The 57,671-nt window shown below is 39.9% G+C and carries 50 protein-coding genes and 4 pseudogenes (2 of these 54 only partly in view); 20 read left to right on the top strand and 34 right to left on the bottom strand.

Annotated elements, in window-relative coordinates; translation table 11 throughout:
- Positions 1-739: pseudogene (locus tag OO773_RS04120) on the top strand (aldo/keto reductase); it begins 219 nt to the left of the window's first position.
- Here OO773_RS04120 and OO773_RS04125 read toward each other — a convergent pair.
- Positions 725-1,519 (bottom strand): annotated as a pseudogene (locus OO773_RS04125) (RNA-guided endonuclease TnpB family protein); the annotation flags it as partial. The pseudogenes OO773_RS04120 and OO773_RS04125 sit on opposite strands and share 15 nt — an antisense overlap.
- 213 nt (positions 1,520-1,732) lie before the next feature.
- Here OO773_RS04125 and OO773_RS04130 point away from each other — a divergent pair.
- Together OO773_RS04130 and OO773_RS04135 are read left to right on the top strand one after the other, a co-directional pair.
- Entirely contained in the window at positions 1,733-2,803 is a 1,071-nt protein-coding gene (locus tag OO773_RS04130) for a site-specific integrase (protein WP_264828710.1), read from the top strand.
- Positions 2,800-3,075 carry a helix-turn-helix domain-containing protein gene (locus OO773_RS04135; RefSeq protein WP_073117148.1) on the top strand — a complete coding sequence of 92 codons (276 nt, stop codon included), beginning with the start codon at positions 2,800-2,802 and terminating at the stop codon, positions 3,073-3,075. Before OO773_RS04130 ends, OO773_RS04135 begins: the two co-directional genes overlap by 4 nt.
- Before the next feature lie 39 nt (positions 3,076-3,114).
- Here OO773_RS04135 and OO773_RS04140 read toward each other — a convergent pair whose 3' ends face one another.
- From OO773_RS04140 to OO773_RS04165, 6 genes are all read right to left on the bottom strand, one after another.
- Positions 3,115-4,197 (bottom strand): RNA-guided endonuclease InsQ/TnpB family protein, encoded by a 1,083-nt coding sequence (locus tag OO773_RS04140; protein ID WP_143433456.1) that lies wholly within the window; start codon positions 4,195-4,197, stop codon positions 3,115-3,117.
- A gap of 48 nt (positions 4,198-4,245) precedes the next feature.
- Positions 4,246-4,479, bottom strand: coding sequence for a hypothetical protein (locus OO773_RS04145; RefSeq protein ID WP_143433504.1), 234 nt, complete (start codon positions 4,477-4,479; stop codon positions 4,246-4,248).
- A gap of 301 nt (positions 4,480-4,780) precedes the next feature.
- Positions 4,781-5,455, bottom strand: a complete 675-nt coding sequence (locus tag OO773_RS04150; RefSeq protein WP_143433505.1) for a hypothetical protein — start codon at positions 5,453-5,455, stop codon at positions 4,781-4,783.
- A 62-nt stretch (positions 5,456-5,517) separates the two neighbouring features.
- Positions 5,518-5,730, bottom strand: a complete 213-nt coding sequence (locus OO773_RS04155; RefSeq protein ID WP_073115488.1) for a hypothetical protein — start codon at positions 5,728-5,730, stop codon at positions 5,518-5,520.
- Positions 5,731-6,194: 464 nt separating this feature from the next.
- A complete protein-coding gene (locus tag OO773_RS04160) occupies positions 6,195-7,544 on the bottom strand; it encodes an MFS transporter (RefSeq protein ID WP_034375970.1) in 1,350 nt (449 codons plus the stop codon).
- A 12-nt stretch (positions 7,545-7,556) separates the two neighbouring features.
- Complete coding sequence (locus OO773_RS04165; RefSeq protein ID WP_050780190.1) at positions 7,557-7,763, bottom strand: hypothetical protein; 207 nt, start codon at positions 7,761-7,763, stop codon at positions 7,557-7,559.
- Between the two features lie 79 nt (positions 7,764-7,842).
- Between OO773_RS04165 and sppA the strand changes: the two genes are divergently transcribed.
- A complete protein-coding gene (sppA, locus tag OO773_RS04170) occupies positions 7,843-8,703 on the top strand; it encodes a signal peptide peptidase SppA (protein WP_178137348.1) in 861 nt (286 codons plus the stop codon).
- A gap of 20 nt (positions 8,704-8,723) precedes the next feature.
- Here the strand turns inward: sppA and OO773_RS04175 are convergent, their stop codons facing one another.
- The 3 genes from OO773_RS04175 to OO773_RS04185 form a co-directional block, all read right to left on the bottom strand.
- Positions 8,724-9,260, bottom strand: a complete 537-nt coding sequence (locus tag OO773_RS04175) for a glycosyl transferase family 90 (protein WP_080552445.1) — start codon at positions 9,258-9,260, stop codon at positions 8,724-8,726.
- 615 nt (positions 9,261-9,875) lie between these two features.
- Positions 9,876-10,100, bottom strand: coding sequence for a hypothetical protein (locus OO773_RS04180; protein ID WP_231102944.1), 225 nt, complete (start codon positions 10,098-10,100; stop codon positions 9,876-9,878).
- Positions 10,101-10,660: 560 nt separating this feature from the next.
- Entirely contained in the window at positions 10,661-10,900 is a 240-nt protein-coding gene (locus OO773_RS04185) for a hypothetical protein (protein ID WP_264828711.1), read from the bottom strand.
- Positions 10,901-11,079: 179 nt separating this feature from the next.
- On the opposite strand from OO773_RS04185, the gene pseC reads away from it, so the two are divergent.
- Positions 11,080-12,207: a UDP-4-amino-4,6-dideoxy-N-acetyl-beta-L-altrosamine transaminase gene (gene pseC / locus OO773_RS04190; RefSeq protein ID WP_006564353.1), complete on the top strand. Its 1,128-nt coding sequence runs from the start codon at positions 11,080-11,082 to the stop codon at positions 12,205-12,207.
- Here pseC and OO773_RS04195 read toward each other — a convergent pair.
- Genes OO773_RS04195 through gltS form a run of 4 tightly spaced genes read right to left on the bottom strand, consistent with a single transcriptional unit; the run spans position 12,163 to position 17,510 of the window.
- On the bottom strand, positions 12,163-14,559 hold the full coding sequence (locus tag OO773_RS04195) for a heavy metal translocating P-type ATPase (RefSeq protein ID WP_231102922.1): 2,397 nt from the start codon (positions 14,557-14,559) through the stop codon (positions 12,163-12,165). The two genes, pseC and OO773_RS04195, sit on opposite strands and share 45 nt — an antisense overlap.
- A complete protein-coding gene (locus OO773_RS04200; RefSeq protein ID WP_370413314.1) occupies positions 14,540-15,265 on the bottom strand; it encodes a tRNA1(Val) (adenine(37)-N6)-methyltransferase in 726 nt (241 codons plus the stop codon). The genes OO773_RS04195 and OO773_RS04200 overlap by 20 nt, the downstream gene beginning before the upstream one ends.
- Positions 15,235-16,269: a bifunctional diaminohydroxyphosphoribosylaminopyrimidine deaminase/5-amino-6-(5-phosphoribosylamino)uracil reductase RibD gene (ribD, locus tag OO773_RS04205; RefSeq protein WP_240330139.1), complete on the bottom strand. Its 1,035-nt coding sequence runs from the start codon at positions 16,267-16,269 to the stop codon at positions 15,235-15,237. The genes OO773_RS04200 and ribD overlap by 31 nt, the downstream gene beginning before the upstream one ends.
- Positions 16,269-17,510 (bottom strand): sodium/glutamate symporter, encoded by a 1,242-nt coding sequence (gene gltS / locus OO773_RS04210; protein ID WP_073115646.1) that lies wholly within the window; start codon positions 17,508-17,510, stop codon positions 16,269-16,271. The genes ribD and gltS overlap by 1 nt, the downstream gene beginning before the upstream one ends.
- An 81-nt stretch (positions 17,511-17,591) precedes the next feature.
- On the opposite strand from gltS, the gene OO773_RS04215 reads away from it, so the two are divergent.
- The gene (locus OO773_RS04215) at positions 17,592-18,803 is read left to right on the top strand and encodes a saccharopine dehydrogenase family protein (RefSeq protein WP_264828712.1); all 1,212 of its coding nucleotides are present in this window, start codon (positions 17,592-17,594) and stop codon (positions 18,801-18,803) included.
- 77 nt (positions 18,804-18,880) lie between these two features.
- The gene (gene yedE / locus OO773_RS04220) at positions 18,881-19,990 is read left to right on the top strand and encodes a selenium metabolism membrane protein YedE/FdhT (RefSeq protein WP_050780188.1); all 1,110 of its coding nucleotides are present in this window, start codon (positions 18,881-18,883) and stop codon (positions 19,988-19,990) included.
- Positions 19,991-20,143: 153 nt separating this feature from the next.
- On the opposite strand, the gene OO773_RS04225 is transcribed toward yedE, so the two are convergent.
- On the bottom strand, positions 20,144-20,428 hold the full coding sequence (locus OO773_RS04225; protein WP_034375982.1) for a hypothetical protein: 285 nt from the start codon (positions 20,426-20,428) through the stop codon (positions 20,144-20,146).
- An 86-nt stretch (positions 20,429-20,514) separates the two neighbouring features.
- On the opposite strand from OO773_RS04225, the gene OO773_RS04230 reads away from it, so the two are divergent.
- Positions 20,515-20,766 (top strand): transposase, encoded by a 252-nt coding sequence (locus OO773_RS04230; RefSeq protein WP_034375985.1) that lies wholly within the window; start codon positions 20,515-20,517, stop codon positions 20,764-20,766.
- Here OO773_RS04230 and OO773_RS04235 read toward each other — a convergent pair whose 3' ends face one another.
- From OO773_RS04235 to lolA, 8 genes are all read right to left on the bottom strand, one after another.
- Positions 20,767-21,489: a restriction endonuclease gene (locus OO773_RS04235; RefSeq protein WP_264828713.1), complete on the bottom strand. Its 723-nt coding sequence runs from the start codon at positions 21,487-21,489 to the stop codon at positions 20,767-20,769.
- Positions 21,490-21,495: 6 nt separating this feature from the next.
- On the bottom strand, positions 21,496-22,761 hold the full coding sequence (locus OO773_RS04240; RefSeq protein ID WP_264828728.1) for a peptidase U32 family protein: 1,266 nt from the start codon (positions 22,759-22,761) through the stop codon (positions 21,496-21,498).
- 15 nt (positions 22,762-22,776) lie between these two features.
- Positions 22,777-23,532 (bottom strand): protein phosphatase CheZ, encoded by a 756-nt coding sequence (cheZ, locus tag OO773_RS04245; RefSeq protein WP_006564345.1) that lies wholly within the window; start codon positions 23,530-23,532, stop codon positions 22,777-22,779.
- A 96-nt stretch (positions 23,533-23,628) separates the two neighbouring features.
- On the bottom strand, positions 23,629-24,801 hold the full coding sequence (trpB, locus tag OO773_RS04250; RefSeq protein WP_040499178.1) for a tryptophan synthase subunit beta: 1,173 nt from the start codon (positions 24,799-24,801) through the stop codon (positions 23,629-23,631).
- Complete coding sequence (trpCF, locus tag OO773_RS04255; RefSeq protein WP_006564343.1) at positions 24,801-26,159, bottom strand: bifunctional indole-3-glycerol-phosphate synthase TrpC/phosphoribosylanthranilate isomerase TrpF; 1,359 nt, start codon at positions 26,157-26,159, stop codon at positions 24,801-24,803. The genes trpB and trpCF overlap by 1 nt, the downstream gene beginning before the upstream one ends.
- Positions 26,152-27,147, bottom strand: a complete 996-nt coding sequence (trpD, locus tag OO773_RS04260; protein ID WP_006564342.1) for an anthranilate phosphoribosyltransferase — start codon at positions 27,145-27,147, stop codon at positions 26,152-26,154. Before trpD ends, trpCF begins: the two co-directional genes overlap by 8 nt.
- Before the next feature lie 87 nt (positions 27,148-27,234).
- Positions 27,235-27,432 carry a hypothetical protein gene (locus OO773_RS04265; RefSeq protein ID WP_034375989.1) on the bottom strand — a complete coding sequence of 66 codons (198 nt, stop codon included), beginning with the start codon at positions 27,430-27,432 and terminating at the stop codon, positions 27,235-27,237.
- 83 nt (positions 27,433-27,515) lie between these two features.
- Positions 27,516-28,034, bottom strand: coding sequence for a LolA-like outer membrane lipoprotein chaperone (gene lolA / locus OO773_RS04270; RefSeq protein WP_006564341.1), 519 nt, complete (start codon positions 28,032-28,034; stop codon positions 27,516-27,518).
- A gap of 100 nt (positions 28,035-28,134) precedes the next feature.
- Between lolA and secA the strand changes: the two genes are divergently transcribed.
- The 3 genes from secA to OO773_RS04285 all read left to right on the top strand — a co-directional run bounded on the left by secA (position 28,135) and on the right by OO773_RS04285 (position 32,293).
- Positions 28,135-30,726 carry a preprotein translocase subunit SecA gene (gene secA / locus OO773_RS04275; protein WP_034375992.1) on the top strand — a complete coding sequence of 864 codons (2,592 nt, stop codon included), beginning with the start codon at positions 28,135-28,137 and terminating at the stop codon, positions 30,724-30,726.
- The gene (locus OO773_RS04280) at positions 30,726-31,958 is read left to right on the top strand and encodes an ABC transporter permease (RefSeq protein WP_176486665.1); all 1,233 of its coding nucleotides are present in this window, start codon (positions 30,726-30,728) and stop codon (positions 31,956-31,958) included. The genes secA and OO773_RS04280 overlap by 1 nt, the downstream gene beginning before the upstream one ends.
- 89 nt (positions 31,959-32,047) lie before the next feature.
- Positions 32,048-32,293: an RNA recognition motif domain-containing protein gene (locus tag OO773_RS04285; RefSeq protein WP_040499177.1), complete on the top strand. Its 246-nt coding sequence runs from the start codon at positions 32,048-32,050 to the stop codon at positions 32,291-32,293.
- Between the two features lie 17 nt (positions 32,294-32,310).
- Here the strand turns inward: OO773_RS04285 and OO773_RS04290 are convergent, their stop codons facing one another.
- Positions 32,311-33,564, bottom strand: coding sequence for a GIY-YIG nuclease family protein (locus OO773_RS04290; RefSeq protein WP_040499176.1), 1,254 nt, complete (start codon positions 33,562-33,564; stop codon positions 32,311-32,313).
- On the bottom strand, positions 33,554-33,997 hold the full coding sequence (locus OO773_RS04295) for a hypothetical protein (RefSeq protein ID WP_040499175.1): 444 nt from the start codon (positions 33,995-33,997) through the stop codon (positions 33,554-33,556). Before OO773_RS04295 ends, OO773_RS04290 begins: the two co-directional genes overlap by 11 nt.
- Positions 33,998-34,171: 174 nt before the next feature.
- Here OO773_RS04295 and OO773_RS04300 point away from each other — a divergent pair, with 174 nt between their 5' ends.
- The 7 genes and pseudogenes from OO773_RS04300 (at position 34,172) to OO773_RS04330 (ending at position 42,124) form a co-directional block, all read left to right on the top strand.
- Positions 34,172-35,305 (top strand): succinyldiaminopimelate transaminase, encoded by a 1,134-nt coding sequence (locus OO773_RS04300; protein ID WP_006564335.1) that lies wholly within the window; start codon positions 34,172-34,174, stop codon positions 35,303-35,305.
- On the top strand, positions 35,299-36,636 hold the full coding sequence (gene murC / locus OO773_RS04305) for a UDP-N-acetylmuramate--L-alanine ligase (protein WP_006564334.1): 1,338 nt from the start codon (positions 35,299-35,301) through the stop codon (positions 36,634-36,636). Before OO773_RS04300 ends, murC begins: the two co-directional genes overlap by 7 nt.
- Positions 36,630-36,968, top strand: coding sequence for a hypothetical protein (locus OO773_RS04310; RefSeq protein ID WP_231102920.1), 339 nt, complete (start codon positions 36,630-36,632; stop codon positions 36,966-36,968). Before murC ends, OO773_RS04310 begins: the two co-directional genes overlap by 7 nt.
- On the top strand, positions 36,965-39,202 hold the full coding sequence (locus OO773_RS04315; protein WP_006564332.1) for an endonuclease MutS2: 2,238 nt from the start codon (positions 36,965-36,967) through the stop codon (positions 39,200-39,202). The genes OO773_RS04310 and OO773_RS04315 overlap by 4 nt, the downstream gene beginning before the upstream one ends.
- Positions 39,203-39,225: 23 nt before the next feature.
- A pseudogene (locus OO773_RS04320) lies at positions 39,226-40,035 on the top strand (RNA-guided endonuclease InsQ/TnpB family protein); the annotation flags it as partial.
- Positions 40,036-40,344: 309 nt separating this feature from the next.
- Entirely contained in the window at positions 40,345-41,427 is a 1,083-nt protein-coding gene (locus tag OO773_RS04325) for an RNA-guided endonuclease InsQ/TnpB family protein (RefSeq protein WP_073193814.1), read from the top strand.
- A 508-nt stretch (positions 41,428-41,935) separates the two neighbouring features.
- Positions 41,936-42,124, top strand: a complete 189-nt coding sequence (locus OO773_RS04330) for a hypothetical protein (protein WP_264828715.1) — start codon at positions 41,936-41,938, stop codon at positions 42,122-42,124.
- Between the two features lie 138 nt (positions 42,125-42,262).
- On the opposite strand, the gene OO773_RS04335 is transcribed toward OO773_RS04330, so the two are convergent.
- The 6 genes and pseudogenes from OO773_RS04335 to tnpA form a co-directional block, all read right to left on the bottom strand.
- Positions 42,263-43,171 carry an alginate lyase family protein gene (locus tag OO773_RS04335; RefSeq protein WP_264828716.1) on the bottom strand — a complete coding sequence of 303 codons (909 nt, stop codon included), beginning with the start codon at positions 43,169-43,171 and terminating at the stop codon, positions 42,263-42,265.
- Between the two features lie 334 nt (positions 43,172-43,505).
- Positions 43,506-44,867 (bottom strand): McrC family protein, encoded by a 1,362-nt coding sequence (locus OO773_RS04340; RefSeq protein WP_040499327.1) that lies wholly within the window; start codon positions 44,865-44,867, stop codon positions 43,506-43,508.
- A 2-nt stretch (positions 44,868-44,869) separates the two neighbouring features.
- Complete coding sequence (locus OO773_RS04345) at positions 44,870-46,600, bottom strand: McrB family protein (RefSeq protein ID WP_050780240.1); 1,731 nt, start codon at positions 46,598-46,600, stop codon at positions 44,870-44,872.
- A 117-nt stretch (positions 46,601-46,717) separates the two neighbouring features.
- On the bottom strand, positions 46,718-46,975 hold the full coding sequence (locus OO773_RS04350) for a hypothetical protein (protein ID WP_040499326.1): 258 nt from the start codon (positions 46,973-46,975) through the stop codon (positions 46,718-46,720).
- A gap of 169 nt (positions 46,976-47,144) precedes the next feature.
- On the bottom strand, positions 47,145-48,230 hold the full coding sequence (locus OO773_RS04355) for an RNA-guided endonuclease InsQ/TnpB family protein (RefSeq protein ID WP_264828717.1): 1,086 nt from the start codon (positions 48,228-48,230) through the stop codon (positions 47,145-47,147).
- A pseudogene (gene tnpA / locus OO773_RS04360) lies at positions 48,202-48,669 on the bottom strand (IS200/IS605 family transposase); the annotation flags it as partial. The pseudogene tnpA and the gene OO773_RS04355, both read right to left, overlap by 29 nt.
- Positions 48,670-49,381: 712 nt before the next feature.
- Here tnpA and OO773_RS04365 point away from each other — a divergent pair.
- Positions 49,382-49,657: a type II toxin-antitoxin system YafQ family toxin gene (locus OO773_RS04365; RefSeq protein ID WP_231102941.1), complete on the top strand. Its 276-nt coding sequence runs from the start codon at positions 49,382-49,384 to the stop codon at positions 49,655-49,657.
- A gap of 159 nt (positions 49,658-49,816) precedes the next feature.
- Here OO773_RS04365 and OO773_RS04370 read toward each other — a convergent pair whose 3' ends face one another.
- The 3 genes from OO773_RS04370 to OO773_RS04380 form a co-directional block, all read right to left on the bottom strand.
- Positions 49,817-50,254 (bottom strand): glycosyltransferase family 9 protein, encoded by a 438-nt coding sequence (locus OO773_RS04370; RefSeq protein WP_081370745.1) that lies wholly within the window; start codon positions 50,252-50,254, stop codon positions 49,817-49,819.
- Complete coding sequence (locus OO773_RS04375; RefSeq protein WP_040499276.1) at positions 50,224-51,048, bottom strand: glycosyltransferase family 9 protein; 825 nt, start codon at positions 51,046-51,048, stop codon at positions 50,224-50,226. The genes OO773_RS04370 and OO773_RS04375 overlap by 31 nt, the downstream gene beginning before the upstream one ends.
- A 124-nt stretch (positions 51,049-51,172) precedes the next feature.
- Positions 51,173-52,459 (bottom strand): glycosyltransferase family 4 protein, encoded by a 1,287-nt coding sequence (locus OO773_RS04380; protein ID WP_233711684.1) that lies wholly within the window; start codon positions 52,457-52,459, stop codon positions 51,173-51,175.
- Between the two features lie 75 nt (positions 52,460-52,534).
- Here OO773_RS04380 and OO773_RS04385 point away from each other — a divergent pair, with 75 nt between their 5' ends.
- Positions 52,535-57,671, top strand: the 5' portion of a protein-coding gene (locus OO773_RS04385) for a PBECR3 domain-containing polyvalent protein (RefSeq protein WP_264828718.1). Its footprint extends 599 nt past the window's final position; only the first 5,137 of its 5,736 coding nucleotides appear in the window; the start codon lies at positions 52,535-52,537; its stop codon lies beyond the right edge, outside the window.

A 57,671-nucleotide genomic window follows, 5' to 3' on the forward strand; every position in this document is an offset into this window, starting at 1 on the left:
TAAAGTCGTGATTGCTAGTAAATTTGGGATTAGCTATAAAGATCCCAACAATAAACATGCAACCATGTTTTTAGATTCTAGTTTAGATCGCACTAAACGCGCCCTTGAGGGGAGTTTAAAGCGGCTGGGGGTGGAGTGTCTTGATTTATACTACCAACACCGCGTAGATACCAATACACCCATTGAGGAAGTGGCTGATTTGATGCAAACCTTCATTAAAGAGGGCAAGATCAAAGCTTGGGGAATGAGTGAGGCTGGGCTCTCTAGCATTCAAAAGGCGCATGCTGTTTGCCCCTTGAGTGCTTTACAAAGTGAATATTCGCTGTGGTGGCGTGAACCTGAAAAGGAGATTTTAGGGTTTTTAGAAAAAAATAACATTGGTTTTGTGGCCTTTTCACCTTTGGGCAAGGGGTTTTTAGGCGCAAAATTTGAGAAAAACGCCACTTTTGCTAGCTCAGATTTTAGAAGCACCGTACCTAAATTTAATCCTGAAAATATGGCTAAAAATTACCCTTTAGTGGAGTTTATCAAAGATCACGCCAGCCAAAAAGGCATCACCCCCGCCCAGTTAGCCCTCTCATGGATTTTACACACCCAAAAAATTGTAGTCCCTCTCTTTGGTACCACCAAAGAATCCCGCCTTTTAGAAAATTTAGGGGCTTTGCAAGTTTCTTGGAGTGATGAGGAATTAGAGGCGTTTAATAAAGGGCTAGCTAATAGTGAATCACCCACCCGCTAAAGACGGGTGGGCTTCTTGCTTCAACGATCCATAACTAGCAGTATCCAGTATGTAGCCATACTTGGTTACAGCCCCGTTAGCGGAATCTCCACAAGCGTAACTTCGGGTAATCCCTACCCTAGTTTTATCTACCTTGATAGCGTGTCGCTCATCTAGCATTCCCAAAGCATAGTTTCTGATATTGATGCTAGCGTTTAGGTCTCTGTGGTGGTATGTTTGACAACAAGGGTAGATAAAATTTCTAATAGGCAGTGGCTTTTTACCTGTGTTGCTCCCACAGGTCGAGCAGATTTGAGAGCTAGGGAAGTATTGGTCAATTTTGATAAGGGTTTTACCCTTCCAACCAGCCTTATATTCTAATAGACTAATGAGCCTAGACCAGCTGGCATTGGCAATGCTCTTAGCGAGTTTGTGGTTTTTGACCAAATTCCTAACTTTCAAGGTTTCTACTGCTATCAAATCGTATTGATTGGTTATCTCATTACTGATTTTATGTAGGTAGTCCTCTCTGCTATTCCTGATAGAAGCGTGGATTTGTGCCACTTTCTTAGCTTGTTTTTTTCTATTATTAGAACCTTTTAGTTTCTTAGACAATCTCCTTTGCGCTTTAGTGAGTTTGGTTTGTAGACTCTGGAAAAACTTTTTATATGGGTAGAACACGCCATTGCTGGCGATGACTAAAGACTCTAAACCCATATCTAAACCCACAGCTTTTCTGATAGTTGTGGGTTTAGGTTCAGGCTCATTATCCTCATAGCTTATAGAGAGATAGTATTTATCCAATCTAAACCCAACCCAACCCCAACCACAACAACCCCCTAAACCCCCCAAACTAGAGAGCTAAGAACTTATCAAAGCTCCTAGCAATAGCCTAAGCCATTTGAAAAAATGGCCAAATTTGAGCCTATCAAATCCCCAAGGGGGGTAGGAAAAATGATGACACGAGCTAAGCAACTTGATAGCTTTAACAAATTTAGAACAAAGGAAATACAAATGCGCGTTTACACACGCAAAGACCAGCTATACGCTGAATACTACACTGAGGAGGGCAAGAGAGTTCGCAAGAGCTTAGGGCTAAAAGATACTGAGAGCAACCGCGCTAAGCTAGATCATCAGCTAGAGGATAGGATCAAAGCTGCACAGGCTAGAAAAAGATTTATTGATCCACTAGAGACTCCCCTTAGCACAACGCTAGAGGAATTCAAGGAACGCTACATTGGCTATAAGCAAAGTTCACAATACAGCATAGCAAACCGCCTAAAAGCCATTGTGAAGTTATTAGATGTAGATGTACACATGCCTACAGCTAAGCTAAACCATGAGCATATGAAAAACTTTTATAAGGGCTTGGTTGAGAACAACTATAACACTAATAGCATTGTGCACTTAACAACCCTACTAAAAAGCTTATTAGACTTTAGTGTAAGTAGAGGCCAGCTAGAAAAGACCCCCTACTACAAGCAAAAAATCCTAATTGCTCCTGCTCCTAAGAAAATTGAAGTCTTTAGCCTAGATCAAGTGCTAGAGATACTAAGAGCATGCGATCAGCCATACCTAAAGACCTACCTAAGCATAGCCTTCTTTAGCGGTATGAGAGTAGAAGAGATACTAGCCTTGCAGTGGGGAGATATAGACTTTAAGAACCACACAATCAACATCAACAAAGCCTTAAATGGCTTAGGGCAAGTAACCACCCCTAAAACAGCTAATAGTATCCGTGTGATAGATATGTTACCCATTATAGAAAAGCGCTTGAAAGAATTTAGCCTATTTATGGATGTAATCAACAACGATACCCCCATATTTGGCACTAATCCTAAACTACAAGCGATCATGGCTAAGCAGTGGGCTAGACTACTTGAAAGCCTAGAGCTCCAACACATTAAGCTTTATAGCACACGGCATACCTTTGCTAGCATCATGTTAGAAAGAGGCGAAGAGCCCTTATGGGTGAGCTCTACACTAGGGCATAAGAACTTACAGATCACCTATAAGGTTTATGCCAAATACATTCCACAACAACACAAACCCAGAGCAACATTTTTAGAAGGAGTAGAAATATGATCTTGCGCAACTATAACTTAGATACTTCAGTAGTAGAAATCCCCTTAGAGATATTTAGCGCGGGGCTAAGCTGCAAGGCTTTAGGGGTGCTAACCTACATCTACAGCCTTAGAAAAACCCCCAGCATAGAAACACTAGCTGAAAGACTAGAGGAAAGCCAAACAGAAATACTAAAAGCCCTTGAGGAGTTAGAACAAAGACACTTCCTAAAAATCCACCCTGAAGGCTTATACCCAGACAAACCAGACTACTACTTGACATACTCCCCATAGCTAAAGCTAGGGGATTCTGGGATCATCAAAGCTTGCCCGCTAGGCGGGTCTTACAGCTTCTCCTCCAAGAGTGGATGCCCCCACTCTATGAATATTAATGCTTGCGTTTAAATCTCTATCCAAAGAAAACCCACAAGAGGGGCAATTAAAGATTCTATCTTTGAGGCTCAAGTCCTCTTTAACCTCCCCACAGCTAGAACAAGTTTTAGAGCTGGGATAGAATCTATCAATCTTAACCACTTGGGTTTTTCTCTCCAAGATAGCCACAAACTCACCAAAAGCCAAATCATTAATCTTGCGCCCCCAAAGTTTAACCATACCCTTCAGGTTCAAATCTTCAATGAAAATAGTGGCGTATTGTTTGGCTAGGCTATTAGCAATCTTGTAGAAAAAGTCTTTTCTAAGATTTTGGACTTTGCGGTGCAATCTAGCAAGTTTTAGCCTAGCCTTTAGGCGGTTATGACTGCCTCTTTTCTTTTTGGATAGGGAGCGAGAGCAAGCACGGATCAAAGGCAAGAATTTAGAGAAAAATAAAGGCGATGGGATTTGTGTGCCATTAGAGCATGTGAGAAAAGTTTTTAACCCAAAGTCAAGCCCCACGCTGTTACCGCCTGCGGGCTTAAGGTTATCCTCTGTTTCGCACACCAAGCACAAGAAATAATCGCCTAGATTATCTCTTTTAATGGTTAAGGTCTTGGGTTTGCCTGCAAGGTCGTAGGTTTTGACAAACTTAAAGCGATAGCCATTAAAAGAGATAATGTTGTCTTGGATTTTATAACCACATTGTGAAAATGTGAAAGACTGATAGTTGGCCACCTTTTTAAATCTAGGCGGTCTGCCTTGTTTCTTAAAAAACTTTTTATAAGCCTTGTCTATCCTCCCTACTAGCTCTTGCAAGGTTTGAGAGCCTAGAGTTTTCAAAAAAGCAAAGCGTGCTGTTCTCTTTAGCTTGGTGATGTGCTTTTTCAAAGTGTAGAAATTCAAGTGCTTCTTATAGAGCCTATAATACCGCTTATGCAAAGCGATACAATGATTGTAGCAAATGCCATAAAGACGCAAGAGTCTGTCTATCTGCTTGTTCTTGCTTGAATTGTAGAGTTTCTGCTTGTAGGCGATGAGCATAGAACTATATTATACACACTTTGCTTGAAAAACGACCAAACATGCGCCTTATATCCCCATAGCTAAAGCTAGGGGGTTTACGGCGCGGTTGCTAAGGGGAGTCTCTAGTGGATCAATAAATCTTTTTCTAGCCTGTGCAGCTTTGATCCTATCCTCTAGCTGATGATCTAGCTTAGCGCGGTTGCTCTCAGTATCTTTTAGCCCTAAGCTCTTGCGAACTCTCTTGCCCTCCTCAGTGTAGTATTCAGCGTATAGCTGGTCTTTGCGTGTGTAAACGCGCATTTGTATTTCCTTTGTTCTAAATTTGTTAAAGCTATCAAGTTGCTTAGCTCGTGTCATCATTTTTCCTACCCCCCTTGGGGATTTGATAGGCTCAAATTTGGCCATTTTTTCAAATGGCTTAGGCTATTGCTAGGAGCTTTGATAAGTTCTTAGCTCTCTAGTTTGGGGGGTAGCATATTAACCCCTATTTAAGGCTCATTTAGATTTAAGGATTCTGGCAGGATAGATACTATCTATTTGCTTTTAAATGTCCCAACTCTTTTCTGTGTGTAGCTGTATCTCAGAAGGCACGCCGTTAAACTTAATGGACATGCACACCTTTATACCCGGTCTCTCTGTGCTGTAATTCTATAGTGGGCTTAATCCCTCTTGATTCTAAACTATCTACTAGTCTTACTAACTGCGTATTTAAGTGGGTATTATCCTTACTAATAATGGCCGCTCTTAGATAATCCCCTATCGCGCTTATATCCCCCTGCTTGCGCGCAATTTTACTTTCAATGCTAGATTCACTCTTAAGAATTTGGCCTAACTCTAAGGAATTATTAGCACTCTTAAGATTTTCTAAAAACTCTTTAAACTCCCCCTCTTGAGCTTTAGCGGTGTTGTAAAGTTCTGTGGCTTTTGCTTTAAAATCTTGACTTTTAAGGGGGGTTGATGTAGGGCTACTTCCAGCATTGGCTAAAGTAGTCTTTTTAGCCTCCCATTGGGTGCTAGGCAAGTCTGTACTGCGTCTGGCAATGCTTTCTTTTTTCTCAAATGCAGTTAAAACCCAATTTCCTTTTACACCCTCAGAGTCTTTTCGGATACTTGCCTTATAGTTGGCATTCTCTAATTGGTAGCGGTTAGGGCTTTCTTTAACAATGGGTAGTGTTTGGATCAAATCATCTAACTTATCTAATACTTCTGGGTGGTATTTGGTAATTTTAGCTAGTCCATAACCATCACTTTTAGCACTCCCCGCCTTTCCCCACACTAAACCTATATCGCCTAAATCCTCTCTATAAAATGCCCCTGCAACTTGCCCCTCTTTAGTTTCTATGAGTTTAGCGATTGCACCTTTTGATCGTGGTAAAACTCTTTAAAGTTTTGGCTAAAGGCTGGGTTATGGGGCACTTCACCCGCTATCTCATTCTGTAGCCCTCTACCCTCTAGCTTTTGCCCCGCTCCTAGTGTTTCTCTCTCTAAACCTCTAGCTTTTAGCTGTGTTTCAGCTACTCCCCCACTGCTAACACTCCCCCCACTCTCCACACTCTTAGGTAAATTCTGTTCAATCTCTCTAATTAAGGCTTTAGTAGCGTTGCTAAATTCAGCTCTACTTGCGATTTTGTTAAGATTTTGTTTAAAGGCCTCTATGCTGTGGCTCTTATTTAATGCGGCTTTAATGTGATATCTGAGTGCTGCTCCACTTACCTTATCATTAAGCGCTTTAGCAAAGGGGATATAGGGCAGAGTTCTAACAATAAAGCCAAAGACGGCTTTAGTAACTTGGAATTGTGCAGCCCCGCCTACACTAGTAGCAATACTACTTCCAATAGTTCCCCCCGTTGTAGGCTTAAGCGCTTTAGCAATAGCGCTATCTTGATTAAATAATCTATGAAATAGTATTTTGGTTTAAATGAGGAAAAACGACTGGCCAAAAACTAACCCCTCATTGTTTGCCCCACTACTTTTGTAAAAAACCCTTTTTTAGTATTTGCAATAGGATTTTAACCCTACTCAGGCGATTTTCTAAAAGCCACTGAAGTCTCTATAATCTGCTCTCTACTAATTTGCAGGGCATCGTATTTGACAGTAATCGTATTTTGGGTTTCATTCACATACCACTCTAAAATCCCCGGTGTGTTTTCTAGTGTGCTAAACTTTGCGCGCTCAAAGGCATCTAAGGGGAAATAGACATTTTTTTGTTGATTAGGGTTACTTAAAAAACAAACTAAGCCAAACCACAACGCACACACACCCACCACAATGAGTGCTAGTTTTTCTACACCCAAATAGTGATAACCTATTCCTCCAAGCATTCCTCCTATAAACGATCCTACATAGCCATAGGTTACAAACATTCCAAGCACTAGCCCGCGCTGGTGTGCTTTACAAAATTTACTAGCCAAAGATTGCATAATAGGCTCAAGCGTACCAAACCCAGTAAAAAAGCACATGATCCCGGTGATAAAAAGCCAAGCAGCCGGAGAATTAACATGGCGATCGGCAAAGGCCAAACATAAATAGGCGACTAAGAATAATGTAATACCCCCTAAAAGCACACCCTTAGCTTTGTGGAATTTTTCAGCAATGATGGCTGCTGGTCCCATGCTTATCATTCCAAGCACCGCCCCAGAGGTATAAATTTTCCATAACACACTTTTATCCATTTTAAATTCATGCACAATAGCCAAAGGTACAACCACAAAAATCAAAGTCATTAAACACTTTTCAAAGAAAGAGCAACTACTGATGATAAAAATATCCTTGTTTTTAAATACATCTTTAAGTTGGGGTTTTTCTTTGAGGCTATAAAAAATCTTGGGGGGTTCTTGGACTTTAAAAGCCATTAAAAACATAGAAAAAAGAGTCAAAAGCGCGGTGAGAAAAAAAAGCCACTGCACCCCAAAGGCCATGCCAATACTAGGCCCTATTACCATAGCTGCGGTAAAGCTCATAAAAATCCCCGCCCCCATAAAAGCCATAGCATGGGTGCGCTTTTCTTCTTCTACCACATCAGCTACCATAGCGCTAAGCACACCCCCCACAGCTCCCATGCCTTGTACTAATCTACCCGCCACTAGACATGTAATATCATGGGCAAAAAAACAGAGTAAAGAGCCTACAGTAAAAATTGCCAAACACCCAATCACCACCTTTTTACGGCTATAACGATCGCTTAGTGCCCCTATGGGGGTTTGGAAAAGAATTTGGGTAAAATACGCACCCCCCACAGCTAAACCCACCATAGAAGCGCTCGCATGGAAACTAACCGCATAAAGAGAAATCACGGGTAGAACAATGAACAAACCCAAAAAACGCAAAGAAGACACAAAAACCAAAGGTAAAATTTTTGCTAGCATATTAACCCCTATTTAAGGCTCATTTAGATTTAAGGATTCTGGCATGTTTTTATCTTGGTGTGAATCAGTCTTTTGGATTTTGCGTGGATTTTCTATGTGTTTTTTTGTGGCTTCTAAGGCTGCTATTTGGTGCGTATAAACCCCATAAAAGGCCCCACCCGCGATTAACACAAATAGCAAATCCGTAGATCTGATTTTAGGACAAAACTTGCATGCCATGACATTTCTTTTTGTCGGTTATAACACACTTTCATTAAAGGTAGTATAATGGGGGGCTTTAATCATTCTAGGAGTTTTTATGCTTGATAAGTTAGCCAGAATCATCACCATTCCCTTAGAATTCATCACCCGTTATTTTAAAGCCCTTGTACTTTTATTAATTGTGGCTGTTTTACTCATCAGCACCAAAGGCACTACAACACAAAAACCCAATTTGGCAAAACTCTATCTGTATGGCCCTATTTTTGAAAGCGAGAGTTTTCAAGATCAGATCAATAAAATATTACAAAACCCCAGTATTAAAGGCGCTCTTTTGATGATTGATTCTCCGGGCGGGACTATTAGCGCGAGTGTGGAGTTATCTGATATGGTGGCTAGCTTAGCTAAAAAAATGCCCGTAGTGGCATATGTACGCGGTGTAATGGCTAGTGGGAGTTATTATGCGGGCATGATGGCTAGTAAGATTTATGCCAACAGAGGCGCACTCATTGGCTCTATTGGTGTGATTTTTAGTGGCGTAAATATCGCGCCTTTAATGGACAAATTGGGGATTAAGACACAAGGTGTTGCTAAGGGTGCGTATAAAGAGGTGGGTACTTTTATGCGGGAGTGGACACCGCAGGAAAAACAATATCTCAATGGCTTACTCAATGAGCAGTATGGTATGTTTGTAAGCGATGTGGCTAAGGCTAGACATTTAGATCCCAAAGACACCCCTGCTTTTGCTGAGGGTAAAATCTTTAGTGCTAAACAAGCCCTATTTTTAAAACTCATTGATCGGGTTAGCACTTATGATGAAGCGATTAAGGCGTTAGAACATTTGAGTGCGGTTAAAAATCCAATCTGGCTTCAAAAGGATAAATTAGAAATTTTTATGGACAAGTTTTTTAAATCCAGTAGCCAAGCACTTGCCCAAGTCTTGAGCTATCAGATGCGCTAAGATAAGAAAGTGTGTGTTATCTAATGGAATAAATCCTCTTCTAAGGGACAAACTTGCAATTGTCCTGTAACATAGAAATACTTGCGTATCACCAAAAAAGCCACCAGTTTTTCTAGCTTGAGAAAGGTCTGTACATAAGCGTTAGCATGGGCGATGATTCTTAGGCAATCCCTGGGGCGAGTACTAAAAAATTTAAGCTGCGCTTGTACATCGCTGTAATCATCTTTAATAAGAATGTAGTGGACATTGGGGATAAGCTGGCTTTCTAAAAAAAAGCTTTCAAATTTGGGTGCGGGCATCAGCGCAATTGAATTAGAACTTAGGATCCATTTTAAATTACTCGTCACATCATAGCCCTCCAAAGAGAGAATAAATTTGTACTCTAAGTGCCTAGCAATGCTGGCTCTTGGCTTACTTAGAGGGAGCAAGATTTGCTCTAACTTAGAATCGTTTAGAGTAGTACCCACATGCCCTAGGTCCATAAGAGGGTGGTTGAAGTAGCGTTGCAAAAAGGCAATGCGATGGGGTTGTAAACTTGCGCCCCTAAAAAATAGCATGTCTTTTTTAGCACTAAAGGGTAGGTTTACTGGAGGAAAAATATGTTTGAAGTGCCGTCTTCTATCTAGAGGAAGCAACACATTGTAGGAATAAGGGTGAGTCTTGCTTAAAACAGGCCTGCTTTTACAAAAAGGTAGGAATCAACATATTGTAATTCACATCACCATATTCCAAATGATAAGCCAAACCTTGGGGGAAGTGCCTAAAATGTTGCATAAAATCGTAGTAGTAGCGACTTCCCCTGGCTATACCTTTAAAAAGTCCTAAAGATTGGGGGGGGGGGGTAAAAGTTGCAACAGAATTAGGAAAACTGCAACAAATATTGACCCTTCTTTTAACATCTTCTAACTCTGCCGTTGACAAAGCCCCAAGCGACTTAAGTACCCCATTTAAATGAGATTTACACCTCAGAGTATGTAGAGGCAAATAAGGATCTACACAGGCAAAGAGACCCACAAGATTTGTTATAAAAGCACCCATGCCAAGAAGCGAGCAAATTTTATACCTCGCTAAGGAATACTAGGTGCTTGCTTAAATTTAGCTCTCAGTCAAGCGTTTAGCGGGTTATTTGGGGGTTAAGCATGTTGTGGTGTGCACCTCTGCAACAAAATGATCTATAGAGCTTTGCATTTAGAAGGATAGATCGTTCTCACCATTCCGTTAAGTTTTGTGGCCACTTCAAGCATGTTACTTGCCAATGGTAGGAGAAGAGTATCGCACTTACATGCAGCAATAGCCTTATCAAGCAATAACTCCGTCATGTTAGAATTCTCAGGGTTATAGGGTATTTCTGCACTCACTAAGCCACCCACATTAAAATCGCTACTATTAAACTGCACAAGATACTTTACATTGCGATCAAATTTTGCCGCTATCACTGCGGGATTGGAACAACCACCAAGTAGCAAAGTGAGTAACAACCCTCCTAATAAAAACCCACCAATACTTTAATCCTGCCAATATGGCAGAGTAGAGTTATATCCTCCCCTGCAACTTTAAAAAGACTAGACATAAAACATCCTTGCTAAAAAAATTAACGGGTATCGTTGTAACAGCGGGTATTGTACCGCGAAAGTGGAAATGGCTGGCTCATCCCACTAGCTAAAGACGAGTGGGATTTCTGCCAAAGATACTTAAATTTCTATATCTGGAAGATCTAGCAAATCATGAGAAAGAGAGATCAACTCTTCAAATAAGGCCTCAAAATCCTCCAGAAGTTCTATGTATATATCCAATATATCATGGAATAAGGACGGATCTAAGTCTAACTTCAAAGGATACTCTTGTGAGTCTGATAGCCAGCTAAGAAGCAGACCCCGCTTTGAAGATTTAGCTAAAGACTGCCGATGTTTCTCAGATACTTCTCACACACAAGCACTAGGGCTTTTTAAAATCCCATCTAGTGCCACGCACTCCCGGGCAACACTTCTATACGCGCCCCAATTTCTACCTCTTGGGGTTCTTTAAATACGCGCTTTATTTGGCCATTTTCTAACTCTAAAACCAGTACCTGCAAGGGTAAACTATTTTGTAATTGATCTAAGATTGCGTTGGCCTTGTGTCTACTTTTAAGTTCTAAGAATTTAGAGGCAGAGATAAAGGTAAGGGCACTTGGAGTTATATTTAAAGCTACATCCAACCCAACAAATGCCTCGCGTTTGTTTGTACGCCTACTTGAGATTTCTAGTAGAATAGTTAAAGTCTAGCTCTAACAAGCTTGATACCTTTAAGTGCGGGTGATTCTCTTAAACCTAAGCTAGAATTTAAAAACGGAATACTAGGTGCTTGTTTGTTTGTCAGTTTATGTAAGGTTAGCCTATGAACCCCTATAGCACCCAAAGCATTAGCGCTGAGGATATTTTAGCTGTCAATCAAGCCCTGCAAAGCCCGCATCTCACACAAGGCCCCTTAGTGGAGCAATTTGAACAGGCTTTGGCGGGTTATTTGGGGGTTAAGCATGTTTGTGTGTGCACCTCTGCAACAAGTGCGCTTTTTATGATCTATAGGGCTTTGCATTTAGAAGGACAGATTGTTCTCACCACTCCGCTAAGTTTTGTGGCCACTTCAAGCATGTTACTTGCCAATAATGCCTTGCCTCTTTTTTGCGACATTAAAGAAGATGGAAATATAGATGAGAATCTTTTAGAGCATGTGCAAAATAAAGCGATTAAGGCGGTGGTGAGTGTGGATTATGGGGGCAAAAGTGTAGAGGCAAACGCGATTAAAGCATTTTGCAAAAAACACAACCTCTATTTTATCTCAGATAGTTCGCACAGCTTAGGGGGTAGCTATAAGGGATCTAAGATTGGGACTTTAGCCGATGCTAGCATTTTTAGTTTCCATGCTATTAAACCTATAACCACCGGTGAGGGCGGGGCGATTGCAACCAATGATAGTAACTTGTATCAAAAACTCAAGCTTTTAGTTTCTCACGGGGTGATCAAAAAAGGTTTTGAGGTAGAAGTAGAAAGTTTAGGCTTTAATTTTAGAATGACAGAGTTACAAGCAGCACTAGGTTTAAGCCAGCTTAAAAAATTAGATAGCTTTATTGCTACGCGTGAGAAAATCGCTAAGTTTTACGATGTAACTTTTAAAGATAATCCCTATTTTACTTGTTTGCATGCACAAATTCCTAGCGACATTAAAAGCTCTAACCACCTCTACCCTATTTTACTCAAACCCTTTTTATGGGCGCATAAACCCCAGATTTTAGAGCAACTTTTAAAGGCACAAATTGGAGTGCAGGTACATTACAAACCTATCCACACCTTTAAACTCTATCAAAATCTCTTAGGGCCTTTGCATTTTCCTAAGGCACAGGATTTCTACGCAAGTGAAATTTCTTTACCCTGTCATCAAAAAATGAGTTTAAAAGAAGCCAAAGATACAGCCTATAAAGTTTTAGAAATCCTTAGAGAGAAGTCTCAAACTATTACCCACAACTAATAAAGAGCTTAAACCCATGCCCAGTGCGGCAATTAATGGCGTGATAAGCCCACAGAGGGCTAAGGGGATAAGAAGCGTGTTATATAAAAAGCTTAGGGCTAGGTTTTGCTTAATAAGGCGGTGTACCCTAGTTGAAGTCCTAAAGGCTTCTAAAACACCCTCTAAACTATTATTAAGCACAATCACATCGCTATACAGTAAGCTTAAATCATGCCCCTCATGCATGCAAATTGAAACATGTGCCTTAGCTAGGCTTGGCGTATCATTCATTCCATCGCCTACCATGACTACAATTTGGCGTTTGGCTAAAGCTTTTTCTATGTGTTGTAGTTTTTGCTGGGGCGTGAGGGGCGCAAAACAGGCGATATTTAAACTTTTAGCGATCTCAAATACCTGAGTCGAACTATCGCCACTTAAAATTGCTAGATTGAGCCCCTTTTTCTTTAGGGTTTGTACAAGTTGCATGGCTTTAGGTTTAAGCGGGGAGTTTAGTGTAAAGCTAGCTACCAATGTTAAATTAATGCTACATGCAAAATCTGCACAAAGTACGCCTACCTCAACGCCCTTGCTTTTTAAATAAGCCACACTGCCTGCGTGTACAATCTGATCTTGATAATGCCCTTCTAAGCCGCCTTCCTCTTGCTTGATAGATTGCAACGATATATCTGGACGGGCGTCTTTTTTTAAAAAGGTACTGATAGCTTGTGAAATAGGGTGGGAGTTATGCCAAATTAAAGATAAAAGCAAGCTAGGATTATAGGGGGCGTGGATTTTATAATCTGCCACACTTAAACCCGTGCTTAAAGTCCCTGTTTTATCTAAAAAAAGCGTGTTGGCTTTGGCTAAGTATTCTAAACTCTCTGTCTTTTTAAATAAAACCCCCTTTTTAAAGGCTAAATGCACCCCCACCACTAGGGCAATGGGCGCGGCTAAAGCAAAGGCACAAGGGCAGGCAACCACCACCACCGCCATAGCCACCATAAAAGCCTTGTATAAGCCTGCTAAAAAGTACCAAACTACAAACCCTAAAAGAGCGATGAAAAGAATGACAAGACTAAAGAACCTAGCTAAAGTGTCGGCTTTTTGTTGTAATAAAGGTTTTTGTGCAAAGCTTTTTTGTATGAGTTGTACCATTTGGCTTAAAAAGGAGAGTTTAAAACTCTCTGTAACTTGGTAAATAAAGGCTTGTGCGTGGTTGACATAGCCAGCTAAGAGTTTATCCCCGCTTTGAAGATTTATGGGGAGAGTTTCGCCATTAAATGCTTGCGTACTCACACAAGCACTAGGGCTTTTTAAAATCCCATCTAGTGCCACGCACTCCCCGGGCAACACTTCTATACGCGCCCCAATTTCTACCTCTTGGGGTTCTTTAAGTACGCGCTTTATTTGGCCATTTTCTAACTCTAAAACCAGTACCTGCAAGGGTAAACTATTTTGTAATTGATCTAAGATTGCGTTGGCCTTGTGTCTACTTTTAAGTTCTAAGAATTTAGAGGCAGAGATAAAGGTAAGGAGCATGCACACCGATTCAAAATAAGGTTCTAGTCCCTTAAAAGTAGCATAAATAGAATAGCCATAAACCCCCAACGCGCCCACACTCACACTAAAATCCATGCCTACAAATTTGTATTTAAGTCCATAAAACGCGCCTCTTAGAAACTGCCACCCTGTAATGGCTAGGGTTAAACTTGCTAGCGCCCATGAAGCCACATTGAGTTTAAAGGCCATTGACGCGTCCATTCCTGAAAAATAGCCCGCGTAGTTAGCAATGGCTATCCACATCACATTCATGCTCGCAAAAATCCCTACCACAAGTGCTCTAAAAGCTTTTTCCTCCTCTTTTCTAGCGTGGCTATCTTGGATACGCGGATCGTAAATTTGTGCCCTATACCCTATAGAGGCAATGGTGTTTAAAATGGTGGCGATGTTGATCTTTTGTGGATCAAAGGCTAAAGTGGCGCGCTGGGCTGTGTAGTTGATCTGTACTTTTTTAATCCCCTCTTGTTTTAAAAGTACCCGCTCAATAAGCCACACACAGGCCGCACAATGGATATTTTCTAATAAAAGAGATATTTCTAAATAGCCATTTTTTAAAGGGGTGGTGAAGTTTTTTAGAAAGTAAGCAGAGTTGTAGTAATTACTGTCATGCTCTTTTATGGGGGTGATGGGCTCTAGGGTGCGATCCACTAACTTAGTATAAAAACTTTCTAATTCTAAAGAGTGTAGGAGTAAAAAAACTTGTTTACAGCCACTGCAACAAAAATAAAGCGGGGTTTGTAGGGGTTTTTCATGGAGTGTCTCTAGGCTCAGGGGTTTAGAGGAGATAGGGAGTTTACAGTGCGCACATTTCAAGGGAAGCCTTGATACTATGGGTTTTAAAGCGCGCATAAATGCTAGCAACTTCTTCTGTAATGGCGCGCTGATCTTTGGCCTTATGCGTGATCAGTGGGGGGCCAATTTGTACTAGACTTTTAGAATTTTTACGCGCACAGCAAAGAATCAAGCTGGCTTTTTGATCTTTAAAGGGGTGTACAAAGCGCAATAAAATAGCTTTCAGTTTTGCCTTTTGCAAGGCACTAATAAGGGTATCTATTAGGCTAGCGTGGTAACAAAGAATAAAATAACCCTTTGGTTTGAGTAAAAAGGAGGCTTTAGTACAAAAATCCAGCAAGGGTAAAAAGCTTTGGTTAGTGGCGCGGGCTTTTTGTGTGTAGGGACTTTTGAGACTCTCTGCTGGGTAGTAGGGGGGATTAGAGAGGATAGCATCATAGCCCGGGGTTAAAGGATAATCTAAAAAATTTGCCTGATAGACTTGTGCTTGAGGGAGGTTTTGGCTATTAAGCCTAGCAAAAAAGGCAAGATTGCTATCTATTTCTATCAAATCTAAAGGATTAGCATATTTTTTAGCGCATAAAATCCCCACAATCCCACAGCCCGCCCCCACATCTAAAAGCCGATCGCCTTTTTTGATAAAGGGCAATGCAAAGTTGACTAAAAATAAACTGGTGCTGTTGTAGGCATAGCCCTTTAGTGGTTGGTAGAATCGCAAATAAACCACTCCAATAAATCAGGTCCTAAAAGCTGGCTATGACAAAAAGTAAAGGATTTTAGAGGCATTTTAGTAGACTTAAGCGATCCTGCTAGGGTGCTGTTTTGGTGTATTAAAAGCATGTCTACATGTTTTTGCAAACTGACAAATAAGTCCCAACCTCCCTCAATGATGTTAAAACCCTGTTGTAATGGCAACTCCTCTACTTGGTGGCATATTTGTACTTGGCGTTTTTCTACCTGAAAAAGAGGAACAGTAGGATCAAAGGGCGTTGTGTCTCTTGTAAGAATAGCGACATTAGGGGGGCGTTTTGTATAAGCACTCAAGCGGCTATCTAAAGTAGGGCGATCGCTGCGCACGCTTTGGCCTGAGATGATGAGGTAGTTAGCAATAGATCGCTGGGTATGGGTAAAAATTTGGCTTAATTCTTCTGAAATTTTGCCCTCAAAAGAGCCATTTAATCTTAGCGCAATTTTAAAAAGATTAAACACCCCCTTTTGTTCTAAACATTTAAAAGGATACAGTAAAGCCCTGCCCTCTTTTTCTAGTACGCCAGTAATAACCTCAATACCGGCCTCTTTTAAGCAAGCCAAACCACCCATAGCTTTTTTATGGGTTTCTAAACAGCTAATGATCACTTTTTTAGGTTTGATCTGGGCTAAAAGGGCAGCGCAAGGAGGGGTTTTACCAAAATGATTACAGGGTTCTAAAGTAACTAAAAGGGTGCAGTCTTTAAATAGGTTATTGTGATGCTTGCTTAAAAATTGGTAGGTTTGTTCTCTATCCTTGCTATTAATTTCTTTTGGAAAGGGCGTGGGGCTTAGTTTATTGTAGGCATCTTTAAGGGCACGCACCTCAGCATGGGGGGTGTTAGCTTGGCTGTGATCTTGCAGGGCTAAAATATTATGGTGTTGATCTAAGATCATGCAAGCCACGCTAGGATTTGGAAGAGCTAGAGTCTGGCTTTTATAGGCATGCTGAATACAGGCGCGCATTAAAATTTCAGTGAGCATTAGTAGTGGAAGGGTAGGGCTAAAAATCCCTTGATCGCTAGAGCGTTGATCATATCTACAAAAAACGCCCCCACTAAAGGCACGACAATAAAGGCAACATGGCTAGGCCCATAGTGGTTGGTGATGGTTTGCATATTAACCATTGCCGTAGGGGTTGCACCTAGTCCAAAGCCACAATGTCCGGCACTTAGCACGGCTGCGTCGTAGTTTTTACCACACACACGAAAAGTTACAAAGATACTATAAAGCACCATAAGCGCTACTTGGACAGTCAGAATAATAGCAATGGGCAAAGCAAGGTTGACTAACTCCATTAAATTAATGCTCATGAGGGCAAAGGCTAAAAATAAACTCAGGCTGACATTGCCAATCACGCTTACCTCGCGATCAAAAACTTGGTGGATTTTGCTATAAAAAAGAAAGTTTCTTAAAAGCACGCCTACAAACAGACACCAAACAAAAGTGGGCAAAGTGGGGAGGGTAAAACTCCCGATATGGGTGAATTTAGCGTATTTAGCAATAAATGTACCTAGTAATAAAGAAAGACTGACTAAAGCCAAACTATTAATAAAGCTATTAGCGGTGATGAGTCTTTCTTGTTTGGGGGTTTCAAAGGCAAGTTTAGGGGCTAATTCGCGTTGTTGTTTCTCTTGGCTGGTGGGTTCTAAGCGGTATTTTTTAATCAGATAATGAGCTACAGGGCCACCAATAACCCCTCCACTCACTAACCCAAAAGTGGCGCACACAATAGAAACCTCTAAACTTTCAGGGAAATTATAGGGGGGTTGAGAAAAAGTTGCAGACCACGCTACACTTGTGCCATGCCCGCCGGTTAGGGAAATAGAGCCACCTAGTAAACCCATGAGAGGGTTAACCCCAATCAGACTAGCCACTCCTATACCTACTAAATTTTGTATCACCACAAAAACCCCCACCACGATTAAAAACACCCCTAGCATTTTGCCCCCCTTTTTTAAAGAGGCAAAATCTGCGCTTAAACCAATGGTGATAAAAAAGGTGAGCATGAGCGGGTCTTTAAGGCTAGAGTCTAAAACGAGTTTGAAATCATAGAAATGGTGTAACACCGTAATCACAAAAGCAACCAGTACCCCGCCTACCACCGGTTCAGGAATATCATAATCTCTTAAGAATTTGACATGGCGGATAATCAAACGGCCAAGCAATAACACGCCCACCATACAAACCAAAGTCGCATAAATATCTAAGCTAATCATCATCATAAAGACTTTCTCATTTAATCAAAAGGTAATATAAATCTTGTATAATAGCATAGTTGTGAAGACCTAACTTGAAGGGATCAAATGCTCACAGTTTTACAAATTGGAGCCGGGGGCGTGGGGAGTGTGGTAGCGCATAAATTGTGCCAAAACCGCGACTTGTTTGAAAGGGTGGTACTGGCTAGCCGCACTTTAAGCAAATGCCAAAGTATTGCTAATAGCATTAAGGCTAAAGGGTTAGGGGAGGTAATTTGTGAGCAAGTAGATGCGGATTGTATAGAGGCTGTGGTGGGCTTAATTGAAAAATACAAACCTAAAGTGGTGCTTAATATCGCCCTGCCCTATCAGGATTTAGCAATTATGCAGGCGTGTTTACTCACCAAAACCAATTATTTAGACACCGCTAATTATGAACACCCCGATTTAGCTAAGTTTGAGTATAAAGAACAATGGGCTTTTGATAAAGCCTATAAAGATGCACAGATTTTTGCTTTGCTAGGTAGCGGGTTTGATCCGGGTGTAACCAATGTTTTTTGTGCTTATGCCCAAAAACACCATTTTGATGAAATCTATAACATTGATATTTTAGATTGCAATGCCGGCACCCACCCCTATCCTTTTGCAACTAATTTTAACCCTGAAATTAATTTGCGCGAGGTGAGTGCCCCGGGGCGTTATTATGAAAATGGGGCATGGATTAAAACAAAACCTTTAGAAATTAAACAAACTTGGGCTTATCCTGAAATTGGCGAGCGCACTTCTTATTTACTCTACCATGAGGAATTAGAATCTCTAGCCAAGTATATTCAGGGTTTAAAGCGCATTCGCTTTTTCATGACCTTTTCAGATGATTATCTTAACCATATGCGTTGTTTGGCTAATGTGGGAATGTTAGGCATTCAGGCCGTAGATGTACCCCTAGCTGATGGCCAAATGGGTAAAATCGTGCCTATCCAAATACTCAAACAACTTTTACCCGATCCAGCTAGTTTAGCCGGCAAAGTGAGGGGTAAGACCAATATTGGTTGTTATATCCATGGCACTAAAAATAAGAAAGAAACGATGCTTTATATCTATAATGTTTGCGATCACCAAAAATGTTATGCAGAAGTGGGTAGCCAAGCTGTTAGCTACACAACAGGTGTACCCGCTGTGGTAGGGGCGATTTTAATTTGTAAAGGCATTTGGGGTGGGGAAAATTCTAAAGGGGTGTTTAATTTAGAACAACTCAATCCCGATCCTTTTTTAGAAGAACTGGTTAAGCAAGGACTTAAATACGAAGTGATTGAACGGTAGATCACACTAGATTTTTTTAGGCCTTAGTTAAGGCACACATTCTCTTTTTAGAATGGACTCTCATCTTTGGAGTTTCCATGTACTCCTTCTTAATGCGCAAATGGGATTTTGCGCCTTCTTGTTTGGCTTTAAGCGTTGCCTCTGTTTATTACTTTGGTCTTTTGGGCACTTATTGGGCTGTTACGGGCGAATTTACCCGTTGGGGCGGGGCTTTACTACAAGCTTTGCATGTCAATACTGATCACTTAGGGTATTTTAAAATCATCGGTCTACATGGCAATTTCTTAGAACGCATAGATGGGGTGATGGTTTTAGGCATGTTTATTGGCATGTTCTGTGCGGCTAGTTTAAGCGGCTCTATTTGCTTAAGTTGGCCTAGAATCAAAGAGTTAGGGCGTGCCATTTCAGGGGGGATTTTAGCCGGACTAGGGGCGCGTTTAGGATTGGGTTGTAATTTAGCTAGTTTTTTAACCGGTATCCCCCAATTTAGTTTGCATGCGTGGTTTTTCACTTTGGCTACTCTTCTTGGCATGTATCTTGCCTTCAAATGCTTTCCTACTCCCTGTTTTAGTCCGCCTAAAGGAAAATCCATTCCGCTTAAAATAAGCCAACTCTTAGGCCTATTTGCTTTGGTAGGTTTTATGGGTCTGCTTTTATGTGGGTATTTTTCCTCTAAATTAACCTATGCGTTGTTCTTTGGCTATGTCTTTGGCTTTATTGTCTCAAAGGGACAGATTTGTTTTACGGCTGCCTTTGCGCGCCTCTTTACTCAGGGTCAAGGTTTAGAGGCTAGCGCGTTAGTTTGGGCTATGTTAGTGGGGAGTATCGGAGTGATGACTTATATCCGATTGGGAGTTATGCCTAAAATTATGTGGGCTAGTCCGGGTATTGTGATAGGGGGGTTACTCTTTGGATTTGGGATTGTCATAGCTGGGGGGTGTGAATGTGGTTGGATGTATCGTACCATGCAAGGGGAGGGGCGCGCGCTTTTTATAGGGCTGGGTAATATTGTGGGGGCTAGTTTAGTGGCCTTAAGCTGGGATTTTTACGCACCACTTTTTACTAGCTTTCCTAAAATTAATTTATTAGACATGGGCAATTTAGGGTTAATACTCCAAGTAATTTTACTCTTTGTGCTATATTTTATAATCCAAGAAGTAGCTAAGAGAGTGAGGGGTTGTATTTAAAAACGCTTTAAAGTGGCTTAGTAAGCAGATACAAAACGCGGAGTTATGCCTGTTGTGGGGAATGAAGTCTAAAAGCTAAGGATATTTAGGTTTGTTTAAAGACATTTAGGTCTTACCACCCGCGCCATAAGCCCCTAGCTTTAACCAAGTAGATTAAGGCGCATGCTCTTTGAGCATATTGGAGCATATTGGGATACAACCTCTTTCTAGGCTTTTGATAATCACAGCCTTTTCTGTATTATTCAAAATTTCTACCTCTAAAGCCTTTTTAGCGATTGTTTCTTTGCACTCTGTTAGCACAGAAGGTAAATGTTTTAAACTCTCTTGTTTTAAGTCATCCTTTAGCTCTTGGGTGCTACCGCTAAGCTTTTGAGTTAGATCACCTTTAAAGCTTTCTAATTGTTCTTTGACCACTTGGGCTAAACTTTCTTTAGTCAAGCCATCTTGTATTACTTTAGCCTCAAGTCTAGCCTCTTGGCTTATACTGAGTTAGTAATTCTTGGATTTTTATTTTTCTCACAATTTTGCCTTTAATCCGTGCTTGCTCTAAATTTCTCTCTAAAAAGCAAAGAGGTAGCCACAGACGCTTTAAAGCTAAGATTAAACTAGCTAAGCTACACAGAAAAATTAAGTTTTTAAGAACGGACTTTTTCTATAAACTCGCTAACCATTTAGCTAAACAATACACCCATGTTTTCATTGAGGATTTGGACATGAAAGCTATGTGTAAGCTGTGGGGTAGAAAGATTAGCGATCTGGCTTTAGCGAGTTTGTAGCTATCCTACTCCGGGGTTAATCATTGCCTCCATAATCTTTAAGCTTGTATAAGTTTTGCCCGTACCGCAAGCCATGATCATTTGACCCCTATCGTGTTCTTTAAAATAGGCTAGAGCTTTTGATATGGCTTCCTCTTGGTGTGGCTTTGGGGATTTTTCTGTGATTGAAATTTCTTTGCGCTCAGCTAACTTAGCCCAATCAATATTGGCGGCTAAAAAGTCATCTTGAGAAATGATGCGGATAGGTAAGCTATTATTATCTGTGATAGTATCAAAATGTTTTTTAGTCTTTTCATTCTTCACCCCATTAAGGGCAATAAAAACCCCCTCTGAGAATTTTATCCCATTGCTTAAACCGCTTTGCAAAAGAGCTGTAAACCTCTTTGCTTCTAACAAATCCACTTGATTTTTATAGTATTTGCACTGTACAGCAACAAAAGAATTATCCTTTTTAGTGATCACAAGATCGATGCCGTGATCTGAACCATCTTTGTATGAGAAATCACCCCATAAATCCACTTTTTCAAAAGCATTTTCTGTATCTGTTTTCTCCAACATGTGCTTAGAGAGCACCTCAAAAAAAGAACCTCTAATTTGTGGTGATTTATCCTGAATAAAGCTTTCTTGAAATTCTTCAAAGGTCATGCACAAATAAATAATGGCTAGTGGTATAAGAACTAGCCCAATCTCTAAGAGCCTGTGTTCTTTATTGCTTAACTGCACACTTGGCTAAGCTAATTTTGTGCGTAAAAATGTGCGGGAGGGGAGTTTGATAGGGAGTTTTACAGGGTTTGTATTACCGCTATGAATTGCCTCTAATTCTGTGCCATTTTCTAAAAGAATGGTGTGCAATAGCACTTGCCACTCCATGTTGGCCTGCACGATCTTACCAATTTCATTAGCCATAGGTTTTATAGACACGCCAAAGGGCAAAACCAATTCATAGGGTTGGTTGGGTTTAGTGGTGAATTTACATAAAAAATACAAGCCATTATCTAACACTTCACCATTGACCTGAAAATCGCCCTCACTGATAGCGGTTTTAAAGTTTTGGGTGTCTAACTTCTCATAGGGTCGTTTGATCAGATACCCCTCACTAAACCCTCTATTTTTAAGCGTGGCTAGTTCGGCTTGATAGAGGGCTGGGCGGTATTGGTTATTATAGTAATCCTCAATAGCGGTGCGGTAGGTTTTAGTTGTAATGGCTGTATAGTAGCTAGATTTAGTACGCCCCTCAATTTTAAGCGCGCTAATAGCCTTAGAGTCTAGGATAGTTGCGATATGATTAGCTAGATTGAGATCTTTAGCATTTAAAATATGCGTCCCTATTTCCTCTTCTTCCTCTAGGCGCATCATCACGCTTGTATCTGGGTTTTTAATATAAACCTCATAATCAAACCGACAATCATTCGCACAACTCCCCCGATTAGGCACGCGTCCATGCTGGAGTGCTGAAATTAAACAGCGCCCTGAAAAAGCAAAGCACATACTCCCATGTACAAAAACCTCTAATTCTAAATCCGGTAATGCCTCTTTAATCTGTATTGCATCGCTTAAACTCATTTCTCTAGCCGCTACAATGCGCTTAACCCCCATTTCATAAAAGGCGCGCGCATCTAAAACATTCATGACATTAGCTTGAGTAGAAAGGTGGATAGGAATATGGGGGGTGATTTTTTGGGCAAGTTTAAGAACGCCAATAGTAGCAATGATAAGCGCATCTACTTGACAAGCGGCTAACTTTTTAAGGTGTTCTTCTAAAAGCTTAATTTGGGAGTTAAAAGGAAAAGCATTTAAAGTAGCGTAGAATTTTTTACCCCTTGCATGGGTATAATCCACCCCCTCTTTAAAACTCTCTAGATCAAATTCTTTAGCCGCGCGGTTACGCAACGAAAACTGCCCCAAACCGGCATAAACCGCATCTGCGCCATAATCAAGAGCAATTTTAAGCTTAGCAAGATTGCCAGCAGGAGCAAGCAACTCTACAGGTGAAATAGGCATAAAAGATAGTTATTTTTTCCCAAAAGCAGCGATGAGCGCTTCAATATCGCTTTCACTCGCTACACTTTCATTATCATCGCCAACAATATAAGAGGCAGAGCTAACCCGTTTAGAATCCTCAATATTGCCCTCAAATAAAGAATTCATATACTGGGTGAGCGCGCGCATGACATTAATAACCCGCTCGATCTTTTGGCGGTGAATATCTTGATACTGCATAATATCCATAGCCTGCATAGAAGAATCCAAACACCCTTCAGCTTTTTCTTGGATAGAATCGATACTTTGTAAAATTTCATGGGTTTCATTCAAAGAGGTTTGAAAAGTCTGGATAAGGGGGAAAGCTTCGGCTAGGATTTCAAAGATTTCTAGGTGTTTTTGCAAGGGTGTTTTGATCTTTTTAAGGGTTTTTAAAATGCCCTCAGAACTCATGTTGACATAATCTAGTTGATCAAAAACTTGGGTAGCTTTAACTTCAGAGTCTTTTGTTACATCATCAAGCTGGTGTACTACTTTATGTTCTTCAGTAGGGGGGGGAGGTGGCCACTCCTCAGAATCAATCTTGCCATATCTCTCTGCGTACTTTTTATCCACTTTCATATAGCCGGTTTCTGTAGCGGTTTCTTTTTTACTCTCCGCCCCAGTAAGAGTGTGCTCTTCCTCTTTTTGTTTTGCCTCATCAGAGGAATTTATTTCTCGATCTAGAGGTTCTACTATCTCTAAACCGCCTCCATTAATCAAGGCATCCAATTCTTCCTGGGTCATCTATCCTCCTTAGATAATCTGGCGATTATAGTTTATCTTACTTATATAAATGCTTTAATAGCACACTCAAGCTTGTTCTATATACTCTTAAGATTATCATTTTGAGGCTTTTAATGCTTTTTGCACACTCACTAAATCCTTATCGCCCCTTCCACTTAAATTAACCACCATGAGTGTCTCTTGTGTACAATTTTGCGCCATCTTCAAAGCATAAGCTAAAGCATGGGCGCTTTCAAGCGCAGGGATAATCCCCTCAGTTTTGCAAAGCTTTACAAAGGCTTTTAAGGCCTCTTGATCGCTAATAGCGACATAGCGCGCGCGCCCTGTTGTTTTTAAATAGCTGTGCTCAGGACCCACTCCCGGATAATCTAATCCAGCAGAAAGGCTATGGCTCTCACAAATCTGTCCCTGACTATCTTGTAATATATAAGTTTTACTGCCATGTAAAATCCCTACACTTCCCTTACACAACACCGCCCCGTGTTTATTAGTCTCTAAACCTAACCCTGCTGGTTCTACGCCAATTAACTCCACCTCTTTATCTTCTAAAAAGCCAGAAAAGATCCCCATAGCATTAGATCCCCCTCCCACACAAGCAATCACACAATCAGGTAATCGCCCCTCTTTTTCTAAAATCTGGGCTCTGCTCTCTATGCCTATCACGCGTTGGAAGTGCTTAACCATTTGCGGGTAAGGGTGGGGACCAGCCACCGTGCCTAATAAATAATGGCTAGTGGTATAAGAACTAGCCCAATCTCTAAGAGCTTCATTGATCGCATCTTTTAAACTAGCCGATCCACTTTTTACGCTAATCACCTCAGCCCCCATTAAACGCATGCGAAAAACATTAGGCTCTTGTCTTTGAATATCTTTTTCTCCCATGTAAATCACGCATTCTAACCCTAAAAGCGCGCAGGCAATAGCACTTGCCACTCCATGTTGGCCTGCACCCGTTTCAGCAATAATGCGTTTTTTACCCATTTTTTTAGCTAAAAGCGCTTGGCCAATGGCTTGGTTAGTTTTATGCGCCCCCCCATGGATTAAATCTTCGCGTTTTAGATAAAGTTTGACTTTGGGATTTTGCACCACATTTTGCACCAAAGTTAAAGGGCTAGGGCGGCCTACAAAATCTTTTAATAACCGGCTAAACTCGGCTTGAAAATCTACATCATGCAAACATGCTCTAAAGGCCTCTTGGAGTTGCTCTAAAGCAGGCACTAAAACTTCAGGGACAAAGCATCCTCCAAATTCTCCAAAATAACGATCCATCAATACTCCCGTAACATTTTTGCAATTTGTGCGATCTTTTGTTTGTTCTTTTTACCCGGTGTATTTTCCACACCTGAATTAATATCTAAACCTAGCGCGCCTGTACTAATGGCTCTTTGTAAATTACTAGCATTTAACCCTCCAGCTAGCATAAAGCGATGGGATAATCCGCTTAAAATTTCCCAAGAAAAAGCCACGCCATTACCCCCAGCTCTAGCACCCTTGCTATCATATAAAATTAAATCCGCATGTAAAGTGTGAGCGCTCAATTTAGACGCATTTACATCAACGCGCTCTACCTGCCAAATCGCACAAGAGAGGGCTTGCTTTAAAAGCGCAATTTGTTTAGAGGTGTAGTTTCCATGTAGTTGTATGGCTTTTAAGCGCAGTTGGCATGCATATTGGATAATGGTTTTGATGTCTGCTTTGACAAATACCCCTACAAAGTCTAGTTTAGGCACTTTTTTAATCAATTTAGCCGCTTTTTTAAGAGAAATACAGCGCGGGGATTCTGGATCAAAGATCAACCCGCCATAAATAAACCCGTGCTTAAAAACGGCCTTAGCATCTTTAACCCGCTTAAGGCCACAAACTTTATTTTCCCCTAAGATGAGTTTTTTACAGGCTTTGTTGAGATTTTTCTGAGACATTAAAGAACTCCCAACGAGAAAGCCATGTACATGCCCACAGAGTTTTTTAACATCGGCATGGCTTATTATCCCTGATTCGCTAATAATGATTTTATCATCTGGAATTAGGGGGCGTAACTCTAGGGTAGTGTGTAAATCAACTTTGAGTGTTTTTAAATTGCGGTTATTAATGCCCAAAATAGACGCGCCCAAGTGTAAAGCTCTTTGTACTTCCTCTTGGTTGTGCACTTCTGTTAAAACCGCCATTTGTAAAGATTTGGCTAAAGTGGCTAGTTTGGTGTAGGTCGCATCATCTAAAATACTAAGCATTAATAAAATCGCATCTGCACCCATAAAACGGGCTAAGCGCACCTGAAAGGGATCAATGATGAAATCTTTACATAAAATAGGTTTACTCGTATTGGAGGCTATGATCTGTAAATCGCTATGAGAACCTTGAAAATACTTTTCATCAGTGAGTACAGAAATACAAGTGGCGTATTTTTCATACACGCTAGCAATTCTAAGCAAATCAAAATGGCTTCTAATCAAACCCTTAGAGGGGGAGGCTTGTTTGCACTCTAAAATAAAACTAGTGCGCCTCTCTTGTAGCGCTTGTGAAAAATCTCGCGTACTATTCTTAAGCGCCTCTGGAATAAGATAGCGGTTTTTAAGAGACTGCACCTCTATTTTTTTATGTTCTAACATGGTTGTTAAAAAATCATGCATGGCTAATTTTAACAATCCTCTCTAAATTTTCATAGGCTTTTTGGCTTTGCATACACTCTTGAGCCATCTTTGCCCCTTCTTTAAGATCATTGACCCTACCGGTTAAATAAAGCACGCAAGCGCTATTGGCCGCAATACTAGCTTTATGTGCCTCTGTGCCCTTGCCTTGTAAAATATCTAGGCAAATTTGTACATTTTGTTTTAAACCCGTACTTTTAATCGCATCTAAGGGATAACTTTTAAGCCCAAAATCTGACGGGTATAAATCATATTGTGTGATTTCTCTTTCTTTTAACTCGCACACAAAAGTTTTTCCATGTAAAGCCACCTCATCTGTAGCAGATCCATGCACCACCATAGCCCTTTGTACCCCTAATTCTTGTAAAGCTAAAGCTAGAGGATAACAAAGTTTTGCATCATAAACGCCTAATAGCTGGATAGTCGGTCTTAAAGGGTTAAGTAAAGGCCCTAGTAAATTAAAAATGGTACGGGTTTGTAAAGCACGCCTAAGCTTAGCCACTTTAGCAAAGCTAGGGTAATAAAGGGGCGCAAAGAGAAAAGCAAAATTAGTTTGATTTAGACTAATACTAAGGCGCTCTTGTGGCATTGATAAATTAAGCCCTAAGCATTGGAGTAAATCTGCACTCCCGCTTCCACTGGCGCTATAATTGCCTGCTTTAGCCATTTTAACACCTAAAGAGGCGCACAGCAAAGCGCTAATGGTGCTAATATTAATGCTTTTAATCCCATCTCCGCCCGTGCCACAATTATCCACCCATCTACCGCGCAGCGGACACTCCACTAACAAAGCCTTAGCCGCGCTAGCAATTTCTAAAGGGCTTTCTCCTTTGCATTTAAGCGCAATCAAAAGGGCGCTTAGTTCAATTTCATTCAAACGATCCTCTACAATCGCCTTAAAAAGCGCCTCTATTTGTAAAAAATTTAAATCTTGTCTAGCGCATAGGTGGTTTAAAGTGTCAAGATACATTGATCTACCGGTTTTTTAAGGCATTATAACAAAACCGGGCCAGCAACAAAACACCCCCACTTAAAAACAGTGCTTAACTGCGCCCTACTAACAGCACCTCTGCTCCTCATCTATTTCTAAATCATCAGATGCACTATCTACACATCCACATTGTTCTTCTAACTCCGCACACCTGCATTTGAGTGCGTCTAATTTTTCCTTAGCAACCCTATATTCGGTTCGTAGAGCGTGCAATCTCTGGCGAAGTGCTTTAATTTGAATAAGCCTATCTTCCTGTTGCAACATGAACCAAAAACCTCACTTTCACGGCCTAAACTATTTATTTTTTAAAGGCATGCCCTATCTAGCATAAAAAGCTTAAAATAACCTTATTGTCTGATAATATCAACGCCTTTTGGGGGAGTAAATTCAAATAAGGCAGACCCCAAAGGGATATTAACCCGGACATCGCTAAAAGTAATGCGTACCTTCTCTTGAAGATTATCAATAAAATCTAACTGAATGGGTAACCCTTTTTCTAAAGTGAGGTAATAAGTGGTTTGGTTGATCTTAGCTTTATAGTGGCCATCTTTTTGTAACTTAGCTTTTTGTAAGATAGTAAAAAAATTAAGGTCTTTGGTAAGCTTAGTAAAAGTGGCTTGCAATAGCTTAGGTTCATAAATAATCACCTGCTTATTTTGCATATACACCTCTTTAGGAGTAGGCTTGTTATAAACCCATTTAGCATAAAAAGGGGCTTTAGCTAAAACCTCACCTTCATAAACAGGGTTGATAGGGGAGGGCTTTTTGCCTAAGACCTCTTGTTTAAAATGCGCGCTTAAAGTTGTAAATTGTAAGGGCGCGGCCACTAAAAAATGCAAAGAAAATAGAAAAATACACCAACGCATGCTAACTCTTTTCTTGTTTTATTGGCAATTCTACAAGATTTTGTTAAAATCCGATCTTATGCAACACAAATTCAAGTATCCTTGAGCTTAAAGGATAAATATGATTAAAGCCATGCTCAGTAAAATCATCGGCACGAGAAACCAACGGGCGATTAAAAATTATAAAAAACGCGTAGCTACGATCAATGCTTTAGAACTAGAAATGATTAATTTAAGCGATGCAGAGTTACAGGCGCGTTTTGATCACTTAAAAGTGCAAGTTCAAAGTCAGGAAAAAGGGTTAGACGAGGTGTTGGCTGAGAGTTTTGCTATCACTAGAGAGGCTTCTAAACGCACGCTTGGCCTGCGCCACTTTGATGTCCAACTCATCGGGGGCATGGTTTTACACGAGGGTAAGATTGCTGAGATGAAAACTGGAGAGGGCAAAACTTTAGTGGCCACTTTAGCCGTAGCCCTTAATGCTTTAAATGGGCATAGCGTGCATGTAGTTACGGTTAATGATTATCTAGCCCAACGCGATGCTAAAGAAATGCAACCCCTTTATAATTTTCTAGGTTATAGCGTGGGCGTGGTAACAGGGGAAGTAGATGATGAGGCGCGTTTGGGGATATATGCCTGCGATGTAGTTTATGGTACAAATAATGAATTTGGCTTTGATTACTTGCGCGATAACATGAAATATTCTTTAGATCAAAAGGTACAGAAAGAACACGCCTTTGCCATTATAGATGAGGTGGACTCTATTCTCATTGATGAAGCGCGCACACCTTTAATTATCTCCGGTCCAGTTAGTAAACGCATGGAAAATTATGAGCGAGCCGATCAAGTAGCCCAACGCATGAAGGTGGAGGAAGATTTTAATATTGATGAGAAAAACCGCGTGATTTTAATCACCGAAAAAGGGATTAAGAAGGCCGAAGAACTCTTTGGGGTGGATAATCTTTATAGCCTAGAAAATGCCATTCTCTCCCACCATCTAGATCAAGCACTCAAGGCGCATTATCTCTTTGCACGGGATAAAGATTATGTAGTGGCTAATGGGGAGGTGGTAATTGTTGATGAGTTTACCGGGCGTTTAAGCGAGGGGCGGCGCTTTAGTGAGGGGTTGCACCAAGCCCTAGAGGCAAAAGAAAAGGTCGGGATTAAAGAGGAGAGTCAAACCCTAGCAGATATTACTTTTCAAAATTACTTTAGACTCTATGAAAAACTCTCTGGCATGACCGGTACTGCCCAAACAGAAGCTACAGAGTTTTTAGAAATCTATCATTTAGAAGTTGTGTCTATCCCTACTAATTTACCCATCCAGCGCAAAGACCTTAACGATTTGATTTATAAGAGCGAAAGGGAAAAATTTGAAGCAGTGGTGGCTAAGATTAAAGAATTACACGCCATAGGCCAACCCGTACTTGTAGGGACGGCTAGTATCCAAAAAAGTGAGGCTTTGCATGCCTTATTACAAAAAGAGCGCATTGCTCACACTGTGCTTAATGCCAAACAACACACTAGAGAGGCTGAAATTATTAAAGATGCCGGACTAAAAGGGGCAGTTACTATTGCAACTAACATGGCCGGGCGCGGAGTGGATATTAAACTTGGCCAAGAAGTTAAGGATTTAGGCGGGCTTTATATCATTGGCACAGAACGCCATGAAAGTAGGCGCATTGATAACCAATTAAGAGGCCGAAGCGGGCGACAGGGGGATCCCGGGGTGAGTCAGTTTTATTTGAGTTTAGAGGATAGTTTGTTGCGCATTTTTGGGAGTGAGCGCATTAAGGGGGTGATGGAAAAACTAGGGCTACAAGATGGGGAATATATTGAATCTAGACTCGTTACGCGCTCAGTGGAGAATGCGCAGAAAAAAGTAGAAGCCTTGCATTTTGAAAGCCGTAAACACCTTTTAGAATACGATGATGTGGCCAATGAGCAAAGAAAGACGGTGTATAAATTTAGAAACGAATTATTAGACGATTCGTATGATATTGGCGCGCGCATTGCAGAAAACCGCCAATACGCTATAGGCCGTATTTTAGAAACAAATCAGGCTTTTAAAGAACAGGATTTTCAAGATGAGGATTTAGTCCATGTTGCCCAAAATTTGCAAGAAGAATTTAATTTGCACCTAGATTTCAATGCATTAGAGCAAAGGGATCTAACTTCTGTAGAAAATTTTATTTTAGAGGCTCTGGAGGCACAGTATAGCGCTAAAATGGCTCGCATGGAGGATCAAAATAAAATTGAGCGAATCGTGTATTTACAGATTTTAGATCAGGCTTGGCGCGAACATCTTTACACAATGGATAATCTTAAAACCGGTATCGGGCTAAGAGGCTATAACCAAAAAGACCCTTTAGTGGAGTATAAAAAGGAAAGCTATAATCTCTTTTTAGAACTCATTGATTCGATTAAACTAGAGGCGATCAAAACCTTTCATAAGCTTGAGTTAGTAGCCGATGCACCCGATCAGAGTCAGCAACTTTTAAGTAGCTTAGAAGAATCACAAACAGATTTAAGTTTTAATAACCAAGATATTGAACTAGGATTAAATAACTGGGAGGCAGAACCCAAACAGCATGGCAAAACCATGACGCGCAACACCCCATGTTTTTGCGGGAGTGGCAAGAAGTATAAACATTGCCATGCTAAAAGTGGCCCCAAAAAAGGAATCTTTGCCCCACAAAATAAGCCCCGTTGATGTTTAAGCCCTCCTCTCTAGCGGTCTTTTTAGTCCGCCGTTATTTGCGTTTTGATAAGACTCAGCCCTTTATTAGTATTACCGCGCTTTTAGCGTTTTTAGGGGTAGGAGTTGGGGTGATGGTTTTAATTGTGGCTATGGCTATTATGAATGGCATGGGTAAAGAATTTGAAAATAAGCTCTTTGTTATGAATTATCCCCTTACCCTTTATGCCACTAGCTACTATGGAATTGATCAAAAAACCGTGATTGCTTTAGAACAACGCTTCCCTCATCTCATCTTTAGCCCCTTTTTACAAGCCCAAGTCATGGCGCGTTTTAATGGCATGTTAAGCGGAGGCATGCTCTTTGGGGTCAATATCAAACAAGAGGTGCGGATTAATCATATCCTTAAAAAGGGATTAGAGGGAAATGTAAAAACTTTCATGCAAACCCCTTTTAATTTAGTAGCTGGCAAGGGTTTTAAAGAATCTTTAATGCTAGCAGAAGCCCACAAAATTGATTTATTTTTCACTAAATTAGAACCCACCGGCTTTGTACTCTCCCCGACCATGAAACGCTTTAATTTGCAAGGGTATTTTGAATCGGGTCTAAAAGCCTATGATGGGAGTTATCTTTACACTAATATTCAAGCCCTGCGCGCCATTAGAGATTTGCCAGAGGAGATTTATGACGGGGTGCATGTGTATTCTAAAGATGCGATGAAAGATTTAGAGAGAATCAAACAAGCTTTAAAGAGTATCCCTAATAATGGAGTGGGGATTGAAGGGTGGTGGCAACAAAATGGGAATTTTTTCTCGGCTATGGCTTTGGAAAAACGCGCGCTTTTTATCGTTTTAATGCTCATTATTTTAATGGCCTCTCTTAATATTATCAGCTCTTTACTCATGGTGGTGATGAATCGCCGCAAAGAAATTGCGCTATTACTTAGTTTAGGCGCGACAAAACAAGAAATCAAAAAAGCCTTTTTTAGTTTAGGGGCTGTGATTGGTATGGGGGGGATTGTTTTAGGCATTCTCTTAGCTTTTTTGGTGCTATGGATTTTAAAAACCTTTCCTATCATTTCTCTACCCGCAGATGTCTATGGCATGGATAGATTACCCTTAGATCTTTCTATGGGGGATTTTTTAGGCACTGTGCTTGGGGCGTTGATCATTGTAGCGTTTTCCTCTTATTATCCCGCCCTTAAGGCTTCAGGTGTTAATGTATTAGCGATTTTACGTAATGAATAAGATTTTCAGTCTCTTTTAAATTATTTTGCAGTAGGATCAGAATGCCTTTAGTTTATTCTTTAGTTCAAGATTAGCCATGGGGAAGGATTTTGAAAAACATTTATGTCGGGAATTTGGTTTATAGCGCTACAAACCAAGATGTTGAGGAATTGTTTAGCCAATTTGGCGTTGTCAATTCGGTGAAGTTGATCCAGGATCGAGAGACTAAAAGACCTAAGGGTTTTGGATTTGTGGAAATGGAAGATGAAGGGGCACAAAAGGCAATCTCTAGTTTAGACAACACTGATTTTATGGGGCGCACTATCCGCGTTACTGAGGCTAACCCCAGAAAGTAGGCACTTAACTTTAAACATTAGACCAGCGCTTTGAGTTTTCTTAACCGGTGATAAGAGATAGCAAAGCGGTGGGCTTCGTCTCTGAGTTTTTGCAAGAATTGTAGGCATGAGTCCTGTGCTTTAAGATGCCATGTCTGATTAGACTCATAGATCACATCTTCTACATCTCCTCTAGCGCGTTTGGCTTTTCCCCGCACTTTAGCCTTAGCAATCCCTAAAACTTTAATATCAAACCCAGCGGCTTTTAAAATATCCTCAGCCAAACACACCTGCGCCCTGCCCCCATCTAAGAGCCACAAATCCGGCATTTCTTTTAGATTTTTTAGCCGTCTTTCTAGCATTTCACGCATTTGTGCGTATTCATCTTTGCCTTGCAATAAATAACGCCGGTAAGCATTTTTAAGCCATTTTCCATGAGAAAACACCACCATACCCCCCACGCAATGGGTTTGCGCGTGGTGGCTAGCATCAAAAATTTCAATTCTTTGGGGGAGTTTTTGTAGCTTAAAGAGTGTTTGCAGGGCATGGATTAGTCTTTCTTCAGATTGTTCTGATCGCTTTAAAAGGGCTTGGATTTTTTGTAAATGATCACGATAGATCGCTGCCTCTTCAAAACGCTCTTGTAAAGCTAGTGTGCGCATGCGTTGCTCTATTAAAGCCACAAGCTTACTTTTATCGGTTAATAAGGCTAAAGCCTGCTCAACGAGTAGGGCATAATCTTGTTGGGTGATTTTACCCTCACAAGGCGCTTTACAACGGCGCATTTCATAAAAAATACAGGCCTTTTTGCCCTGTAAACAAGATTTGCTTTGTACTAAAGGTACAAATTCAAGCAGGCTTTCTAAAATATCTCTAGCCCCGCTACTAAAAGGACCAAAGCCGGTATAACCGGGTTTGACTTTACGGGCTAATGCAAAAAAAGGATAGGGTTTAGTTAGATCCACACAAATGTAAGGGTAGGTTTTATCATCTTTGAGCAAAATATTATATTTGGGCTGGTAAGCCTTGATTGTTTGATTCTCTAAAAGTAGCGCTTCCTCTTCATTGGCTGCAAATTGCGTTTGAATGCTAGCAATCTGGGCTACCATGCGTTGTACGCGCAGACTATTTTTAGGGTTAGGCAGAACCTGCCCATCTTTGATCTTAAAATAGCTTAAGATGCGTTTTTGTAAATTCTTAGCTTTTCCCACATAAAGCAATCTATGTTTGGTATCAAAATAGAGATAAATACCGCTATGGGTGGGCAGATTAACAAGAACTTTAGCGTCCATTATTGTGCTTAACACAGGTGCGAATTAATTCAAAAACCGCATGGATTTCTGGATCTGTTGCATGGTTAATAAAGTGCCCTTTAGATCGCTCTGTATAAGTGGCTTTAGGCGCTTTACTCTCAAAGTTTTGAGCGATACGGCAGGGTATATAAGTTTGTATTTGCAAATCAGACGGTACTTCAATCTCTAATTTTTTAATGGCCTGTAATAAAATTTGGCTAAATTCTTGGTAGTTTGCCTGAAAATAATAACGCGTACTGGGATGTTTAAACACAAGCAAGAGTTTAGAATTTTTCATTACAATAGAGACTAACCCCATACTCACAGCTGGTGGGAGAAATAATTTTAATTTATCCAATTGCAGGCGCATTTTAAGAGGTTTAAGATAGGGCGCTTGTAGAATGGAGGAGAGGATACTTTGCGCATCTTTCATATGTTTATTTTAGCATGTTTATTAACCGGTTGTGGCTATAAAGCCCCCCCTTTTTATAAGCCAAACAAGCCCACAAACAAGCCCCAGACCACAAAAACACAAAAACCAAGCCCGGGGCCAAACGATTCAAGAGTAGGAATTTAGGTATAATGGCCTTTTTTAGCGGAGGTTGTTATGTTTGAACCCTACCCATTTGAGCGGTTAAATGCCTTGCTAGGAGATGTTACTCCTATAATTGAGCCTTTAGACTTTTCCATTGGCGAACCCCAGTTTGACACCCCTTTTTCCATCCAAAAAGCCTTAAAAGAACACACTGATGCGTTGCGCTTTTATCCTAAAAGCATAGGTACACATTTTCTAAAAGAGGCACAGATTAGTTTTATTAAAAGGCGTTTTGGATTGGATTTACAAGAGTGGCAAATCATAGCCACACTTGGTTCTAAAGAGGTGCTTTTTAATTTCCCCCTTTTTTATTTGCATGGCAAGCATTCCCCCAAAGTGGCTTTTTCTAACCCCTCTTATCAGGTTTATTTAGCTAGCGCTAGAGTGGCTAGGGCAGAGGTGATTTTTATGGACCTTTCTAAAGAAAATAATTTTACCCCCCTTTTGCCTGAGGGGGCTAAACCTAACTTAGTAATTCTAAATTCGCCAAACAACCCCACCGGGCGTACTTTAGATTTAGAGGAGCTTAAAACTTGGGTCTTACGCGCCCTTGAAGAGGATTTTGTTTTACTCAATGATGAATGTTATTGCAATATTTATAGCACCACTCCCCCGCCCTCCATTTTAGAGGCCTGTGAACTTGTGGGTAACTCTGAGTTTAAAAATGTCTTAGCGGTTAGTTCTATCTCTAAGTCTTTGAGTGCCCCGGGACTGCGTAGTGGTTATATTGCCGGAGACACAACCATTCTTGCAGCCTATCAGATTTTTCGATCATATAGCGGGTGTGCTATCCCTTTACCACTCCAGTATGCTAGTGCTGCAGGGTGGCTAGATAGCAGCGCGCAACAAAGTATCCACGAAATCTATGCAACCAATTTAAAACTTGCCCAAGAGATTTTACAAATCCCTATTTTTCCTACTAGCTTTTATGTGTGGCTAGAAGTACCAGATGGACAAAGATTTACCCGCTATCTATACGAACAAACCGGGCTAAAAGTTTTGCCCGGAGATTTTCTAGGCTATTTAAAAAGCCCACACACTAAGGATTTTGTGCGCATTGCTTTAGTACAAACCCCTGAAGTTTTAAAACCCGCCTTAGAATGCCTGAAAAATGCCTTAGATTCTTATAAGCTTTCTTTATGCTAAAACGGCCTATCCATACCTATAAAATCCATTTTATTGGCATTGGTGGGATTGGCATTTCAGGGTTAGCCAAATATTTAAAAGCGCAGGGGGCGATTGTAAGCGGATCAGACATTGTAGAAAGCTCTATCACGCGCTATTTAAGAAGTTTAAATATCCCTATCACTATTCCGCATAATAAAGACGCGCTCGACGATCAAGAGGTGGTGGTTCATTCTGCCATTATTAAGGCTGAGAATGTAGAAATTGTGGCTGCTATGGAAAAAAATTGCATCATTTTATCGCGCAAAAGAGCTTTAGAGTACATTTTAGGGGATAAGCGGGTTTTTAGCGTATGCGGTGCGCATGGGAAAAGCAGTACAAGCGCGATGTTAAGCGCGCTTTTGCCTCACTTTGGAGCTATCATTGGAGCAACTAGTAAGGCTTTTGGATCAAATGTCAAAGAAAGCCATAGCCATAGTTTAGTTTTTGAGGCCGATGAGTCTGATCAAAGTTTTTTACATTCCAATCCCTATTATTCCATTGTAACCAATGCAGAAGTAGAACACTTAGATGGCTATGATTACAATTTAGAGGCTTTTTATGCGGCCTATCAGGAGTTTTTAGCATTAGGTAAAAAGCGCGTGATTAATGCTAATGATCCCTTCTTAAGTACTTTAGATTTAAAAGCCAAACGACTTTATCCCAATCAAGATATTTCAGAAATTAGTTATTTTTTAAGAGATGAAGAGCCTTATACGCGTTTTAAATTCAAAGATTTAGGGTTTTTTGAAGTGTGGGGGCTGGGGGTACACACCGCTACTAATGCGGCTTTGGCAATTTTGGCTGCTTTAGATGAACTCCCCTTAGAAACTTTGCGCCAAAATCTTTTGGATTTTAAAGGGATTAAAAAACGCTTTGATATTTTACAAAAAACAGAACTGATCATCATTGATGATTATGCCCACCACCCTACAGAAATTAGTGCCACTTTAGAGGCCTTACAAACCTATGCGGATTTAAAAGGCATGTCAGATGCTCTAGTGATTTGGCAACCCCATAAATTTTCGCGTCTATTAGATAATTTAGAAGGGTTTCAAGAGTGTTTCAAACACCCCATGGTTTGCGATCTTTATATTCTACCCGTTTATAGAGCAGGTGAAAAACCCCGTGAGATAGATTTGCCAAATCTCTTCAAACACCTACAACCTACTTTTATTGATCGAATCTGGCGTACAGCAGAAGGCTTAGATTTTTTTGTAGGCGAGCGCAAAATCCGTACCCTTAAAAGAGGCCTAGTGATTGGATTTGGCGCAGGAGACATCACCGATCAACTCAGAGGCGTATTTTGCTAGCATGGATCATTCTTTTATTAGTACTCATACTTTTATGGTTTTTACTCAAAGATTTTTTTGCCAAAGGGATTTTACAAAAACTTATTGTTTTGATCTTTTTAATGGCTTTGGGGGGAGCTTTGGGTGTTTACACTTACAAACAAGATCGGACTAATCAAACCCACATGGCATTAGAGAAGGCATTTTTACGCGGAGATGAATTAGAGTGCAGGGGTGTTAAAGTCAACTCTAAAACCTTTAGTTTAGTGAGAAAAACGCTAAGTTTTCTGGGCAAACAAAACACTTCTATGCAGGGGATATTGGTGCAACTACGGACTTGTAAGATTCTTTGATGTTGCCCCTACAGCTAGATTTAGAAGGGTTTTTAGAGCGTTTCAAGAGTTTTTTAGCACGCCCTAAAGACTTTGCCCTTGCTAGCACAAATCCCCACATTTGGGAACACCTAAGAGAATTAGAAACACTCCAAATAAATCCCCCTCCAGCGGTTATTTTTTTACAAGAGGCCTTAAAATCCTTTAAAAAAGGCGGGGTATTGCAACTTGAAACCTTGTTTGCATTTACCCAGATGACTCGCTATTTACTGGTTTTTAAAAAAAACACCGATTCTAAAATACAGCCCTATCTTTTTGATTATATTCAAAATATCCATATCCCCGCCCCCCTTTTAGACTTAGAAAAACAAATGGCAGATACCCCCGCTTTTAAAACAGGGTTTTACAGCGATTTAGACGCCTTATTAGAAAGTTTAGAGCGACTCAAGCGCGCACAACAGCAAGTTTTTAGCCAAATTTTAAGCCAAAGTGCTTTAGAACCCTATTTAGTTGATAGACAGGTACATTTCATACAAGGGTTAGAAACTCTCTTGCTTAAGCCCGGTTTCTCACATGCGCTTAAAGGGGTGGTGGTGCAACGATCGCATAGCGGGCAGTTTTATATCCAACCTTTAGAGGCTAAAAATCTCGGCCATAAAATCCAAGAAAAGCAATTAGAAATTGAACTATGCATTGGGCGAATTTGTACCCATTGGACTCAAAATTTACACCCCCATTTTTTATTTTTACGCTTCCTAGATCGCCAATTTGACTATCTAGATCACCTACAAGCCCGGGTACTCTTTGCTAAGGCTGAAAATCTTTCTTTTATTAAGCCTAATTTAGAAGGTACTCTCATTCTAAAAGACTTTGCCCACCCCAACCTTAAAAACCCTAAGCCTATTTCTTTGCATTTTGGTAAAAAACTTTTGCTAATCACTGGTGTTAACACGGGGGGTAAGACGATGCTACTTAAATCTATTTTAAGCGCCGTGTTTTTAGCCAAACACTTTTTACCCTTTAAAATAAACCCGCACCACTCCCATGTTCCTTATATAGAAAATATCCACGCCATTATCAACGATCCACAGAATAGTAAAAATGATATTTCTACTTTTGCCGGGCGCATGTTAGATTTTGGCCAAGTTTTAGATAAATCTGATCTTTTGCTAGGGGTTGATGAGATTGAATTAGGCACGGATGCGGCTGAAGCAAGTTGTTTATATAAGGTGCTTTTAGAGCACTTAGTACAAAATAATGCAAAGGTTGTAATAACCACACACCATAAACACTTAGCCATGTTATTAGCTAAAAATCCAGCCGTACAACTCTTAGCGGCTAATTATGATCTAGAAAAGCAAATGCCTACTTATACTTTTACTCCCGGACTCATTGGTAAAAGTTATGCGTTTGAAAGCGCTTTAAGATATGGGATACCTTTAAATTTAGTACAAATGGCTAAACATCTCTATGGGCAGGATCAAGAGAATCTAAGTGCGTTGATTGAAAGAACAAGCGCCCTTGAGCAAGAATTAAACTTAGAACGCATGCATCTACAAGAACGCAGTCAAGCCCTAGAAAATCTAGAACAAGAGGGTTTAGAGAAACTAAAAAAACTAGAGGAGCAACAGCAAAAGAAACAAAATATTTTAGAGAAAAGCTATTACAAGGCGTTAAGAGAGTTGCAAGAGGCTTTAAAGAACTTCCAACAATCCCACAACAAAAGCCAAGCCCACCAAAGTATCCAAGCTATCCAACTGGATTTAAAAAAAGACCTAGATAAAACGCCTAAAGAACCCAATAAACCCACATCTATAGAATTAGGTACACTAGTGGTTTATAAAAAAGCTAGTAGCAAAGAAAAGGGGCGTATCATTGCTAAAAGTGGGGATTTGTTTGTGGTGGCTTTGGATAATGGGCTTAAAATCAAGGCAAAAGGTACAGATTTACAGATTACTACCAACCAAACTAGCAAACAACCCCAAGTTAAATTAGAGACAAAACCAAAAGCACAGGCTAACATGCATTTAGATGTGTGTGGATTAGATGTACAAGAGGCTTTAGAAGAAGTACAAGGGTTTTTATCTAACGCGCTTTTAGCAGGCTTTAATGAGGTCGTGATTATCCATGGCAAAGGCAAGGGCATTTTACGCCAAGCCATTAGGCTCTGGCTTAAAAACCACCCCAAAGTACTAGATTTTTGCGATGCTCCCTTAAAACTAGGGGGCTCTGGAGCGCAGATTGTAAGGATTTAAATTTTAAGGTGTGGGTGGTAAATGGGATTACAACTAACCATCTTGCTCTTAAAAAAGAGTTTAATGCTATCAAAAAAGAGCAGTTTCCTTTTGTTTATGAGGTTAGCAAATATGCCACACAACAGCCCTTTATGCATCTTGGTCTAGCTTTTACTAAATTCTTTAGAGACTTAAAACAAGGGAAACTAAGTTACCCGCGTTTCAAAAAGAAAAGAGAATTTCAGGGCAAGTTTTATATCGGAGGTGATCAGATTAAAATCATTCAGGGCTATAAGCGCGATTACCTAAAAATCCCCAATTTATCCAAGATTAAGATGTGTGAGAAATTACGCTTTAAGGGAAAAATTAGCGGGGTAACTATTTCAATAAAAGGCTCTAAATTCTTTGTTTCTATTGCAATGGAGATCACCAAAAACGAGTTTGTCCACACCCATAAGCCTTTAAAAAATTTTAAAACTATAGGCATAGATACCGGTATTAAATCTTTTGTGAGTTTATCTAATGGTTTGCAGATTAAAGCCCCCAAGCCCTTAACTAAGCTCACAAGGAGGCTAACAAGACTTCAACTTTCTAAGAAGCAACACCCGAAAGCCAAAGGTGATAAACTTAAGAAGTCTAGAAAATTTCTAAAAGCCTCTTTAAGGCTAAACAAACTACACCAGCGTATTTCTAATATTCGTTTAGATTTTCTACACAAATTGACCAGTGTCTTAGTGTCTCATTTTGATCCTTTTTGTCTTGAGAGTTTAAGAGTGAATAATATGCTTAAAAACCATAAATTAGCTAAGTCTTTAGCAGATGTGGGTATTTCTGCGTTTAACACCTTGCTAGAGTAAAGGGCTAAGTATTTTGGCAAAGAGATTAAAAGAGCTGATCCTTTAAGCGCGCTCTCTAACTTAGATGAGGCTACACTAACTAAACTTGGTGTAGAAAAAACTATTACCCAAAGTTTTAGTATAAAGTTGCAAACATGAGCCGCCATATTAGATTAGAAAAAGAACTATACTAAGTAAACAATACAAACTAATTTTTAAATCCGCAAACATTTTAGCAACCGCGCCGTAAACCCCCTAGCTTTAGCTATGGGGATATAAGGCGCATGTTTGGTCGTTTTTCAAGCAAAGTGTGTATAATATAGTTCTATGCTCATCGCCTACAAGCAGAAACTCTACAATTCAAGCAAGAACAAGCAGATAGACAGACTCTTGCGTCTTTATGGCATTTGCTACAATCATTGTATCGCTTTGCATAAGCGGTATTATAGGCTCTATAAGAAGCACTTGAATTTCTACACTTTGAAAAAGCACATCACCAAGCTAAAGAGAACAGCACGCTTTGCTTTTTTGAAAACTCTAGGCTCTCAAACCTTGCAAGAGCTAGTAGGGAGGATAGACAAGGCTTATAAAAAGTTTTTTAAGAAACAAGGCAGACCGCCTAGATTTAAAAAGGTGGCCAACTATCAGTCTTTCACATTTTCACAATGTGGTTATAAAATCCAAGACAACATTATCTCTTTTAATGGCTATCGCTTTAAGTTTGTCAAAACCTACGACCTTGCAGGCAAACCCAAGACCTTAACCATTAAAAGAGATAATCTAGGCGATTATTTCTTGTGCTTGGTGTGCGAAACAGAGGATAACCTTAAGCCCGCAGGCGGTAACAGCGTGGGGCTTGACTTTGGGTTAAAAACTTTTCTCACATGCTCTAATGGCACACAAATCCCATCGCCTTTATTTTTCTCTAAATTCTTGCCTTTGATCCGTGCTTGCTCTCGCTCCCTATCCAAAAAGAAAAGAGGCAGTCATAACCGCCTAAAGGCTAGGCTAAAACTTGCTAGATTGCACCGCAAAGTCCAAAATCTTAGAAAAGACTTTTTCTACAAGATTGCTAATAGCCTAGCCAAACAATACGCCACTATTTTCATTGAAGATTTGAACCTGAAGGGTATGGTTAAACTTTGGGGGCGCAAGATTAATGATTTGGCTTTTGGTGAGTTTGTGGCTATCTTGGAGAGAAAAACCCAAGTGGTTAAGATTGATAGATTCTATCCTAGCTCTAAAACTTGTTCTAATTGTGGAGCACTCAAAGAGGATTTAAGCCTAAAAGATAGGTTTTTTCATTGCCCTTCTTGTGGCTTTTCTTTGGATAGAGATTTGAACGCAAGTATAAATATTCATAGAGTGGGGGCATCCACTCTTGGAGGAGAAGCTGTAAGACCCGCCTAGCGGGCAAGCTTTGATGATCCCAGAATCCCCTAGCTTTAGCTATGGGGAGTATGTCAAGATTGTGCAAGTCAGATCTAACCATTTTAAGGAGCTCCTCTTTTGCAATAATAGCCACCATAAGCATTTGTTTATTGATAAATTGCAAGTTCATTACCTTAAGTAGCAATTCATCGCTACTAGTTTCAGCGATACACTCTAGAATAATGGAGTCTACCTTGATATGGCTAAGGTTTTGCTTGATGGTTTCCTTGATGTGATCTTTTTTAGCATGTAGGATCGATTCGATCTGGCACAAAATAACATGGATTATCTTGAAAATTTGCTACATGCCCTAGGAGAAAGTGAGAATATAGGAATCCATCTTAAAATAACCCATAAAAGCATTAGTGTAGAGCTTGATTTAAACAAGTCTTGGTGGTGATTAATGCCTTAGCCACCAAGAAAATTGCTTTGCGGGGTGGGGCAGCAGTGTGGGTAAGAAGGTGGAAAAGCCTTTGCTCCTAACATTGTGTCAAAATGCGGTGTTTTTGAGGGATTTTACAGCGCTAAGACTTTCTGTAAAGATAAAAATCTTGCCTACGATAAAAAACAACTTAAAGATTGGGGCGTGGCATTTTTAGAACTCAAGGACAATAAGCACTGTATTAACGATTTTAGAAGACCTGAAACAAGATTACACATTCCACATAAAACCTAGAGTTATTATTTGCCGGTGGTATGCGGGCTAAAAGATATTTTTAAGTTCCCCTGCAGAGTGATCACATTCTTAGAAAAAAGCATAGAATTCATCAAAGAAATTAGCACTTTTACCTTTGAGGGTGGCAATGCAAAATGCCTATTTTCTGATTTTTAAATCATCGTTAAATTCTAACCTAAACTTATCGCCTTTAAAATGATCCTGTTTGATTGCTTGTTGTCCTGCTAAACTTGTAAAGTATTGGTTTAACAGCAAAAAATAGGCGTCGTGGTTGATACCAATTAAGTTTGGTTGGTAATAAGGAAAAGTCGTAGGATTGAGTACCCACCCTGCGGTTGTATTATAGGCAATAAAGAGTCTTTGAGCCGCGCGGCTGTGCCATAGATCAAAACCATTTTCACAAAGCAATTGTCCGGCCACACTGATTGGTTCAAGCGCAAAATGTGTATAGGCAATCCCTTTAATGCCCTTATTAGGCCCGCTGTTATAATTAGCCGTGTTAGTGCGCACAACCTCCTTTGCCATAACACCCTTTCTATCAATGGCGTTTAAAATCCACTTTTGCCATTTATCAGCCATTCTTGAGAGTAGATCATGATCGTGGGTTACAAGCGCTGTACTCACCCCCAAAAGTATAGCCCAAGCTCCGATATTATTATCTTTATTAAGGCGTGCGTAAGTGAACATATTGCTAGAAAATTGTTCAAATGAGGGGCTAGCAAATTTGGAGCGGATGAAAGAATAGGCCATGTTCATATAGGGCATGTAAAAATTGATTAGATTTTCTGCTTCCTTTGAGTCAACCGCCTGAAGTGTTTGTGCCCACTTCTCTAAAATCTCTTTAGCTCTTTGTGCGTATTCTTCTTTCTGGCTTGTTAGAAAACCTAAGGCCAGATCATAAGATATGGTAGCCGATCTTTTAAATGCAGCGCTACAAGAATCGGCTTTTCTTTCACCGGTTGGTGTGTAGTGTGGCAAGGTATTCAGTTGCGCGCAAGCTTGGATTTCTTTTTTAAGTTTTCTTTTCAGATGGATTACATACTCCAAATTCTTCGCATGAAAATCTCTAAAAAAAATATTGCGTGGCCTGTAGCGTGCTTAAAAAACAGCTTAGAAAACATAAACCTAAAAGTATCCACTTTCTCATTGTAGTCCTTTAACTCGTATCTTGTATCTTGTTAATCTTACCAAGACAATGTAAGCTTTTATGCATTTTAATCCAAATTAGACTTTATTTTACGCAAAATCCTCTTTGTAAATGCGGAATAATTACTCGTTTTTGAAAAATAAGTGATCTGTGTGCTTAAAAGATGGGGTTTTTCTGTTTAACTCCCACCCAATGGCTCAGGTAAATTTTTTAAGGGGTCTTAAGCCTCTCTTGTTATTTTAGATGATCGTGGTTATCTAGGGGAAAGTATGCGATCTTAAGCTTAACGGGTTTATCTGTAAATGGACGCGCACGGAAAGTTTCTGTGCTTTGCATACCGTCTTGTAATGGATAGACTAAACAAGTGCTTATGTGTGTTTGCTCTAGGGTGGCATATGTACTTGCATAAGCCCACATTTGATACAGATCATCGTAGGAGACATCTTTTAACCCTTGAACTTTTTTCCATTTGGTATCTAAGATACAACACTCATTTTGTGGCGCTTGTTTACTTCTTAAGATAATATCAGGGCGCAGATAGCGGTCTTTTATAAAATCGTATTTTTGTTCTTGTAAACTCACTGTATAAATATCCCCTAAACTTTTTTGCAACCAAAATCCTACAAAAGATTCAAAGAGTTTTTCCATCGGAAACAAAAAAGCATAGGCGTAATCAGTTCCACTATGGGGGGTTAAAGATTTTTGGCGCAAGAAAAGATTACACCATGCTAAAAGATTTTCATATTCTTTAAAACGCGTAGCGAGCTTACTTTTTGCAAAATCGCTCTCTATATTTTGGCTTGCACACACCCCATCTAAAACAAACCACATAGAATTTAATTTTTCTTGACTCTTAGGGCTTAATGCTAAGGATTTGAGGATTTTAAGTGTGGATTTGATAAGACGATTAGGGGGCACATCTAAACTATATGTATCGCTAGTGGTGTAAAAGCGCTCTTTGTGGATTAAATTAGTTTTAAGATGGCTAGCAAATTCTAGTTTGCCTTTAAAAAAGAGGCGGTTTTCAGAGATTGCTAAATAATCCCGTTTCAGCCCCCGCTTAATGAGTTGTTCGCACTCCTCTAAAAACATGCGTACAAAAATTTCTAAGAGTGGCAGGGACGCGTTAGTCAAATGGGCTAAGGAGCTTTTTTTAAAGGGAGTATCTTTAAGAGTGCTTAGACAATTAAGCAAAATTTGTCTCGCATAACAAAGAGAACAGGTGGGGCGGACAAATTCAAATCCCTCTTGATTTATAAATTGGCGGACTTTTTTGATAAATTCAAGGCGATCTAGCGGGTATAGTTTTTGGGGGCAATCTTTGCTATGCCCTGATAGATTAGCTTTATGTATTTTGGGTAAAATCTCAATACAAAAATTTTTAAGTTGGATCGCACCCACATAATTTTGAGTGGTAAGGGTATTTGAATTTTTAAAACGCAAAAGAGCTTGGTTGCGTTCTTGGCTTGCAAAGTGTTTTAAAGCTTCCCATATTTTGTCTGCTCTGTGTTCTTGCCCTGTAGCTAGACATTTTTTTAAGTCTTGTTTGCCAAAACTTTGGTATTCACCTATATAAAGCGTGGGTATGGTTTTCATGGCTATCTATCAGCTTGATTTACAGACTCACCTGAAACAGGTGGCGTTTGTGCCTCTTCTTTTTTGCCATAAATTTTTATAAAATATTCAGCTTTCCACTCACTAGCCTCTGTAAGGGTGTAGATTTTCTTATCAGGATCGACAAAATCGTTTAAGAGATTTTGTAATGCGCCCTCAAGACTCTTAGGTTTTAGCATGCCATTTTTATTAAGCACCGCGTCAATCTTGGCGTGATCATCATAAAAGTATTCTTGCAAAAGTGGGATAATTTTATTTTTAAAGCAATCTTGCAAATCCTGCAAAGTTTCTAAACCTAAAAAGTAGGCATGCCCGATGCTGTGATCTTGATCAAGTAAAAACTCTATGCGCTCATTGATTGCTTTTAAAAGTTTTTGTAAATCCACACCGCTACAATTTGTGCTAAGAAGGGCTGGCTTTGGCATCATTTCTACAAAACTAAATCTACGGCGCAAAGCAATGTCTAGCAGGGCAATGCTTGAATCAGCGGTGTTTATTGTGGCGATGATGTAAAGATTATTAGGCACACCAAAATAATCCCCACTATAGGGTAAAGTAACCTCTAAGCTCTCTTCATTGCCTATGCGCTTACTAGGCTCTATTAAAGTGATGAGTTCGCCAAAAATCTTAGCGATATTCCCCCGATTGATTTCATCAATGATGAGAATGTAGGGCTTTTCAGGGGGGAATTTTTGTGCGTCTTTTGCTTTTTTACATATCTGCTTAAAAATCCCATCTTTAATTTCATAGCACACTTGCCCATCAAGCATTTTAGGTTTGATCCCTTCTACAAACTCCTCATAGCTATAGCTCTGGTGGAAAGTAACAAAGTCAATTTGTCTTTGTTCCTTGTAATAATCAAACAAGGCTTTAGCGCGCGCTCTATTTATCTTTTCTGCTCTAATTATATCATCAGTTTCTCTATTAAACTCTGCTTGGATAGTTTTAGAAACTTCAGGCTTTAATGCCTCCAATGTGTTTTTAATTTCTAGCTCTAACTCCTGCCCTTGCTTGTCTAGTATGATTTCTAACGCTTTGTTAATAGTCATATAGGTCTTGCCCGTACCCGGAGGTCCATAGAAAATTTGATTAAGGGGAATTTTAAGAGAACTCATGGAAACTACCTTAGAAGGGGTTGTAACAGAAACTGCTTTAGGGGTAGTAGCCGTTGGCTTAAAATCTTCTGGAGGAAATTCATTGAACTGATCCATTAATCTTAAAAAATCATCAGTGATCCCGTCTAACTCAGACTCTAAATCTGCGGTATATAAATGTGAATATTTTCGCAAAACTTTATCGTCTGCCCCAAAAACTTTTGGATATAGTGTACACTTCTTGCATTCTGCTAGATTGTTAGTAGATCTACCTATGTGGAGGTAAAATGAGGGCTCCTCCCATGCATACGCGAACCAGATATAAAAACCCTCTTGGGTAGTTGCTTTAGAATTAACAAAACCTTCTCCTAAAACATTTTGACGCAAAAAAGCAATCCCGGGCTCTTTAGGTAAATATCTTTGCCCAAGATTAGGCGCGCATTCATAGCCCCATTCCTGCAAAAAGATATTAAATCTATCGCGAATATCTTTATACCTTGCACACTCTGGGGGTTTCCCGGTTTGTTTCCCAATATCCACCTTCTCATCTACCAACTCTACAAACTCTCTTAATAGCCCCTGAAATGTTCGCCTTTGGTTTAAATCCCACTCTATACCCATCTTTTTCTCCTACCTTTGACATGGGTTATTGTATCTAAAGTTTTGTTTAAAACCAGCTAGCAGGGTAGCTATAGCCCCCAGTATTTTTAACTCTTTGGGGGCTTATAAAATTAAATATTACTGGGTTTTAGGGCGTGCAAAACCCTCCGCCTTCACACACACTCCTCCCAAAAGCCAATAAAACCATGGCCAATATTGTTTACTAATCGTTACATTGATAAGCTCTGCCTCTTGTGCATGAGCTATGCGGGCATAACTATTTGCCTGACTTTGAAGTTTTTGTATCGTCTGCTGTTTAAGATCTTCAGATTTACCATAAGGCCAAGTAAAAGGCTTACAACTAACCGCAACAACCTGATGCGTCTCCCCTGTCATTGGCTGATTAGGATTAATTGTACCTAACTTAGCAGTACAACCTAGCATGAGTGATAAAATCAGGGTTGGCTATGGCCATTTTATCACGATGAAAGGCCATGAAAACTCCTTTTTGACATACTCCCCATAGCTAAAGCTAGGGGATTCTGGGATCATCAAAGCTTGCCCGCTAGGCGGGTCTTACAGCTTCTCCTCCAAGAGTGGATGCCCCCACTCTATGAATATTAATGCTTGCGTTTAAATCTCTATCCAAAGAAAACCCACAAGAGGGGCAATTAAAGATTCTATCTTTGAGGCTCAAGTCCTCTTTAACCTCCCCACAGCTAGAACAAGTTTTAGAGCTGGGATAGAATCTATCAATCTTAACCACTTGGGTTTTTCTCTCCAAGATAGCCACAAACTCACCAAAAGCCAAATCATTAATCTTGCGCCCCCAAAGTTTAACCATACCCTTCAGGTTCAAATCTTCAATGAAAATAGTGGCGTATTGTTTGGCTAGGCTATTAGCAATCTTGTAGAAAAAGTCTTTTCTAAGATTTTGGACTTTGCGGTGCAATCTAGCAAGTTTTAGCCTAGCCTTTAGGCGGTTATGACTGCCTCTTTTCTTTTTGGATAGGGAGCGAGAGCAAGCACGGATCAAAGGCAAGAATTTAGAGAAAAATAAAGGCGATGGGATTTGTGTGCCATTAGAGCATGTGAGAAAAGTTTTTAACCCAAAGTCAAGCCCCACGCTGTTACCGCCTGCGGGCTTAAGGTTATCCTCTGTTTCGCACACCAAGCACAAGAAATAATCGCCTAGATTATCTCTTTTAATGGTTAAGGTCTTGGGTTTGCCTGCAAGGTCGTAGGTTTTGACAAACTTAAAGCGATAGCCATTAAAAGAGATAATGTTGTTTTGGATTTTATAACCTGTTCCCCCCTTAAATGTGAAAGATTGGTATAAAGCCACCTTTTTAAATCTAGGCGGTCTGCCTTGTTTCTTAAAAAACTTTTTATAAGCCTTGTCTATCCTCCCTACTAGCTCTTGCAAGGTTTGAGAGCCTAGAGTTTTCAAAAAAGCAAAGCGTGCTGTTCTCTTTAGTTTAGTGATATGCTTTTGCAAGGTATAAAGCTTTAAATGCTTTTTAAAAAGTCTATAATACCGCTTATGCAAAGCGATACAATGATTGTAGCAAATGCCATAAAGACGCAAGAGTCTGTCTATCTGCTTGTTCTTGCTTGAATTGTAGAGTTTCTGCTTGTAGGCGATTAACATAGTCTTTCCACTTGTTTTTTTGCTTGGGTCTTTCAGAGTTTTGCTGGTTGGCGATGTATTGCTTGATCACTTCCAAAGGCGCACCCCCCACAGAAGAAATAAAACAAGAGTTTGTCCATAGTGTAGGTAGTCTTGTTCTCAAATGTGCAAACTCTTGTCTTAAAAGCCGACTACTCCTGCCCTTAGCCGTCCTAATAAACTTCATCACCCCAAAGCTAGGATCAACTTCTGCCAAAATATGGATATGATCCTTATCTGTTTCCATCTCCAAAATCTCTACTTCTAGCTCTTGCGCCACTTCCAAAATGATTTGTTTTAACCTTACTTCTACCTGATCTACAAGGACTTTTCGTCTATATTATTTAGGACACCATACAATGTGGTATTTGCAAGAATAGACAATATTATTATTACTTTTGTATTGGATAGTGGCTTTCATACAAAGTATTATACAAGATTATATTAACTAATACCCTAAAGTAGCTATTCTTTATTATGCTCTAAAGAGCATGCACCTTATATCCCCATAGCTAAAGCTAGGGGCTTTACGGCGTGGTTGGTAATTAAAATAGACAGCCAAGATCGGTTAGTTTGCACATTTTTTTAGACTATGGCTAATTTTACTTGGCAGGTGTTTATATTCTCAAAGTTTTTCTATTCAGCCACCTTTTTTAAAACTCTCCGGCAGAAATCCCACTCGTCTTTAGCGGGTGGGATGAATGCCACTAATTTGTGGTATAATGTCCCCATACATTCGTATCTACGGCAGGAAGTATCGGAAGTTACGCCTTTGGAGATATGATGTGTGAGACCTGTAGGGAATGCGTTGGAGCTCAAACTCTGTAAAATCCCTACTATAGGGACACAGAGTGAGAACCAAACTCTCCCTACGGGCAACATCAGCCTAGGAAGCCCAAATGTCTTTAGCATTTGGGCACTTCACCATCTCGAGTATTTTAAGCCTCTAAATATTCCCACCTCCAGCTTTCCAACTTACACTTTTGAGCGCTTCAGTGGCTATCTTTGCTTTGTACTTCTCTGCTAATTTATTAAAAACTAAGAACTTATGAATACCCCTTTTAGGGCGGTGATTTTGCATTTGGTGATTTTGTTAAAGCATGTTAGGATAGCGCAAAAAAGGTAATACGATAATGCCAGAAGATCGATTTTTAGTGCTCAAACTCATTGTTAAAAGGTCTTTTAAAAAAGATCGCATAAGATGTCTTAAAAATAAGAAAATCACAGAAGATAAACTCAGTGCTATGATTTCTAAACTCCAAGAACAAACTCCATTAGAAGTAAAACATAAAAACCATGTTCTAAAACAATGGAAAAACTGTAAAGAATGCCATATCGAACCAGATCTGCTACTACTCTATCAAATACAAAATGATACACTTATTTTAAGTAAGGCTGTGTACACATAGTGAGTTGTTCTAGGAGGCGGTTTTTCTAGTATCACATTCAAAAAATCTAACACCAAAACCTTGATAGAGGCGCAAGTAAGATTATTTTTTTGAAAAAATAAAAAGTTTAATTTTTGAGGTTTAATTATTTCAACAAAAAATTCTAATAACTGGTCTGATTCAAGTGTCCTTGATAAAATCAGGGTTGGCTATGGCCATTTTATCAGCCACCCTTTGGGAAAACTGCGGGTGAGGAATCCGTAAATCTAGCATTCCACAATAACCGTAAATTTCTATGCAACGCCCAAAACCATGAGAGGTTTGTAAAAGCGCTTCAACTTTGGGATGATAGATAACATGGTAATTAGCGTTCATGTACTCAGGATAGGGCACAAAGCGCTTGAGAGTGTTGGCATTACTAATGACAAAAACAGGTCCTAGACCCAAAGCCACACTAAAATGAGGGATTGCCGTTTCATTGGAGACAATAAAGGATGCTTTAGAGAGCACATGAAAGAGTTCAATCCAAGTGGTCTTGCCCGCTAAATTAATTGCCTCAGGAACACTGTCTATAATCTGCAGGGCATCTAAGACTTCCTTTTTGGACCCACATAGCACAATTGAGAATGCAGGAGAGATTTTTTTGCTAGGGCAACCCAAGAAGCAAGAGCCCACTTTCTCCTTGGATCGGATGCACCTAAAAAGAAGACACCATAGCTCATTGGCAAAGAGAGAGAGTTATTAGCTGGCAATGTAGGGAGATGGAGTTGGATTTCTGTAAGGGGTCGTTGCAATAATTGGCTAAAAAACTCTTTATTGCGCTCAAATTCAAACAGCTCCTCCGGAGTGGTGTCTAATAAAGTGGTGTAGGCCATGTCGCACGGCCTTAGATTCTCTGTAGCTTTATGCCATTGTCTGGTTAACTCAAGTCCCTTAGAGCCAATTTTATGTTGGGCATGGATAAGCCTGACCAAATAGTCATCTCTGTGAGGAAAGCGGTGGTATGTAGGGACAATCACAATTTCATAGCCTTGCTGGTTTAATAAATACAGCATCTTGGGGCGATAAAATAAGGCGTATACCCGATACCACTTGTGCATATCCACGGGTATGATGTGATCCACACAAGATCTATCATAAGCATGGACAATTTCTAAGAAGTCTGCATTACACAAAAAAGTGATCTCATAACCAGCATAAGCTTCTCTTAGAGGTTGTAAAAAATTTCTGAACAATACATAATCGCCTATTGCATCAAGCTTGATCAACAGCAAGGTTTTTGGGCGAATTCTTGGCTTTTTGATTTTGTGCAAAACCCACACCATAGCAAAACTCAAGAGGAAAAATACTTTTTCTGCTAATTGACACAGATAATACCATATTTTAAAAAGTATTCTAAGAAAAACTTCCAAATTACACTCCCTTATAAATTTAATTTAGACTGAAAACACCACGCGGTTACTTTTTAGCGCTAAATCTTGCACACTCAAAGACACACCTAAACTCCAGCTAGTTATAAATAGAAAGCATGGTTAATTACACAAACCCTAGCATCTCATCAATAATCTCCATATGCCTTTGCATGTTCTTGTGAGAATCAAATTTTTTAACACGCTCTAAGCCATTTTTGATGCATTGCTCTCTTAGTTCTTTATCTGTGAGGGCTTTTTCCAATTGCTTTGCAATGTCTTGGACATTATAAGGATCGCAGTAAACCCCTGCATCCCCTAGAATTTCTGGCATGCAAGAGACATTGCTAGCCAACACCACGCACCCAGCCTGCATGGCCTCTAGCATGGGCCAACCAAAACCTTCAGCCAGACTTCCCCACCACAAAACACGGGCATGGGCATAAAGAGTGCGCAACAAAGAATCAGAGACGTAACCTAGACTAATGATAAAACTATGTGGTTTTATCCCACAATGCTCTATCCCCACACATGAACCCGCTTTTATACCCGGTCCTGTGAACACCACTTTATAGCGCTGCTGTATTTCCTGTGGCAATAATTGGAACGCTTCTACTAGTCTTTTCACATTCTTGCGTGCTGATCCAGCACCAACTGCTAAAATAAACTCTCCTAGATAAGGTGATAGATTTGCAGGAGTGGTATCTTTATAATCTCTAAGCCCATGGTAGATGACATGTACCTTAGAATTGGGAAATCCAAATGTTTTAAGAATGTCTGCTCTGACATGCTCGCTAAAACAAACCACTGAGTCATAGGTAGACATTCTGGGCTGAACATAGTATTCCCAACGGGCTTTATCATCTTTAGACATTAACCAGCTTTGTGGATCGCATAAGGGTAAATCGTGGATAGCTCCTAAGATTTTCTTAGCCCTAAGAGGGACAGTCATAAACCCCGGTTCAATATAGAGGTCAAAAGTCTCATTACAAAGGGCCTCGCAACGCTTTACAAACAAAAACCCCATACCATAACGATACTTCAAAAAATAAAATCCCTGTGGTAATGATTCTTTAATGATTTTTTTAACAGAGCGATAAATTTTACCCAGAATGCGCCTCAAAATGTGTGGCTTGGCATGTTGGGTTAATTTTTCAGAAACGCGATTAGTGTCTTGCAGGGGATGTTGCTGCTCAAATTCTGTGAGACTATCAAAAAACACAGGGCCACTAAAAAACGCAGAACTACCAAAAAATGCGAGATTATAAAGCTTGTCTTGGGCAACAAGCTTGATTGTTATATCATCTCTATTTTCAAAATGCTTCTCTAAAGATTGAACTAAATTCAGAGTATAGTACCCAAGACCTGTCAGATCTTCTAAAAGGACGGTTACATCGATTACAATCTTTTTCAAAAAAACACTACCCCCGATTTAGACTACATATTATATGATACTAAGGGGATACTTAAATGACGCTCACCAAATGGCATGTTATTAAGTCTAAACGGCCTCAACAAAGGCGCTAGAGAATACAAGGCAGAAATCACCCGCCAAAGTATTTTAAAAGTTAAGAATGCTAAAGACTTAAGTCAGGAACAGAAAAGCCAAATCTATCGCGATAGAAACATCTTAACGAATTACTTTAATAGCTTATTCAAAGATGAAAACGAGGACTTAAAGGAATATCAAGAAAATTTAAAATCTCAAGCGATCACTAAAGACCTCCAAAAGGCCATAACGCTGTATGACAATATCGCACCCGGTAAAAGTGTAGCTAGTTTGATCTTTGGGAGTGATCCTAAAGAAGTGGCAGAATATAGAAAAGGCGCAACAGATATTGCTAAAGGTTTAGGGTTTGATAACTTAGAGTTTAGCAACAAGGGCGAGATTTACGCCATTAAAGATAACAAAACCTATAAAGTTAATGATAGTTTCTTTGATAACTTTAAAAACATTATTGCAGCCAATGCAGGCAGTATAACAGGGAGTTTAGTAGGCAGTCTAGTAGGCGCAGCTAAGGGGGCAAGCAGAGGCAGCAGAGGCGGATTAGTAGGCACTATTGCAGGCGGAGCAATTGGGGCATTTGTTGGAGGTGCAGGTGATGCAGCCCTAACTAATTTTGTGCTAAACCGCGATCAAAACTTCAACGAAACAATCAAACATGCCACACAAGAGGGGTTATTAAGTGTAGTGGGTGATGTTGCCTTTATGGGCGCAGCTAAGGCTATTGCTAAAGTAGGCGACATTCCTAAAGCTTTAGGTAGAGCTAGTGATTATCTACCCGTAGTGGGCACACTTAAGCGGGCAATGAGTGGAAATGATAGAGCCGCACAAAGACTTATCAATCAGGTTTACACTCCAGAACAAGAACAGGCCTTAAAAGAATTTGGGCAAAGCTTTGGAGGTGGGACTAAATTTGAAAATGCTAAAAGCCCACTAAGAGAGAAAATAGCAAGTAGTTTTGGGGAGGATAGCGGGGCGCTTAAAGCCTTTGATAGTGCTTATAATATTCTAACTTTGCCCACACATACAGAGAGACAAGAGGGCTTTATTAGGGCTATTAGAGCCGATGAGAGCGGGAATTTATTAGCCTTTCTAACTGAAGCGGCAAATAGCAGTGTACAAGCCCATAACACCCTTAAAAGTATTCTAAACAAGACTACAGCAAACCTAAAAGAACAGCTTGAAAATCTCCAGCTAAATAAGGGCGATATAAAGGCAATCTTTGATGATCTAGAAAAAGGCACTAAGGAAAGTTATAACGACGCTATAGACAAAACAATCCCAGCGGTGCTAACAAACGATATTAAGACCACACTAAACCCAGAGAATAAAGCCAATGGATTAAGTTTTAACCAGTTTAAAGCCGAGTTAAAAGATCAAGGTTTAGATCAAGAGGCTAAAGGCTTTTTAAATGTGATTGAGAAAAACATTTATAACCCTGCAGGGGTGAACTTTAGACAACTCAATAGCTCTCTTAAGCTCCTTAATGCTTATCACAAGAATACTAAAGACCCTAACTTTAAAGATTATATCAATAGAGCTTTAGAAGGGTTTTTAAGAAGAGACATTAAAGCAGGCATTGATAACTTATTTGAACAACTCCCTAAAAATAAAGTAGATCAATACAAAGAACTCTACAACACCGCGCTAAATGATTATGCGACTATGAAACAGACCCTAAAAGATGTTAAGAAATTAGGGCTAAGAGATGCGCACAATAGCACAGAAAAAGCCCTTGATAGCCTTATTAAGTTTACTAAAGGGCAGGGTGATAAGCTAGATAATCTCAGTGCCATTAGCAAAGGTTTAAGTAACTCTAATAGAGAAGTCTTAGAACTTAATATGCTTGATAGACTTTTTAAAAAATCCCTTGTTGATGCCCAAGATATTAGCGTGCTAGATAGCTTTAAGTTTATGAATGCGCTAGAGGAACTTAAAGAGAGTAGTTTTAAAACTCAAGGCGCTAAAGACTTTATAGAAATTGCTAAGGGCTTTCATAGATTATTTAATCAAGATAGCGCTATTGCTAAAGCGCTTAAGCCCACTACGGGGGGAACTATTGGAAGTAGTATTGCTACTAGTGTAGGCGGGGCTGCACAATTCCAAGTTACTAAAGCCGCCTTTGGCTTTATTGTTAGAACTCTGCCCTATATCCCCTTTGCTAAAGCACTCAATGATAAAGTAAGTGGTGCAGCACTCAGATATCACATTAAAGCCGCATTAAATAAGAGCCACAGCATAGAGGCCTTTAAACAAAATCTTAACAAAATCGCAAGTAGAGCTGAATTTAGCAACGCTACTAGAGCCCTAATTAGAGAGATTGAACAGAATTTACCTAAGAGTGTGGAGGGTGGGGGCACTCAAACAAATATAGAGGGGAGAGCTCTACAAAATGAAGTGCCTGTAAAGGTACAAGATCAAGCACAAGTAGTTAAGGCACAAGAAATACAAGATACAGAATTAGCGCCTAAGAGTGTGGGCAACACACCCGCAGCAGAACAAACACTACCCACTAAAACCAAATTAGAAAGAGATTTAGCCCCACAAGAAATACACGAGGTAATTAGCAAGTGGGATTTAAGCGCCACAAGTAATAAGAGTGGCAAACAAAGATTAGTGGTTGCTAGAGTAGAAGCAAAGGAGGCAGAAGAACTAACAAAAGCCCTTGAATTCACAGGTGAGAGGGACTTAGTCCGAGAGATCGACTCCCACCAAGTGATCCACGCCCTTAAACAACATGGCGATATAGCCAAAGAAGCGCAAAGAGGGCAAATTGCGATCAACTTAGAGGATATTAGCCACTACATAGACACCATAAAAGAAGCCGACTTTAAGCATATCCAAGATAATAGGCGCGTGTTATATGCTAAGCAAGTTAACGGGCATGTTGTTGTGATAGAGGAGGCGTTAAGCGGGCAAGATAAATTAAGATTTTTTGATATGTGGAAACAAAGAGGCAAGCTTAATAAGGAAGTATTGCTATCCCACAGCCAACGCCCTAACACGACTTCAAGCCTTAATCTTGAAGGCCATATGCCTAGCAATATCACGACCCCTCCTACGCCTTCCTCAAAGGGATACGACTTAGACCGAACTCTAAGCAGGGGTTATCAGCCAGAGGCTACTAAATCCCCCCTTAAAAGTCAAGAGACTAACACTAATAACTACATTGATGTAGAAGTGATCGATCACCCTAAAGCACTCCCCTACAAGACTACAGGACAGATTTATAAAGAGGCTAAAGCTAAGGGTTTAAGCTATGTAGAGTTTAAGGCTTTAAGAGATCAAGAAAAAGCCACTAGAGCCCTACACACCACAAGATACATTGAGTTTAAAAAAGCTGAAAGTCAAAACATTAAAGATTTGCTAGATTCTAGTAAACCCTTAAGAATGCTTAAACCTACTGAAATTACAGAGAGATTATTAGATCAGGTTAAAAAGCACAATGCTAAGGTGTGGGTTGGAGAACTTAAAGATTTAACATTAGCTAATCAACTTAAGCTAGATACAAACCACCCCATTAAAATTACCTTTAATGGTAGTTCACTTACCCATGTAGAAAAACAACACGGCCAACATTCCATTCACTATCTTAAAAACAAACAACCCCCAGTAGGGATACAAGATATTAGGGAGTATCCTAAAGTGATCAATGAGGCGGATGTAAGCAAGATTATAGAAAACAAAGACGGCCAAAAGCTATTAGCTAGTGCTAAACAAATTAACGGGTATTTTATGGTGGTAGAGACTATTAGCACAAAACACAATGAGCTAAAACTTAAAACACTTTATAAGGAAAATGGAGAGTGGAGTAAAAATAAAATCTTTAGCGATAATGGCAACATGGGTTTACGACTATCTAAAGATAGCGAAGACTCGCTAAGCCCTAAACCTAGTGTCCACTTAGACGCACGACCCCAAGTTACCACCCCCGATAGTAGTAGCCTCCCACTTAAAAATCAAGATGAGTTAACCCCTGAAGTACAAGAACTTCTAACTAAAATTAGGCAGGATTGGAATAACAAAGTTAACAGCAATTCTAAAACAGACTTTCAAAAAGCCGTGAACAAACATTTAGGCTTAGAAAATGGTAATTATTCCCCTAATCTATCGCCTGATGTGAAAAAGGCCTTAAAGCATAGCTATGATCAAGATAGTTTGAGTATTGCTAAGGGAATTGAAATAGACTATCCGATTAAAGCCACCCAAACCCTACCCTACTTCAAAACCGCTTTAGAAAATCCAGATTATCTCTTGCAAAACTTAAGGGGGAGGTTGAAATTTATAAAAAAAATAGATGAGGATCATTACGCGGTAGTGCAGTGGAATAGGTATTTTAACAGCTTTGATCCTAAAAAGGATACCCCATATTGGCGCTTAGAATTATGGGATCAAGAATCGCTAAAAAGTGAACTTAAATACACTAATTCAACCGACCCTATAGATTTAGCAAGAGGATTTACTAGCAAACAGATACATAATGGCCAATTAGGCTTTAGCAAAGAGGAAGTAAACAAATGGCGTTTAGAGGAACTAGAAAGAAGTAATGCACACAAAGCAGCATTACAAAAAGATATAGAGGAAATGGTCAAAGAAGAGACCTCAAAAAAGAACACTAAACCCAAAAAAGCCAAAGATTATAACCAGCCTGAAAAGATCAGTTTAGATAATTTATACAAAGTCTCTACAAATCTACCGGTGAATGCGAGCTTTGGGAAAAATTATACTTCCTATCGGTGGAATGGCAAGAAAGAAAAGGCCATTGAGGGGCTTTTACACTTAATGTATGAAAAAACGCGCAGGAGTGGCCAAATTGCCCCCGCATTCTACAGACAAGATTTAGGCGGCATTGATGTATATACACAATTTGAACTTAAAAGCATTGGAGGCTCTGGTATCAAAGATCAGCCCAGTAAAGGCCTAGAATTACTTAAAGATCAACCACAAGACTTTTTAACACCTGTTGGGCAAGCTAATAAAGACTTTCAAAAATGGCGCAACACCCATTTAGCAGCTTATATTACTAAAACGATCTTAGAGGGTGATGTAATAGAAGTAGGTCATAATAAAGTCATTTTGAGCATGAGAGATACCTACAATGGCAAGATATGGGATATTGAAG

Origin of the sequence: Helicobacter suis HS1 (assembly GCF_026000295.1) — a bacterium.
GTDB classification, from domain to species: Bacteria; Campylobacterota; Campylobacteria; order Campylobacterales; family Helicobacteraceae; genus Helicobacter; species Helicobacter suis.

Coding starts and splice junctions, on each gene's coding strand:
- OO773_RS04160 (WP_034375970.1), bottom strand. CDS start 7,544: ATGCTAGCAAAAATTTTACCTTTGGTTTTTGTGTCTTCTTTGCGTTTT.
- OO773_RS04365 (WP_231102941.1), top strand. CDS start 49,382: ATGCCAGAAGATCGATTTTTAGTGCTCAAACTCATTGTTAAAAGGTCT.
- yedE (WP_050780188.1), top strand. CDS start 18,881: ATGTACTCCTTCTTAATGCGCAAATGGGATTTTGCGCCTTCTTGTTTG.
- OO773_RS04175 (WP_080552445.1), bottom strand. CDS start 9,260: ATGCTATTTTTTAGGGGCGCAAGTTTACAACCCCATCGCATTGCCTTT.
- OO773_RS04355 (WP_264828717.1), bottom strand. CDS start 48,230: ATGTTAATCGCCTACAAGCAGAAACTCTACAATTCAAGCAAGAACAAG.
- trpCF (WP_006564343.1), bottom strand. CDS start 26,159: ATGCATGATTTTTTAACAACCATGTTAGAACATAAAAAAATAGAGGTG.
- OO773_RS04265 (WP_034375989.1), bottom strand. CDS start 27,432: ATGTTGCAACAGGAAGATAGGCTTATTCAAATTAAAGCACTTCGCCAG.
- OO773_RS04350 (WP_040499326.1), bottom strand. CDS start 46,975: ATGACAGGGGAGACGCATCAGGTTGTTGCGGTTAGTTGTAAGCCTTTT.
- trpB (WP_040499178.1), bottom strand. CDS start 24,801: ATGGATCGTTATTTTGGAGAATTTGGAGGATGCTTTGTCCCTGAAGTT.
- OO773_RS04300 (WP_006564335.1), top strand. CDS start 34,172: ATGTTTGAACCCTACCCATTTGAGCGGTTAAATGCCTTGCTAGGAGAT.
- pseC (WP_006564353.1), top strand. CDS start 11,080: ATGAACCCCTATAGCACCCAAAGCATTAGCGCTGAGGATATTTTAGCT.
- murC (WP_006564334.1), top strand. CDS start 35,299: ATGCTAAAACGGCCTATCCATACCTATAAAATCCATTTTATTGGCATT.
- OO773_RS04215 (WP_264828712.1), top strand. CDS start 17,592: ATGCTCACAGTTTTACAAATTGGAGCCGGGGGCGTGGGGAGTGTGGTA.
- lolA (WP_006564341.1), bottom strand. CDS start 28,034: ATGCGTTGGTGTATTTTTCTATTTTCTTTGCATTTTTTAGTGGCCGCG.
- OO773_RS04340 (WP_040499327.1), bottom strand. CDS start 44,867: ATGAAAACCATACCCACGCTTTATATAGGTGAATACCAAAGTTTTGGC.
- trpD (WP_006564342.1), bottom strand. CDS start 27,147: ATGTATCTTGACACTTTAAACCACCTATGCGCTAGACAAGATTTAAAT.
- OO773_RS04325 (WP_073193814.1), top strand. CDS start 40,345: ATGCTCATCGCCTACAAGCAGAAACTCTACAATTCAAGCAAGAACAAG.
- OO773_RS04280 (WP_176486665.1), top strand. CDS start 30,726: ATGTTTAAGCCCTCCTCTCTAGCGGTCTTTTTAGTCCGCCGTTATTTG.
- OO773_RS04130 (WP_264828710.1), top strand. CDS start 1,733: ATGCGCGTTTACACACGCAAAGACCAGCTATACGCTGAATACTACACT.
- OO773_RS04145 (WP_143433504.1), bottom strand. CDS start 4,479: ATGCGCGTTTACACACGCAAAGACCAGCTATACGCTGAATACTACACT.
- OO773_RS04345 (WP_050780240.1), bottom strand. CDS start 46,600: ATGGGTATAGAGTGGGATTTAAACCAAAGGCGAACATTTCAGGGGCTA.
- OO773_RS04295 (WP_040499175.1), bottom strand. CDS start 33,997: ATGAAAGATGCGCAAAGTATCCTCTCCTCCATTCTACAAGCGCCCTAT.
- cheZ (WP_006564345.1), bottom strand. CDS start 23,532: ATGACCCAGGAAGAATTGGATGCCTTGATTAATGGAGGCGGTTTAGAG.
- OO773_RS04290 (WP_040499176.1), bottom strand. CDS start 33,564: ATGGACGCTAAAGTTCTTGTTAATCTGCCCACCCATAGCGGTATTTAT.
- ribD (WP_240330139.1), bottom strand. CDS start 16,269: ATGCTCACTGAAATTTTAATGCGCGCCTGTATTCAGCATGCCTATAAA.
- OO773_RS04135 (WP_073117148.1), top strand. CDS start 2,800: ATGATCTTGCGCAACTATAACTTAGATACTTCAGTAGTAGAAATCCCC.
- secA (WP_034375992.1), top strand. CDS start 28,135: ATGATTAAAGCCATGCTCAGTAAAATCATCGGCACGAGAAACCAACGG.
- OO773_RS04140 (WP_143433456.1), bottom strand. CDS start 4,197: ATGCTCATCGCCTACAAGCAGAAACTCTACAATTCAAGCAAGAACAAG.
- OO773_RS04165 (WP_050780190.1), bottom strand. CDS start 7,763: ATGGCATGCAAGTTTTGTCCTAAAATCAGATCTACGGATTTGCTATTT.
- gltS (WP_073115646.1), bottom strand. CDS start 17,510: ATGATGATGATTAGCTTAGATATTTATGCGACTTTGGTTTGTATGGTG.
- sppA (WP_178137348.1), top strand. CDS start 7,843: ATGCTTGATAAGTTAGCCAGAATCATCACCATTCCCTTAGAATTCATC.